This is a genomic window from Cohnella massiliensis (assembly GCF_900169535.1).
Classification (GTDB): domain Bacteria; phylum Bacillota; class Bacilli; order Paenibacillales; family Paenibacillaceae; genus Cohnella; species Cohnella algarum.
In genome coordinates this window covers 398,689-455,231 of the sequence record NZ_LT821257.1, presented here as the reverse complement: position 1 = coordinate 455,231, position 56,543 = coordinate 398,689, and the positions used below count along the sequence as shown (strand labels likewise).

55 protein-coding genes, 2 pseudogenes and 1 riboswitch (1 of these 58 running past the window's edge) are annotated in these 56,543 nt (G+C 59.7%); of the genes and pseudogenes, 45 read left to right on the top strand and 12 right to left on the bottom strand.

The window, feature by feature from the left end; genetic code table 11:
• The first annotated feature begins 265 nt into the window (after nt 1-265).
• From B7E11_RS08820 to B7E11_RS08770, 11 genes are all read left to right on the top strand, one after another.
• Entirely contained in the window at nt 266-1,069 is an 804-nt protein-coding gene (locus B7E11_RS08820) for a creatininase family protein (protein ID WP_080833439.1), read from the top strand.
• Nucleotides 1,070-1,094: 25 nt separating this feature from the next.
• Nucleotides 1,095-1,868, top strand: a complete 774-nt coding sequence (locus tag B7E11_RS08815; protein WP_080833438.1) for an ABC transporter ATP-binding protein — start codon at nt 1,095-1,097, stop codon at nt 1,866-1,868.
• Nucleotides 1,869-1,900: 32 nt separating this feature from the next.
• Nucleotides 1,901-3,250, top strand: a complete 1,350-nt coding sequence (locus B7E11_RS08810; protein WP_080833436.1) for an FAD-binding oxidoreductase — start codon at nt 1,901-1,903, stop codon at nt 3,248-3,250.
• Nucleotides 3,251-3,325: 75 nt separating this feature from the next.
• Nucleotides 3,326-4,126, top strand: coding sequence for an ABC transporter permease (locus B7E11_RS08805; protein WP_245809667.1), 801 nt, complete (start codon nt 3,326-3,328; stop codon nt 4,124-4,126).
• A gap of 54 nt (nt 4,127-4,180) precedes the next feature.
• Nucleotides 4,181-5,542, top strand: coding sequence for an amidohydrolase family protein (locus tag B7E11_RS08800; RefSeq protein ID WP_080833432.1), 1,362 nt, complete (start codon nt 4,181-4,183; stop codon nt 5,540-5,542).
• 102 nt (nt 5,543-5,644) lie between these two features.
• A complete protein-coding gene (locus tag B7E11_RS08795; protein ID WP_245809658.1) occupies nt 5,645-6,736 on the top strand; it encodes an ABC transporter substrate-binding protein in 1,092 nt (363 codons plus the stop codon).
• A 121-nt stretch (nt 6,737-6,857) separates the two neighbouring features.
• Nucleotides 6,858-7,553 carry an NAD(P)H-dependent oxidoreductase gene (locus B7E11_RS08790; protein WP_080833430.1) on the top strand — a complete coding sequence of 232 codons (696 nt, stop codon included), beginning with the start codon at nt 6,858-6,860 and terminating at the stop codon, nt 7,551-7,553.
• Nucleotides 7,554-7,567: 14 nt separating this feature from the next.
• Nucleotides 7,568-8,866, top strand: a complete 1,299-nt coding sequence (locus B7E11_RS08785) for an amidohydrolase family protein (protein ID WP_240353228.1) — start codon at nt 7,568-7,570, stop codon at nt 8,864-8,866.
• A gap of 226 nt (nt 8,867-9,092) precedes the next feature.
• Nucleotides 9,093-9,485 (top strand): hypothetical protein, encoded by a 393-nt coding sequence (locus B7E11_RS08780; RefSeq protein WP_080833424.1) that lies wholly within the window; start codon nt 9,093-9,095, stop codon nt 9,483-9,485.
• Nucleotides 9,486-10,310: 825 nt separating this feature from the next.
• A complete protein-coding gene (locus tag B7E11_RS08775) occupies nt 10,311-11,351 on the top strand; it encodes an SGNH/GDSL hydrolase family protein (RefSeq protein ID WP_080833420.1) in 1,041 nt (346 codons plus the stop codon).
• 73 nt (nt 11,352-11,424) lie between these two features.
• Nucleotides 11,425-12,234, top strand: a complete 810-nt coding sequence (locus B7E11_RS08770) for a protein-glutamine gamma-glutamyltransferase (protein ID WP_080833418.1) — start codon at nt 11,425-11,427, stop codon at nt 12,232-12,234.
• Here the strand turns inward: B7E11_RS08770 and B7E11_RS08765 are convergent.
• Nucleotides 12,215-13,423 (bottom strand): hypothetical protein, encoded by a 1,209-nt coding sequence (locus B7E11_RS08765; RefSeq protein WP_213084129.1) that lies wholly within the window; start codon nt 13,421-13,423, stop codon nt 12,215-12,217. The genes B7E11_RS08770 and B7E11_RS08765 overlap by 20 nt on opposite strands.
• A gap of 92 nt (nt 13,424-13,515) precedes the next feature.
• On the bottom strand, nt 13,516-14,991 hold the full coding sequence (gene xylB, locus B7E11_RS08760; RefSeq protein WP_080833413.1) for a xylulokinase: 1,476 nt from the start codon (nt 14,989-14,991) through the stop codon (nt 13,516-13,518).
• Between xylB and B7E11_RS08755 the strand changes: the two genes are divergently transcribed.
• The 9 genes and pseudogenes from B7E11_RS08755 (at nt 14,936) to B7E11_RS08720 (ending at nt 21,945) form a co-directional block, all read left to right on the top strand.
• Nucleotides 14,936-16,039 carry an ABC transporter substrate-binding protein gene (locus B7E11_RS08755; RefSeq protein ID WP_080833811.1) on the top strand — a complete coding sequence of 368 codons (1,104 nt, stop codon included), beginning with the start codon at nt 14,936-14,938 and terminating at the stop codon, nt 16,037-16,039. The genes xylB and B7E11_RS08755 overlap by 56 nt on opposite strands.
• A 10-nt stretch (nt 16,040-16,049) precedes the next feature.
• Nucleotides 16,050-16,577 (top strand): annotated as a pseudogene (locus tag B7E11_RS30930) (ATP-binding cassette domain-containing protein); the annotation flags it as partial.
• Nucleotides 16,578-16,968: 391 nt separating this feature from the next.
• Nucleotides 16,969-17,295: pseudogene (locus B7E11_RS30925) on the top strand (D-xylose ABC transporter ATP-binding protein); the annotation flags it as partial.
• A gap of 45 nt (nt 17,296-17,340) precedes the next feature.
• A complete protein-coding gene (locus B7E11_RS29470; protein WP_176220629.1) occupies nt 17,341-17,586 on the top strand; it encodes a hypothetical protein in 246 nt (81 codons plus the stop codon).
• A 17-nt stretch (nt 17,587-17,603) separates the two neighbouring features.
• A complete protein-coding gene (locus B7E11_RS08740; RefSeq protein WP_080833408.1) occupies nt 17,604-18,551 on the top strand; it encodes an ABC transporter permease in 948 nt (315 codons plus the stop codon).
• Nucleotides 18,548-19,486, top strand: a complete 939-nt coding sequence (locus B7E11_RS08735; RefSeq protein WP_080833405.1) for an ABC transporter permease — start codon at nt 18,548-18,550, stop codon at nt 19,484-19,486. The genes B7E11_RS08740 and B7E11_RS08735 overlap by 4 nt, the downstream gene beginning before the upstream one ends.
• 27 nt (nt 19,487-19,513) lie before the next feature.
• Nucleotides 19,514-20,485, top strand: coding sequence for a phosphotriesterase family protein (locus B7E11_RS08730; RefSeq protein WP_080833404.1), 972 nt, complete (start codon nt 19,514-19,516; stop codon nt 20,483-20,485).
• 10 nt (nt 20,486-20,495) lie between these two features.
• On the top strand, nt 20,496-21,224 hold the full coding sequence (locus B7E11_RS08725; RefSeq protein ID WP_080833401.1) for a creatininase family protein: 729 nt from the start codon (nt 20,496-20,498) through the stop codon (nt 21,222-21,224).
• Complete coding sequence (locus tag B7E11_RS08720; RefSeq protein ID WP_420830681.1) at nt 21,217-21,945, top strand: KDGP aldolase; 729 nt, start codon at nt 21,217-21,219, stop codon at nt 21,943-21,945. The genes B7E11_RS08725 and B7E11_RS08720 overlap by 8 nt, the downstream gene beginning before the upstream one ends.
• Before the next feature lie 333 nt (nt 21,946-22,278).
• Here the strand turns inward: B7E11_RS08720 and B7E11_RS08715 are convergent, their stop codons facing one another.
• Nucleotides 22,279-23,148, bottom strand: a complete 870-nt coding sequence (locus B7E11_RS08715) for a methyl-accepting chemotaxis protein (RefSeq protein ID WP_342744458.1) — start codon at nt 23,146-23,148, stop codon at nt 22,279-22,281.
• Between the two features lie 139 nt (nt 23,149-23,287).
• Between B7E11_RS08715 and rnhA the strand changes: the two genes are divergently transcribed.
• Entirely contained in the window at nt 23,288-23,926 is a 639-nt protein-coding gene (rnhA, locus tag B7E11_RS08710) for a ribonuclease H (protein WP_080833399.1), read from the top strand.
• 19 nt (nt 23,927-23,945) lie between these two features.
• The gene (locus B7E11_RS08705) at nt 23,946-24,338 is read left to right on the top strand and encodes a VOC family protein (RefSeq protein WP_176220655.1); all 393 of its coding nucleotides are present in this window, start codon (nt 23,946-23,948) and stop codon (nt 24,336-24,338) included.
• Between the two features lie 151 nt (nt 24,339-24,489).
• Here B7E11_RS08705 and B7E11_RS08700 read toward each other — a convergent pair whose 3' ends face one another.
• Nucleotides 24,490-25,053 carry a GbsR/MarR family transcriptional regulator gene (locus tag B7E11_RS08700; RefSeq protein ID WP_080833395.1) on the bottom strand — a complete coding sequence of 188 codons (564 nt, stop codon included), beginning with the start codon at nt 25,051-25,053 and terminating at the stop codon, nt 24,490-24,492.
• Nucleotides 25,054-25,324: 271 nt separating this feature from the next.
• On the opposite strand from B7E11_RS08700, the gene B7E11_RS08695 reads away from it, so the two are divergent.
• The 9 genes from B7E11_RS08695 to B7E11_RS08650 all read left to right on the top strand — a co-directional run bounded on the left by B7E11_RS08695 (nt 25,325) and on the right by B7E11_RS08650 (nt 33,667).
• Entirely contained in the window at nt 25,325-26,524 is a 1,200-nt protein-coding gene (locus B7E11_RS08695; protein WP_080833393.1) for a quaternary amine ABC transporter ATP-binding protein, read from the top strand.
• On the top strand, nt 26,521-27,351 hold the full coding sequence (locus B7E11_RS08690; RefSeq protein ID WP_080833392.1) for an ABC transporter permease: 831 nt from the start codon (nt 26,521-26,523) through the stop codon (nt 27,349-27,351). The genes B7E11_RS08695 and B7E11_RS08690 overlap by 4 nt, the downstream gene beginning before the upstream one ends.
• A gap of 16 nt (nt 27,352-27,367) precedes the next feature.
• Complete coding sequence (locus B7E11_RS08685) at nt 27,368-28,246, top strand: glycine betaine ABC transporter substrate-binding protein (RefSeq protein ID WP_080833390.1); 879 nt, start codon at nt 27,368-27,370, stop codon at nt 28,244-28,246.
• Between the two features lie 134 nt (nt 28,247-28,380).
• The gene (locus B7E11_RS08680) at nt 28,381-28,854 is read left to right on the top strand and encodes a hypothetical protein (RefSeq protein ID WP_080833388.1); all 474 of its coding nucleotides are present in this window, start codon (nt 28,381-28,383) and stop codon (nt 28,852-28,854) included.
• A 39-nt stretch (nt 28,855-28,893) separates the two neighbouring features.
• Complete coding sequence (locus B7E11_RS08675; protein WP_080833386.1) at nt 28,894-29,130, top strand: DUF6953 family protein; 237 nt, start codon at nt 28,894-28,896, stop codon at nt 29,128-29,130.
• A 79-nt stretch (nt 29,131-29,209) separates the two neighbouring features.
• On the top strand, nt 29,210-30,157 hold the full coding sequence (locus tag B7E11_RS08670) for an aromatic acid exporter family protein (RefSeq protein WP_080833384.1): 948 nt from the start codon (nt 29,210-29,212) through the stop codon (nt 30,155-30,157).
• 589 nt (nt 30,158-30,746) lie between these two features.
• On the top strand, nt 30,747-31,520 hold the full coding sequence (locus tag B7E11_RS08660) for an NUDIX hydrolase (protein ID WP_080833380.1): 774 nt from the start codon (nt 30,747-30,749) through the stop codon (nt 31,518-31,520).
• Nucleotides 31,521-31,670: 150 nt separating this feature from the next.
• Nucleotides 31,671-33,095 (top strand): nicotinamide phosphoribosyltransferase domain-containing protein, encoded by a 1,425-nt coding sequence (locus tag B7E11_RS08655; protein WP_080833378.1) that lies wholly within the window; start codon nt 31,671-31,673, stop codon nt 33,093-33,095.
• A gap of 2 nt (nt 33,096-33,097) precedes the next feature.
• Nucleotides 33,098-33,667 (top strand): adenylyltransferase/cytidyltransferase family protein, encoded by a 570-nt coding sequence (locus B7E11_RS08650; protein ID WP_080833377.1) that lies wholly within the window; start codon nt 33,098-33,100, stop codon nt 33,665-33,667.
• Nucleotides 33,668-33,758: 91 nt separating this feature from the next.
• Here the strand turns inward: B7E11_RS08650 and B7E11_RS08645 are convergent, their stop codons facing one another.
• Nucleotides 33,759-34,841 carry a lactonase family protein gene (locus B7E11_RS08645; RefSeq protein ID WP_080833375.1) on the bottom strand — a complete coding sequence of 361 codons (1,083 nt, stop codon included), beginning with the start codon at nt 34,839-34,841 and terminating at the stop codon, nt 33,759-33,761.
• Between the two features lie 220 nt (nt 34,842-35,061).
• On the opposite strand from B7E11_RS08645, the gene B7E11_RS08640 reads away from it, so the two are divergent.
• The 3 genes from B7E11_RS08640 to B7E11_RS08630 all read left to right on the top strand — a co-directional run bounded on the left by B7E11_RS08640 (nt 35,062) and on the right by B7E11_RS08630 (nt 36,775).
• Nucleotides 35,062-35,649, top strand: coding sequence for a hypothetical protein (locus B7E11_RS08640; protein WP_139787123.1), 588 nt, complete (start codon nt 35,062-35,064; stop codon nt 35,647-35,649).
• On the top strand, nt 35,646-36,161 hold the full coding sequence (locus B7E11_RS08635) for an accessory gene regulator B family protein (protein ID WP_080833371.1): 516 nt from the start codon (nt 35,646-35,648) through the stop codon (nt 36,159-36,161). Before B7E11_RS08640 ends, B7E11_RS08635 begins: the two co-directional genes overlap by 4 nt.
• Nucleotides 36,162-36,484: 323 nt before the next feature.
• Entirely contained in the window at nt 36,485-36,775 is a 291-nt protein-coding gene (locus B7E11_RS08630; protein ID WP_080833369.1) for a hypothetical protein, read from the top strand.
• A gap of 749 nt (nt 36,776-37,524) precedes the next feature.
• On the opposite strand, the gene B7E11_RS08625 is transcribed toward B7E11_RS08630, so the two are convergent.
• Together B7E11_RS08625 and B7E11_RS08620 are read right to left on the bottom strand one after the other, a co-directional pair.
• Nucleotides 37,525-38,364, bottom strand: coding sequence for a 1,4-dihydroxy-6-naphtoate synthase (locus B7E11_RS08625; RefSeq protein WP_080833367.1), 840 nt, complete (start codon nt 38,362-38,364; stop codon nt 37,525-37,527).
• A complete protein-coding gene (locus tag B7E11_RS08620) occupies nt 38,361-39,062 on the bottom strand; it encodes a futalosine hydrolase (RefSeq protein ID WP_080833365.1) in 702 nt (233 codons plus the stop codon). The genes B7E11_RS08625 and B7E11_RS08620 overlap by 4 nt, the downstream gene beginning before the upstream one ends.
• Nucleotides 39,063-39,229: 167 nt before the next feature.
• Between B7E11_RS08620 and B7E11_RS08615 the strand changes: the two genes are divergently transcribed.
• Together B7E11_RS08615 and B7E11_RS08610 are read left to right on the top strand one after the other, a co-directional pair.
• Nucleotides 39,230-40,192: a nucleoside hydrolase gene (locus B7E11_RS08615; RefSeq protein ID WP_080833363.1), complete on the top strand. Its 963-nt coding sequence runs from the start codon at nt 39,230-39,232 to the stop codon at nt 40,190-40,192.
• Nucleotides 40,193-40,508: 316 nt separating this feature from the next.
• A complete protein-coding gene (locus tag B7E11_RS08610; RefSeq protein ID WP_080833361.1) occupies nt 40,509-42,107 on the top strand; it encodes an NAD(P)H-hydrate dehydratase in 1,599 nt (532 codons plus the stop codon).
• Nucleotides 42,108-42,149: 42 nt separating this feature from the next.
• Here B7E11_RS08610 and B7E11_RS08605 read toward each other — a convergent pair whose 3' ends face one another.
• Nucleotides 42,150-42,659: a L,D-transpeptidase gene (locus B7E11_RS08605; RefSeq protein WP_080833359.1), complete on the bottom strand. Its 510-nt coding sequence runs from the start codon at nt 42,657-42,659 to the stop codon at nt 42,150-42,152.
• Nucleotides 42,660-42,847: 188 nt separating this feature from the next.
• On the opposite strand from B7E11_RS08605, the gene B7E11_RS08600 reads away from it, so the two are divergent.
• Entirely contained in the window at nt 42,848-43,495 is a 648-nt protein-coding gene (locus B7E11_RS08600) for a hypothetical protein (protein WP_080833356.1), read from the top strand.
• A 32-nt stretch (nt 43,496-43,527) separates the two neighbouring features.
• Here B7E11_RS08600 and B7E11_RS08595 read toward each other — a convergent pair whose 3' ends face one another.
• Nucleotides 43,528-44,046 (bottom strand): C40 family peptidase, encoded by a 519-nt coding sequence (locus B7E11_RS08595; RefSeq protein ID WP_240353241.1) that lies wholly within the window; start codon nt 44,044-44,046, stop codon nt 43,528-43,530.
• 215 nt (nt 44,047-44,261) lie between these two features.
• On the opposite strand from B7E11_RS08595, the gene B7E11_RS08590 reads away from it, so the two are divergent.
• Together B7E11_RS08590 and B7E11_RS08585 are read left to right on the top strand one after the other, a co-directional pair.
• The gene (locus B7E11_RS08590) at nt 44,262-46,385 is read left to right on the top strand and encodes a sensor histidine kinase (protein ID WP_080833354.1); all 2,124 of its coding nucleotides are present in this window, start codon (nt 44,262-44,264) and stop codon (nt 46,383-46,385) included.
• A gap of 4 nt (nt 46,386-46,389) precedes the next feature.
• Complete coding sequence (locus B7E11_RS08585) at nt 46,390-47,085, top strand: response regulator transcription factor (protein WP_080833352.1); 696 nt, start codon at nt 46,390-46,392, stop codon at nt 47,083-47,085.
• A 13-nt stretch (nt 47,086-47,098) separates the two neighbouring features.
• Here the strand turns inward: B7E11_RS08585 and B7E11_RS08580 are convergent, their stop codons facing one another.
• Nucleotides 47,099-47,920: a coiled-coil domain-containing protein gene (locus B7E11_RS08580; RefSeq protein ID WP_080833351.1), complete on the bottom strand. Its 822-nt coding sequence runs from the start codon at nt 47,918-47,920 to the stop codon at nt 47,099-47,101.
• 164 nt (nt 47,921-48,084) lie between these two features.
• Nucleotides 48,085-48,297 carry a hypothetical protein gene (locus tag B7E11_RS08575; protein WP_080833349.1) on the bottom strand — a complete coding sequence of 71 codons (213 nt, stop codon included), beginning with the start codon at nt 48,295-48,297 and terminating at the stop codon, nt 48,085-48,087.
• A gap of 217 nt (nt 48,298-48,514) precedes the next feature.
• On the opposite strand from B7E11_RS08575, the gene B7E11_RS08570 reads away from it, so the two are divergent.
• The 6 genes from B7E11_RS08570 (at nt 48,515) to B7E11_RS08545 (ending at nt 55,522) form a co-directional block, all read left to right on the top strand.
• The gene (locus B7E11_RS08570; RefSeq protein WP_080833347.1) at nt 48,515-49,912 is read left to right on the top strand and encodes a hypothetical protein; all 1,398 of its coding nucleotides are present in this window, start codon (nt 48,515-48,517) and stop codon (nt 49,910-49,912) included.
• A gap of 122 nt (nt 49,913-50,034) precedes the next feature.
• The gene (locus tag B7E11_RS08565; RefSeq protein WP_080833345.1) at nt 50,035-51,279 is read left to right on the top strand and encodes a DUF445 domain-containing protein; all 1,245 of its coding nucleotides are present in this window, start codon (nt 50,035-50,037) and stop codon (nt 51,277-51,279) included.
• A gap of 43 nt (nt 51,280-51,322) precedes the next feature.
• Nucleotides 51,323-51,814: a translation initiation factor IF-3 gene (gene infC / locus B7E11_RS08560; RefSeq protein ID WP_080833343.1), complete on the top strand. Its 492-nt coding sequence runs from the start codon at nt 51,323-51,325 to the stop codon at nt 51,812-51,814.
• Between the two features lie 64 nt (nt 51,815-51,878).
• A riboswitch (cyclic di-AMP (ydaO/yuaA leader) is annotated at nt 51,879-52,024 on the top strand.
• Between the two features lie 150 nt (nt 52,025-52,174).
• Nucleotides 52,175-52,843 (top strand): HAD family hydrolase, encoded by a 669-nt coding sequence (locus B7E11_RS08555; protein WP_080833341.1) that lies wholly within the window; start codon nt 52,175-52,177, stop codon nt 52,841-52,843.
• A 127-nt stretch (nt 52,844-52,970) separates the two neighbouring features.
• Complete coding sequence (locus B7E11_RS08550) at nt 52,971-54,179, top strand: mannitol-1-phosphate 5-dehydrogenase (RefSeq protein ID WP_080833340.1); 1,209 nt, start codon at nt 52,971-52,973, stop codon at nt 54,177-54,179.
• Between the two features lie 80 nt (nt 54,180-54,259).
• A complete protein-coding gene (locus B7E11_RS08545; protein WP_176220654.1) occupies nt 54,260-55,522 on the top strand; it encodes an acyl-CoA dehydrogenase family protein in 1,263 nt (420 codons plus the stop codon).
• Nucleotides 55,523-55,974: 452 nt separating this feature from the next.
• Here the strand turns inward: B7E11_RS08545 and B7E11_RS08540 are convergent, their stop codons facing one another.
• Nucleotides 55,975-56,543, bottom strand: the 3' portion of a protein-coding gene (locus B7E11_RS08540) for an aldo/keto reductase (RefSeq protein ID WP_080833336.1). The gene runs 406 nt beyond the window's last position; 569 of the gene's 975 nt are visible here — the last part of the coding sequence; the start codon falls outside the window, past its right edge; it ends in the stop codon at nt 55,975-55,977.

Here is a 56,543-nt window from a genome sequence, read left to right as displayed (position 1 = left end):
GATCCATTATAGCGACCCTCCGAACGATTGTCAGTAAAAACATGTTCGTTTTATGTTATTTTCGTGTGAAAAATAGCTATGCAAATTTTCGTTTATGTGATATAAGGGTTATATGATGATCATTTGTGTTAGCTTGGCGTGATTTTAAATGACTGAAAATTGTGAAAAATGGTCTTTCCGAAGTCATTTTCCGTCTTTCAGGGAGTAGACTCGTATCAAGGTGTGTCAGTTTTCATTACAAATACCTGCGCAAGAGGTGAGGAGCATGCGGTTTCGCTATGACGGCAATGCGTTCGACCGCCGTTTTCTGCCCCGGCTGACGACCAAGGAAATCGAAGCGATGCCGAAAGAAGACGTCTTGATCGTGCTTCCCGTCGGCGCCGTCGAACAGCACGGACCCCATCTGCCCGTGTTTACGGATACGCTGCTCGGAGAAGCCTTTATGGCGGCGGCGTTCGACCATCTCCCCGAAGACGCGCCGATTTGGCTGCTTCCCGCCGTCGCTTACGGCAAAAGCACCGAGCACTCGGCGTACCCCGGCACGATCACGCTCTCGGCCCAGACGCTCATGATGGTGCTGCAGGACATTGCCGCCTCTCTCGCCCGCAGCGGCTTCAGGAAGCTGCTCCTCTTCAACACTCACGGCGGCAACGCCGACCTGCTCGGCATGATGGCGCGCGAAATCCGCATCGCGACCGGCCTTGACGTCTACCGTCTCGATCCCGGCGCGGTCGGCTACAGCGAATCGTTCACCGACGATGAAGAAAAAGCGTGCGGCATTCACGCCGGGGACGTCGAGACGTCGCTCGTCATGGCGTCCTGCCCCGACTGGGTGAAGCCCGAGCTAGCGCCGCGGGAAATGCCGCGTTTTCCCCGGTCTCCTTCGCTCTCTTTCCGCGCCAGATCGTTCGCCTGGGTCATGAGCGACATTTCCCGCACCGGCATCGCGGGCGACGCGACCAAGGGGACGGCCGCAAGAGGCGAGGCGATGCTGGAGAAGGCGGGGCCGCTGCTCGCCAAGGCGCTTATGGAAATCGCGGCGTTCGATATGAATTCGCTGCGCGAATGAAATCGGAAACGGAGGCGACACGAAGATGGAAGCAACGTCACAGGTCAAGGAATGGGTCCGCATGGAGCGGCTGTCGAAGGTGTATCCGAACGGAACCGTCGCGGTCAAGGAAGTCGATCTTTCGATACGCGAGGGCGAATTTCTTTGCTTCGTCGGCCCGTCCGGCTGCGGAAAATCGACCATTTTCAAAATGATCACCGGCCTTTCCGGCCCGACCGGCGGAACGCTCGAGGTGATGGGCACTTCGCCCAAGCAGGCGCGCAAGCAAAGCGATACCGCCTTCGTCTTTCAGGATCACACGCTGCTCCCGTGGAATTCGGTCGTCGACAATGTGACGCTGCCGCTCGCGCTGCGCGGCGTTCCGCGCAAGGACCGCCAGCGGGAGGCGGAACGTGTGCTGGAGCTCGTCGGCCTCAAGGATTATATGAAGGCGATGCCTCGGCAACTGTCCGGGGGCATGAAGATGCGGGCTTCCATCGCCCGCGCCCTCGTGTCCAAGCCGAAGCTGCTGCTGATGGATGAGCCGTTCGGGGCGCTTGACGAAATTACCCGGCAGACGCTCCAGCTGGAGCTGCTCGAATTGTGGCGGCACGATCCCGAAATGACGGTGCTGTTCGTCACGCACAACGTGTTCGAAGCGGTCTTTCTGTCCACCCGGATCGCCGTCATGACCCCGAGACCGGGCAAGATCGCGAGCCTGATCGACGTGCCGGTCCCTTTTCCCCGCGACGAATCGTTTCGCACTACTCCGGAGTTCGGGCAAATCGTCAAATCCGTATCGCAAGCCCTCAAGCATTAATCGACAAATGAAAACCGGAAGGAGGTCCATTCATGCCGATGGAATGGACGAAGGAAATGCAGCAGCTGGTCGGAGAGGAACGGCTGCTGCTTGAGAATGAACAGGTCGAAAAGCTGTCCAAGGATTACTACTGGTATTCGCCCGTGCTGGAACCGCTGCTTCGCGACAAGCGCGCCGACGGCGTCGTCGTGCCGGAAACGGAGGAGCAGGCGGCGCGGGCGCTTGCCCTGGCGTACCGCTCCGGCATTCCGGTGACGACCCGGGGGGCCGGCACCGGCAATTACGGGCAGGCGGTTCCGCTCGAAGGCGGCATCGTGCTCGATTTGAGCAAGCTGGACCGGGTGATCGAAATCGGCGGGGACTATGCCCGCGTTCAGGCCGGCGTCCGGCTGGGCGCGCTGGAAAAACGGCTTCGGGAGCAGGGGAAGGAGCTGCGGATTTATCCGAGCACGTTCATGAAGGCGACCGTGGGCGGATTTGTCTGCGGCGGCTCGGGCGGCATCGGCTCCATCACCTGGGGCAACCTGTGGGACGGCAACGTGCTGGAGGCGGTCGTGCTGACGATGGAGGAAGTCCCCCGCAGGCTTGCGGTCAAGGGAGAGGAGCTTGCGGCCTACATCCACAATTACGGCACGACCGGCGTGCTGACCGAGCTGGTCATTCCGATTTCCGAAAAAACGGAATGGACGCAAACGGTCGCGCAGTTCGACGACTTTGCGTCGGCCAGCCGGTTCGCCCATGCGGTCGCCGTCGACGATTCGATTCGCAAGCGCCTGGTCGCTCCCGTCGAATGGCCGATTCCCTCCTTTTTCAAACCGATCGCGAAGCGGCTCGAATCCGGCTCCAGCGCCTGTCTGCTCGAGACCGCGGAGGGTACCGAAAGCGCTCTGGCGGCTCATGCCGCCGCGGCCGGGGGGCGTGTCGGCTATACCATTCCTTCCGATCAATACCGCAAAATCATCGGCTTGTCCGACTTCACCTGGAATCACACGACGTTATGGGCGCTCAAGGCCGATCCTTCGCTGACGTATTTGCAGGCCGGGTTTCATCCGACCGATTTTCCGGAACAAATCGCGAGAATTAAAGCCGAATTCGGCGACGAAGTGCTCATGCACCTGGAATTTATGCGCTCGGGCGGCGTCGTCGTCCCGGCGGCGCTGCCGATCGTCCGCTTCACGACGCAAGAGCGGTTGTACGAGATCATCGCTTTTTTCCGTGCGAACGGCGTGAGCATTAACGACCCCCATACGTGGATGCTGGAGGCGGGAGGACGCGGCGAACTGGACGCGATGCTTCGGGCCAAGCGCGCCAACGATCCGAAAGGGCTGCTCAATCCCGGCAAGCTGCAAGTTCCGGTCCAAAGCACAGTAGAGGAGCGATGAACGATGAGCGAGGAACTGCTGACCGATTCGAGTCTTGCGTCCCTGTCCCATTCGTCCCGGGATAAGGCTTGGAGAATGAAACCGATGCTGCGGAAGCTGTGGAAGCGGACGGCGCCCCCCGTCGCCGCCTTCGTCATCTTCATCGGCGGCTGGGAGCTGTTTTGCCGGCTGGCGGGCATGAAGCCGTATTTGCTGCCGAAGCCTTCCGACATCGTCCGCGCCGCTTCGGAGAACGCGTCCAACCTGTGGGTCTCCGTCTACACGACGATCACCGAGGCGGTCATCGGCTTTTTGCTCAGCATCGTGCTCGGCGTGGGTTTTGCGATTCTGCTCGCGAGTTCAAAGCTGATCGAGCGGAGCGTGTACCCGTACGCGATCATCATGCAGACGATTCCGATCGTCGCCGTCGCGCCGATCATCGTCATCTGGTTCGGCGCCGGCATGAACGCCATCGTCATTATCGCCTTCCTGATCGGCTTTTTCCCGATGCTGTCCAATACGCTGATCGGCCTCAACTCCACCGACCACAACATGAAAAATCTGTTCTACCTCTACAACGCGTCGCCGATGCAGACGATGTTCCGCCTGCGGATCCCGGCCGCGCTCCCGTACATCGTCGCCGGCCTGAAAATTTCGTGCACGCTGGCGGTCATCGGGGCGATCGTCGGCGAGTATATCGCCGGCATCGGGGGCGGCAAGGGCGGCCTCGGCTATGCGATTACGGTGTCCGCCTCCCGCCTGCAAACTTCTTACCTGTTCGCGTGCGGGCTGGCCGCTTCCCTGCTCGGCATCGTGTTTTATCTGCTCGTCAACGCGTTTTCGAAATGGATGCTCAGCTCCTGGCACGAATCCGAAATGAAGTCTTCCGAAGGATAAGGGAAAAAGGATAAGCGATTATCGCGAATACCGCGAAAAAGGGAGGCGAGGCCGGTGCACGGTCAAAACGCGGATTTGGAAGCGGTCAACGTCCGTTTGCCGCTCGAGGGAGAAGGCGGCCTGTTCCGGGTAAGCGTTCGGGACGGCAAATGGACGGCGATCGAGCGGCAGGAAAATGCCGTATCCGAGGACGGGTACGTTCCGATCGCCGCTCTCGGGCTGGACGAATTGCGGGCGGCCGGGCGGCTCGATCTGGAAGGGCGGGTGCTGCTGCCGGGGTTCGTCGACGTCCATATGCATCTGGACAAGGCGTATTCGCTCCCGCGCGTGCGCAATCGTTCGGGCACGCTGCTGGAAGCGATCGAGAACTACCGGGCGGTCGCCCCGACGTTCGCGAAGGAGACGATTCGGGACCGGATCGTGAAGGCGGCGCTGAACGCGGCGTCCTACGGCTCGGCGACGCTGCGCAGCCATTTGGACGTTCCCGTCCACCTCGGGCGCGACCTCGCGATGCGCACGATCGAGGCGGCGCTGGAGGCGAGGGAAAGGGTGAGCGGGGCGGTCGACATTCAATATTTTCCGATGTTTTTCTACGATCCGAGCGCCGAGCGCGAGTTGACCGAATTTGCGGCCGAAGCGCTCCGGATGGGCGTCGACGGCGTGGGCGGCGCCCCGCATCTATGCCCGGAAGCCGACGCGGGCATCGCGTGGGCGTTCCGGCTCGCGACGAAATTCGCCCGGCCGATCGATCTGCATGCCGACGAATCGGACGATCCGGCCGTGAAGACGATCGACGTTTACTGCGATCAGATCATGCGCAACGGCTATGCCGGCCGGGCGACGGCAGGCCATTTGTGCTCGCTGTCGGCCATGGCCCAGGACGAGGCGGATCGGCTGATCGCCAAAATGGCGATATGCGGCGTCGGGGCCGTCACGCTCCCCGCCGTCAATCTGTACCTGCAAGGGCGCTCGGACCGGGGCAACGTCCGGCGCGGCGTCACCCGGGTCCGGGAGCTCGCGGAAGCGGGGGTGCCGGTGGCCGCCGCGTCGGACAACATTCAGGACCCGTTCCATCCGTTCGGCCGCGGGGATATGCTGCAAGTCGGGCTGATGACCGCCTATGCGGCGCACTTGGCCAGGGAAGAGGACATCGTCGCGGTGCTGCGCATGCTGACGCATCTTCCCGCCCGAATCGCGGGCTTGCGGGACTACGGCGTCGCTCCGGGCAACCCGGCGGGGTTTGTCGTCCTGGACGCGGTATCCGCGGAGGAGCTGTTCCAGGAGCTGCCGGCGACGCGTTGGGTATACAACAAGTCGCGCTGGACGTTCGCGTCCAGGCTGAGCCGTCAGGGGACGGAGCCCGACGCCGGCGTCGAGGCGGTCGTTCGCTGCGCGAATGCCGATTCGGCGGTCTGACCTTCGCCGGGTTCCTTCGCCTGGCTGCCCGATGAACGGTGCCGATCCGCTTTCGGCGGATGCACATACAGATTTTCAAAGGATAAGGGAGGAAGAGAAACGATGCTTAAAAAAAGATGGGCAGGCAAAAAAGCGAGATTAGGCGTTATGGCGGCGGCGATGGCGGTTGTCCTGAGTCTATCCGCGTGCGGTTCCGGCAATAACGGGGCTTCGCCGTCTCCGGGCGAATCCGCGTCTTCGGCTCCGCCGGAATCGGCGGCCGCGACGGCGTCGGCCGGTCCGTCCGCGTCGGCATCGGCCCCGGCCGAACTGACCAAGGTCACCCAGGTGACGAACTGGTTTGCGGAACCGGAGCACGGCGGGCAGTACGCGGCTCTCGCCAAAGGGTTCTACGAAGAGGCGGGGCTCGACATGACGATCCAGGCCGGCGGACCGGGCATTTCCTCGACGCAAATCGTCGCCGGCGGCAATGCCGAATTCGGCATGGGACAGGCGGACGAAATTCTTTTGGCTCGGGAGAACGGCATTCCGCTCGTCGCGATCGCGGCGACGTTCCAGAAAAATCCCCAGGGCATCATGTTCCACAAAGGCAAGTTCAAAGACCTGTCCGAGCTGAACGGACATAAAATTTACGTCGGCAGCGGCGTGACCTATTGGGAGTATTTGAAAAGGGCGTACGAGCTCGACGACGTGACGGAACTGAAGTACACGGGCTCTCTCGCGAATTTCGTCGCCGATCCGGATTCCGCGACCCAGATTTACATTACCTCCGAGCCGTTCACGATGCAGCAGGAGGGGGTGGAGGTCGACTATTTCCTGAACTACGACTTGGGCTACAAGCAATACGGCAACGTGCTTTATACGACCGAGGAATATATCGAAAAGCATCCCGAAATCGTCAAAGCCTATGTCGAAGCTTCCATTAAAGGATGGGACTACTACAAAGACAACGTCGAGGAAATCAACAAGGTGATGCAGGAGAAAAACCCCGACCTGAAGCTGGAAGCGATGGCCTACGGCGCGCAGGCGCAGGAGCCGCTCGTTTACGGCGGCGACGCGGAAACGTACGGGGTCGGCTATATGAACGAGGAAATATGGAAGGGGCTGCAGCAGCAGCTGATCGAGATCGGTTTGCTCAAGGAGGCAGAGCCGCTCGAGAACGTGTTTACGAACGAGTTCCTTCCGGGCAAGTAGTCTTTTCGGGCTTTGGAACGGGGCCGCGGTTTTTTTTGCCGCGGTTCCGGGTTGTCCGGATTTGCCGGGGCTCGTTCGAGAAGGGAAGAAACCTTGGCCCGTGCTGGAAGGGGAGGTGCGAATGGCAAATCTGTTGGTCGTTTATTTCAGCGCGTACGGACATATTCATCGCATGGCGGAAGCGGCCGCGAAAGGGGCCGAAGACGACGGCCATCAAACGCGGCTCGCGCGAATTCCGGAATTCCGGTCACCGGACAACGTGACGGCGCTGCTCGACCGCCCGGACCGGAGGAGCGGGCGGGAAGAACATGAGCTGTCCGGCAAATTCCGCGTCGGGGCTCGCTTCGAAAAATACATGGCGGCCCTGGAAGCGCAGAAGGATGTGCCGGAAGCGACGGCGGACGACCTCCGATGGGCGGACGGCATCGTGTGGGGCTTTCCAACCTATTACGGCTCGATGCCCGCGCAGGTGAAGTCTTTTCTCGACATGTCGGGAAGCCTGTGCGCGAGCGGCGAGCTGGAAGGCAAGCCGACGGGCGTCATGACAAGCGCCGGGTCGATTCATACCGGCCACGAAGCGACGATTTTGACTTCGATCGTGCCATTGCTGCACTTCGGGCTGATCTATGTCGGCCTTCCGTATTCGCAAAATCCGGAATATTTGACGGCGGACGCGATCGGGGGCTCGCCTTACGGACCTTCGACGCTGGCCGGGCCGGACAGCTCGAAGACGCCGGACGAGCGCGAGCTGAGGATGGCCGGCAGGCTTGGCGCCCGAGTGGCGAGATTCGCGGAAGCGACCAAAGGCATCCGATGAATGGCGGGGATAAAATGACGCAAACTTACGATCTGATCGTCCGCAATGCCCGATTGGCCGGCAGCGGGGCGAAAACGGATTTGGGGATAAGCGGCGGAACGATCGCCGCCTGCGGGAATTTGGCGGACGCCGTCTCCGCGGAAACGTTCGATGCGGGAGGGAGATTGCTGCTTCCGCCGTTCGCGGAGCCGCACGTCCATCTGGATACGGCGCTGACGGCGGGCGATCCCGTCTGGAACGAAAGCGGGACGCTGGCGGAAGGAATTGCCATCTGGTCCTCCCGCAAGCAAAACCTGGACCCGGAGGATGTGACGGACCGGGCCGAGCGGACGATTCGCCTTTATTTGGGCTACGGCGTTCTCCATTTGCGCGCGATGGTCGATATCGGCGATCCGGGGCTGACGGCGCTGCGGGCGATTCTCGAGCTGAAGCAACGCTATCGCGAGCTTGCGGACATTCAGGTGATCGCGTTTCCCCAGGACGGCATCGTATCCTGCCCGGAGAACGAGGAACGAATGGCGGAAGCGCTGCGGCTGGGCGCGGACGGGGTGTCTGCGGTTCCGCATTTGGAACGGACGCGCGAAGAAGGCGTGCTGTCCTTGCGCAAGGCGTTCGGTCTGGCGGAGCGGACGGGGGCGTTCGTTCACGTGTTTTGCGACGAAACGGACGACGAGGCTTCGCGGTTTCTCGAGGTTTGCGCCTCGCTAGCAATCTCGACCGGACTCAAATCGCGCGTCGCGGCGGCTCATGCCAATGCGGCCGCCTACTACAACGAGCCCTATTTTCAGAAAATCCTCGGGCTGGTCAAACAATCGGAGCTTTCGATCGTCGCATGCCCGCTCATAAACAGCGTCATGCAAGGCCGTTACGACGCTTACCCCAAGGGGAGGGGGATTACGCGCATTAAAGAATTCCGGCAGGCGGGCGTGAACGTCGCGCTGGCCCACGACGATATCCGGACGCCGTTTTATCCGCTCGGGACGGGCAATCCGCTGGACGCCGCGCACATGGCGGCCCATCTCGCCCATATGTGCGGCCGCGCCGAGCTGTCGGACTTAATCGGCATGATTACGGAAGGCGGAGCGGCGGCGATGAAGCTGGGAGAAGCGTACGGCTACGGCCAGGGGACGTTTCGGGCGGGAGCTCCCGCTTCGTTTCTGCTGTTCGACGCTCCGGATGCGGGCGAATTGATTCGCGCGCGCCCGGCTCCCCGTTACGTTTTCCGCTGCGGGCGCTTGATTTCGGAAACGCGCCCCGCCGTTACGAGGTGGCATGGAGCGCCCGCCAGGGAGCTGGGCGTTCGCGTTCCGTGACGAGACAACTCGGTTGGCGGCCGCGAGTTTGACGATATGCACGCACGCGTCGTCGGCCGTGAATCGGGCGGTTAATGTACGGCAGCGAGCTTATCAAAAAAGCCGGCTTTGATTGGGCAAAATCCAACGAAGCCGGCTGAGCGCATTTTTGGCGTTGGCGTGAAACTTCTCCCGGCTCCCATGCGTCAATTAGGCAAAAGAAACAAGAGGAGGAGGGCATGATCCGATGAACCGGATACCCGCTCCGAAAAGCGGCGGATGGTGGAAGCTTGCCGCCGCCGCCGCCATTTTTTATTCCGTTGCGCTATGGATCGTTCGCTTTGCCGTTCTGGGCCAGGAGCCAACCTTTGTCCACGCGGTTCGCTTCCTGCTGCTCGGCTCGGGTCTCGCTGCCTTGTTCAGCCTGGGCGGCTGGCTCGGAGCGCGCAAGCTGTGGGCCTGCGCTTCGCTTGGAACGATCGCGGGACTCGTCCTGATGGCGACGGCTTCCCGAAACGCGATCGGCTGGGAGGATCTGGCCGGCCTGCTGCTGTTTATGGAGGCGGTCTCCGCCGGCATCGTCGTCGGTGCGGTCTTGGATTTGGCGGCGATCCTGCCGCGATTGCGGAAAAGAAAATAGCCGCGCTTTTGAGCGATTATGGAGCAAGCTTCCCTTACGGCAATTTGAATCTCCGGCTTTATGGATTGAGATTTCGGTCTTCCGTTTGTCTCGGACCGCCGTTCATCGATAGGATGGATGGCGGTTTTCGACTGTTTTCGCGGTAATCCCCCAAATGCTAGCTTTCGTTCATATTTTCTCGGTGCCCTTAGAGATCAGGAGAGCCGGGGGAAAGAGCGAACGGCAGAGGAATTCCCTTTTTAACGGCGGTGAGACCAGCTTCACCCGCCGACGCACGCGACGCGCTAAGTTGAGTAAAAATTACCCCTCTCGACCGGCCAAGCGCCTTGAGCTGCGCTCAGTTGAGTAAAAATTACCCATCTCAACCGGCCATGCGCCTTGAGCTGCGCTCAGTTGAGTAAAAATTACCCATCTCGACCGGCCAAACGCCTTGAGCTGCGCTCAGATGAGTAGAAAATACCCATCTTGACCGGCCAAACGCCTTGAGCCGCGCTAAGTTGAGTAAAAATTACCCATCTCGACCGGCCAAGCGCCTTGAGCCGCGCTCAGTTGAGTAAAAATTACCCATCTCGACCGGACAAGCGCCCGAAGCCGCGCTCAGATGAGTAGAAAATACCCATCCCGATCGGACAAGCGCCCGAAGCCGCGCTCTTGAGTGCCGCCAAGATTCATAATCCGGAATTTTGCCATTCAATAGACGAGGAATCGGAGATCTCAAGCCGGAGCCGGCGGTCATGAAAGGGTAGGGGATTCGCGCAAATACGCAACTTTGGGAATTGGATCCGCGTCTAACCCTTCAGATTGGAAAAAAAGGAGTGGACTCCCATGAGCGTATCCGAATTGGTCTGGTTTTCGCCGCTTCAGCCTCCTTTTGCGATCGCGGGTTTTGCGTGGCTTCGGACGGAGGGCAATTACCGCAGACTGCCGACGAATCCCCCTTACGAGATTCCGGCGGCCGTAGACAACCTCGCCAATCATACGGCCGGAGGCCAAATCCGTTTCGTTACCGATTCGCCCAGGCTGTCGATCCGGGTCAAGCTCTCCGGTCCGGCCAATATGTATCACATGCCGGCTACCGGCCAAAACGGGTTCGACTGTTACGAAGAGCTGGAAGGCAACCTGCGCTACCGGGCTACGGCGACTTTTTCGGCGGCGGCAACCGAATATGAGGCGCTGCTGTTCGAGAACGGAGCGACCGAGCCGCGGCAAATCGTGCTTCATTTTCCTCTGTATCAGGGAGTCGTCGAAGTGTCGGTCGGTCTGGAGGCGGGCGCCGTTGTCGAAGCTCCTCCCGCGTATGCGGATTCGGGGCGCGTCGTCGTGTACGGCACCTCCATTACCCAGGGCGCTTGCGCCTCTCGTCCGGGCATGTGCTATACGAATCTTTTAAGCCGCAGATTTAACAGGGAATTCATCAACCTCGGCTTCTCCGGCAGCGGCAAAGGCGAGCCCGAGCTGTCCCGCATCATCGCGACGATTCCGGACGTGGATTGTCTGGTGCTGGACTACGAAGCGAACAGCGTCTCTCCCGAGCTGTACGCCCAAACGCTGCCCGAATTTATCCGAATCTATCGCGAGGCTCGACCGAAAACGCCCGTCCTTGTGCTGTCCCGGATTATGTTCGCCCGGCAGCTGTTCGATGCGGAGGCGAGAAGGCAGCAGGAAACGCGCAAAAAGATGCAAATCGAGCTTGTCCGTTCCCTCCGGGCGGCGGGAGACCGGCACCTTCATTTTCACGACGGGGAAAAGCTGCTGCTGCATCACGGCCAGGAATGCTTCGTGGACGGCATTCACCCGACCGATCTCGGCCTGATGCAGATGGCCGACGGCCTTGAGCCGGTGCTGAAAGGCATCCTGAGAAAATAGAAGGTTGACGAGGCTGCACCCGCGCCGCTTTTTCCCCGTACAATAACCCATAACGGGTAAAGGGGGAACCGGCATGATCGTCATAGCGGGCGGCAGTCAACCGGTCGATGCGTCGGGCCTTTCCGCGCTGGAAAGGGAAATCGTCAGGCAAAAGGAGCGGAGCGCGACCGTTTACCGGTATGCATCCGCGGAAGCCCTTCTGTTCGAGCTGATGATGAGGAGCGCGATCGTGGCCGAGGCGCAGGCGCTGAACGAGAGCGGGGTCGGCTTCGCCTCGTTCGAAAAATCGCGCTGCAACGAGCGATACTGGACGCGGAACGAAATGGGCGGATTTCGGCTCCGGGACGGCGTGACGCCGGCGGAAGGGCTGCGCGACATTTTCGTAAACGGACCGGCTTACGCCTTCGAATGCGCGACCGCGATCGTGATCGTGCTGTACAAGGCCATTTTGGACATGAAGGGCGACGCAATCTTCAACGCTTATTTTCCGAACCTGCTGCTGTATGATTGGCATTACGACAACGATCTGCGGTTCATTCGCAACGACGGGGAGGAGTCGTTCCCGGGGGATGTGCTTTATTTCCGGAATCCCGACCACGATCCGGACCGCCCAGAGTGGCAAGGGGAGAACGTGGTCAAGCTGGGCGACGATCTCTATTACGGACACGGCGTCGGGATCGGGTCGGCCGAGACGATGATCTCCGCCCTGAACCGGGCGAGGCGGCCGGGCAGCGACGTTTCCGCCTATATGGTAGATCTCGTGCTGCTGCCGGATTTCGAGTACATCCGCCGCTTGAACGCGAGAACCGGGCGGCGAACGGGCCGGAACGCCCGTCCGGACCCGATCGTCGCCAGGATCGGGGTCAATCGTTATCGCTTTTGACCGTATCGATGGCCTCCCGAATCCAATCCATGCGTTTGCGGGGAATGAGGCCGTAATTGTAAAACACGTATCCGTCCGTGCCGGCGCGTCGGGCGGCCGTCACCTTGTCGATAAGCTCTTGCTTGCCGCGCACCTCCGGGTAGAAGACGCGCAGTCCCGTAAACAGCTCGGTTCCGTGCGCGTGCCGGCGCGACAGCGCCATTTGGGTTCCGACCGGTTCCGCTCCCGTGTCGTAGCAGCAGACGACGATGCCGTCGTTCACCTTGGCGATCGCTTCGAAATCGACGCCGAACAGCCAGGAAGAGTCGGGCGTAAGCAGGCTGAGGAAATAAAGCCGGGTCCGCTCGGGCACGACGGCCTTCAAATCGCCGGCGAGCGAGGTGACGACGGTGACGCGCCAGCGGAGATAATCCGCTACGTCCGGATAATCCTCGAAGTAGCCGATGCCTTCCCGCATGAATCGCTCGTCGTCGCTGATCGGCAGCTCCCGTTCGCACAGCTCGTCCAGCCATCCGCGAACGATCCGTTGCGCGCCGGCGATGTCCAGTCCGTCCCGGCTGGCCCGCTTCTTGCAGGAGTCGCAGAAGCACAGCGACAGCAGGAACTCGTCTTTGACCGTCAATCCGACGCCGTCTTTTTCGTGATGGAATTCGTGCGGAAAGCCCATGAAGTTGAGCGATTCCAGCTCCAACGCGCGAAAGGGATACCGGGCGAGGTCGGCCAGCATCGTCGTCATGTAGAGCCGTACGTCCTCGTTGCTAGGGCAAAGATTGTAATAATAGGCGTCGCCGTAAGCGTTCTTCACGGTCGTATCGGGATACTCCATGCCAAGCTTCGTGTTGTGAAGGCAAACGGTCCATCCGGAAATATCGAGCCCGTGCTTTTCCGCCGCTTCGAACGCGCGGTCCCAGAAATCGGGCGTTTCACGGATAAGCGAAGCGGCGGCCGGCCGGATCCGCAAGGAGCGGTAGTTCGCTTCGCGGAAAGGAAAGTACAGGGTGCCGTCTTCCGGAAAATAAACTTTGCGCTTCGGGCTTCTCGGCTGGAGAAACCTTCCCGCGTGATAACTGGTCGTCAGGCTGACGCCGGTCAGTCCGGTCGCGGCGATTTCCGCCATCGCCTCTTCGATTCCGATATCGAGCAAGTCCCACGGGTATGTCCATAGCGAATAATGCATGCGTTCGTTCACTCTCCTGCAGCGGATTTAACGGTTTGCGCTCCCGGCGGGAAAAGAATGTTCCGGGGGAAGTTTAAATAGGGTCGTAGGGTCGTGGCTTTTGTTCAAAGTTGCCCCATGAAGTCGCAATATTTCAAATATTTCGCATAATGGCGTTCGTACTCGGCAGCGGCCTCCGGCTCCGGCGGCACGGTTTCGGCCGGCTGCGACAGCTTCCGGGAGATAGCTTTCAGGTCGGGAAACATGCCGACCGCGACGCCGCCCAGCATCGCCGCGCCCATCGAGGAAGCATCCGCTTGGGGCAGCAGCTCGACCGGCTTCCCGAAGACGTTCGCCAAAATCCCCGGCCAGAGGCCGATTTTGGCGCCGCCTCCGCCGACGCGGATCGAGCCGATCGCTCCCGGGTTCATCCCCTCCAGCAGCGCCAGCGTCTCCTTCAAATTGTAGGAGATGCCTTCGAGGACGGCGCGAAACAGGCCGGGGCGCCCGGTCGACACGCTGAGTCCCGCGAACGATCCGCGCATGTGCGGGTCGAAGCGGGGCGAGCCGCCGCCGGCCAGAAACGGGAGAAACAGCACGCCGTCGCTGCCGGGCGCCACTTTCGCCGCGCTTGCCCCAAGCTCCTGCAGCCGTTCATAGGATAAGGTGTCGTGAAACAGCGAAGCCAACCAATTGAGGCTGAGCCCTCCCGAAAAATGCGAACCGAGCGCGTACATCGTCCCGGGAAGCGCGTGCGGGTGAAACGTGACCTTGCCGTATCCGCGATCGTCGAAGCCGCCCGTCACCGACAGCATCGTGGCGCTCGTGCCGATCGTCAGCGCCGTGTCGCCCGGCTCGATTGCGCCGGTGCCGAGCGCGCCGGTCGCCATGTCGGCCGCCCCGGCCGCCACCGGAATGCCTTCCGGCAAGCCGAGCCGTTCGGCCATCGGCTTCGCCAGCGCGCCCGCGATTTCCGCCGGTCCGAGCACGTCAGGCAGCAAATCCGCGCGGAAGCCCATTTCCGCGGCGAGCGGCTTGTCCCATGCCTGCTTGACGGCATCGAAAAACAGGCTGTTGCCCGCGTCGGTCGAATCCGTCGCGAAGCGCCCGGTCAGCCGGTAGCGGAGGTAATCCTTCGGGAACAAAAACCGGGCGGCCCTGTCGTACAGCTCGGGGAATCGTTCCTTGACCCAGAGCAGCTTCGGCGCCTGAAACGCGTCGATCGCCGGATTGCCCGTGCATTCGCGAATCCGGGCGCCGTGCGTCTTGCCGAGCCGCTCCGACTGTTCGAAGCTCCGGCTGTCCGCGAGCGGAATGCAGGGGAGAAGCGGTTCGCCGCTTTTATCGACGAGGACAAGCCCGCTCATATGGCCGGACAGGGAGATGACGCCGATATCCTTGCGACCCGAGCGCTCCATGCAGGCGGCTGCCGCGCGAACGGCCGCTTCGATCCATTCCTCCGGCTGCTGTTCGGACCACCCGGGACGGGGGGAGAGGGTCGGATACGGCTGCGAAACCACGCAAACGACCGATCCGTCTTCCTCCATGAGCAAGCTTTTAACCGATGACGTTCCCAAGTCCAACGACAATATGAGCGCCATCGACGTCCCCCCTTCCCGGTTCGTCGGCCTTCGCTTCCGCGGAAAAACGGATGTCCAGCGAAAAACGGTCTCCCCGGATGTAGCTTTCGACAAACTCGACAGCCGTGTCGTCGGCGACGGAAAGTATACGATCGGCTACGATATTTACTCCGTCGCCAACACGTGGTCCGTGCAGCTGTACAAAGAGTTCGAGTCGGAAGTCAAACGCCACCAGGATCGAATCGAGAACGTCATCTATACCGAATCCGAAGGCAAGGTGGACAAGCAGATTTCCAATCTGGAAGATTTGATCGTCAAGGACGTCGACGTCATCATCACGACGCCGAACTCCCCGACCGCTCTCGTGCCCGTTCTGAAAAAAGCGCAGGACAAAGGCATCAAGGTCGTGCTGCTCGGCGCCAAAATCAATGCCGATACGTACGACGCGCTCATCACGGTGGACGATTACGACTTCGGCAAGGCGGGAGCGGAATGGCTGGCCGAAACGCTCGGAGGCAAGGGCAAAATCATCGCGCTTAACGGCATGGCGGGCATCTCCGTAAGCGACGAGAGATGGCAGGGCGCGAAGGAAGTGTTCGACCGCTATCCGGACCTCGAAGTGCTGTCCTCGGTCAACGCGGATTGGGATTACGCAAAAGCGAAGCTGGAAGTAGGCAACCTGTTGGCCGCGAATCCGCAAATCGACGGCGTCTGGTCGCAGGGCGGCGGCATGACGCTGGGCGCGATCGAAGCGTTTCAGGCCGCAAACCGCGCGCTCGTGCCGATGACGTCGGAAGACAACAACGGTTTTCTGAAAAAATGGAATTCTCTGAAAGAAGAAGGGTTCCAGAGCATCGCGGTCGCGAAGCCGACCTGGCTTGGATCGGAAGCGCTCCTGCTGGCGTTGGATATGCTGGACGGCAAGGAAGTGCCGAAGGATCAAATTCTCGAGGTTCCGGTCATAACGACGGACAATCTGGCCGAATTCGTGCGCGAGGATTTGCCGGACAGCTTCTGGGCGAACAGCCGGATGACCGACGAGGAAGTCAAAGCAACGTTCAGCGAATAACGTCACGAGTATGGAGGTCCGACCCATGGAAGCCATAAAGGAGCCCGAAGTCGTTCTGCAGGGAACCGGACTGACGAAGCGCTTTTTCGGCAACACGGTGCTGGAGGACGTGTCCATCGCTTGCAAGCGAGGGACCGTTCTGGCGCTGGTCGGCGAGAACGGCGCGGGCAAAAGCACCTTGATGAACATTTTGACCGGAAGTCTTGCGCCCGACGGCGGAACGATCGCCTACAAGGGACAAAAGGTCGCGTTCAGAAATCCGCAGGCCGCCAAGCGGATGGGCATCGCGATCGTTCACCAGGAGCTGAGCCTGCTGCCGGAGCTGTCGGTCGGCGAAAATATGCTGCTCGGCCGGGAGCCGACCCGCTTCGGCCTGATCCGCCACCGGAAGCTGCACGAGCGGGCGGGCGAAGTGCTGAAGGAAATCGGCTTCGAGGTGGACGCGAACCGGCTGGTCAAGGACTTGTCGCCGGCCGAAAAGCAGATGGTTGAAATCGCGAAGGCCTGGCTGACCCGTCCTTCCGTGCTTATTCTGGACGAACCGACCTCGAGCTTGTCCAAGACGGAAACGGAGGGGCTGTTCCGAATGGTGCGCAAGCTGAAGGCCGAAGGAACGTCGCTCATTCTGATCACGCACCGGATGGATGAAATTTTCGAGATATGCGACGAAGCGGTCGTCCTCAAGGACGGCCGCATGACGAAGACGGACAAGACGTCGGCGCTCACCAAAAACGACCTGATCCAGGCGATGGTCGGCCGCGAAATTACGCAAACGTTCCCGCCGAGATCAGCGGGAACGACGTCGGGCAAGCCGATGCTGAAGCTTGCGGACGTCCATGACGGCGGCCGGCTCCGGGGCGTAAGCCTGGAAGTGCCGCGCGGAGCGATCGTCGGCGTCGGCGGTCTCGAAGGACAGGGCCAGCGCCAGTTTGGCCCGCGGCTTGTTCGGGATCGACCCGTTCGCGGGCGGCGAAATCGCGCTCGACTGCGAGACGGTCAAGCTGCGGAAGCCGGAGGAAGCGATTGTCCGGGGCATCGCGTATATCCCGGACGACCGCAAGCTGGAAGGGCTCGTGCTGCCCCTGTCCGTACGGGAAAACATGTCGATGATGAATTTCGGCAACATCGCCCGCCGCGGCATCGTGAGCGCCGCGGCGGAACGGCGGGAAGTCGAGCGGGGCATCGCGAATCTCGCGGTCAAAACCTCGTCGATGGAGCAGATCGTCCGTTCGCTCAGCGGCGGAAACCAGCAGAAGGTCATTTTCGCCAAATGGTTGTACGACGATCCGAAGCTGCTCATTTTGCACGAACCGACGCGCGGGATCGACATTCAATCGAAGGTTGAAATTTATCGCCTGCTGCGGGAGCTCGCGGACCGGGGCGTCAGCATCCTGCTGTTCACGAGCGACATGCTGGAGCTGATCGGCCTGAGCGACCGGATCTATGTCATGTATGAGGGAACCATCGCCGGCGCGATCGCCGGCGAGGAAGCGACCGAGGAAAAAATCATGACCATGAGCTCCGGGCAGGCCGCGGGAGACGATTAGGAAAGGAGGGATACGCCTTGCTTCAAGGGTCTTTGTCCAAACACGCCAAGTTGGCGATTCCGGTTTATGCGTTGCTGTTCGTTTTGCTTGCCGTCACGTCTCTGCTTTCCCCTACCTTCCGGACGACCGACAATTTCGTCAACATCGTCGCCCAGGTCGCGCCGCTCGCCATCGTGGCGATCGGCCAGACGATCGCGCTGCTGCTGGGCGGCATCGATCTGTCGGTCGGCTCGGTCGTCAGCTTTTCGACGGTCGTCATGGCGCTCGTCAGCGACCAGGCGGGCTTCGGGCTGCCGGGGAGCATCCTGCTTTGCCTTGCCGCCGGGGCGTTCGTCGGACTCGTCAACGGCATCGGCATCGTGCGGTTTCGAATCCCGCCGCTCATTATGACGCTGTCCACGATGACGATCGTCAAAGGCGCCGCGCTCTACCTGCTTCCTTCGCCAGGAGGAGCGGTTCATATGGGCTTTATGGAATTTATGACCGACGGCTGGGGAATCGTGACCGTCGCGGGCGTTTTGATCGCGATTTTGTATGTCTTTTTCTTCGTGTTTCTGTCGAGCACGCGCACGGGCCGTTATATTTACGCCGCGGGAGGCGATGAAGTTCATTCGCAGAAATCGGGCGTGCCCGTCGTGCGCATCCAACTGACCGGATATATGCTGTCGGGATTGCTTGCCGCCGCCGGCGGCATCGTGCTGTCGGCGAGATTGTTTTCCGGCGATCCGGTCGTCGGCGACGCGTATTCCCTCGATTCGATCGCGGCCGCCGTCGTCGGGGGGACGTCGCTGTTCGGCGGCATCGGCGGAATCATCGGCACGCTGGCCGGCGTGTTCATCATTTCCATGACGAACAACATTCTCAATATGCTGGGAATTTTCGCCTATTATCAATACATCGTCAAAGGCCTCATTCTGGTGGCGGCGTTGTTTTTCTTCCAGCTGAAAAGGAGACGGCGATTATGAACGTACGGCTATCGCTTCATAAATACAAGCAAACGCTCGGCGTGTTCGGGCTGCTGCTGGCCGTTCTGGCCTTTTCCGCCGCGCTGTCGCCGGAAAGCTTCTCCGCCTCGCACTTGCTGAACATGGTGCGCCAGGCCGCTCCGCTCGGCATCGCGGCGATCGCGCAGACGCTCGTCCTGCTGGTCGCGGGCATCGACCTGTCCGTCGGCGCGACCATTTCGCTCGTCAACATTCTCGCCGCTTCGATGATGATGGGCCAGAACGGCAATATCGGCATGGCGGTGGCCGTTTCGCTGGGCGTCTCCTGCTTGATCGGGCTGATCAACGGGGTACTCATCACCCGCGTGCGCATTCCGCCGTTTCTTGTGACGCTGGCGATGTCGATGGTCATCCAGGGCGTCTACATGGTTTATTCGAAAGGATCGCCGAAGGGCAGCATCGCTCCCGGCTTTCGTTACCTGTCGGACGGATGGCTCGGTCCGGTTCCCGTTTCCGCGCTGATCTGGATCGCCGTATGGGCGCTGTTCGCGTTTCTTCTATATAAGACCGTCTGGGGACGCAAGGTGTACGCCACCGGCGGCAATCCGATGACGAGCCTGCTGTCCGGCATCCGGACGAACCGCATGATTATCCTCATGTACACCCTTTGCTCGCTGCTGGCGGGCGCGGCCGGTTTGCTGCTGTCGGCCTATATCGGGGTTGCTTCGGTCGGCGTCGGCAATACGTATACGCTGAACACCGTGGCGGCCGCCGTCATCGGCGGAACCGCGTTTTCGGGCGGCAAAGGCGGGGTGGCGGGCACCTTCGCGGGCGTGCTGATCATGATTCTGCTGCAGAGCCTGCTGACGATGCTGAACGTTCCCGAAGCGGGCAAGTTCATTAGCCAGGGTCTGATAATCGCGATTATGGTGGCGATCAACCAACGCCGCAAATAAACGCCGCAAATAAAGGAGAGAATCGACTTGAGTTATATTCGCACCATGCTGGGGGATATTGCCCCCGAACTGTTGGGATTCACGTATTCCCACGAGCATATCGTCTGCCGCCCGGGTCACTGGGCCGACCGCAACGAAGACGATCTGCTGCTGGACGATCCGGAGAAATCGCTTAAGGACGTGCTGGATTTCAAACGGCTGGGCGGCAACGCGATCGTCGACGCGACGGCGGTCGATTACGGCCGCGACGTAAAGGCGGTCAAATGGATTTCGGAGCAGTCCGGCCTTCATATCGTCGCGACGGCGGGCTTTAACAAGAGCTTCCTTTGGGATTCGAAACGGCCGCAAGGCAACGAAACGTATGAGCAATGGATCGAGCGCTCGTCGATCGACGAGCTGGCCGATTTTGTCGTATCGGAAGTCGAACGGGGGATGGAAGGCACCGACGTCAGAGCGGGGCAGGTCAAATTCGGCACCGGGTACAATATGATTTCGCCGCTGGAGGAGAAGACGCTCCGAGCGGTCGCGCGGGCGCACCTTCAAACGAAGGCTCCCGTCCACTCCCACACCGAAGCAGGAACGATGGCATTGGAACAGATTGCCTTGCTCAAGGAGGAAGGCGTCCCGATAGAGCATTTGTCGATCGGCCACTTGGACCGCAACCCGGATACGTATTATCATTTGAAGGTGGCCGACGAGGGCGCGTTCCTGTCCTTCGACGGCATCGGCAAAATCAAATACGCGCCGGAAAGCGTCCGGATCGGCTGCATTCTGGAACTGGTCAAGCGCGGGTACGGGAAGCAAATTCTCGTGAGCGGCGACACGGCCCGCAAATCGTATTACAAGCATTACGGCCACGGCTTAGGGCTGGAGTACATCATCGGCAAATGGGTGCCGAGGTTCGTCGAGGAAGCGGATGCCGCGGGCTTTGACGGAAAGGCGCTCATCGAGGATTTCTTCGTCCACAATCCCCGCCGCTGTTTCACATTCAAAAAGTGAGGCGATCGTTATGGAATGGACGAAAATGACGGCGGAAACGGCCGAGGCGGCGCTGGCCCGCCATCCGGTCGCGCTGCTGCCGATGGGAGCGGTCGAAGCGCACGGCGCGCATCTGCCGCTCGGCACGGACAACTTGCTCGCCGAAGGCGTAGCCCGCATGGTGGCGGAGCGGCTGGACCATGCGCTCATCCTGCCGACGATCGGATACGGGCAGGTTTGGTCGCTGCGCGATTTTCCGGGCACCTTGTCCGTTTCCAACGAGGTGCTGATCGGCTTGATCGCCGACATCGGGCGCAGCTTGTACCGCCAGGGCGTGAAGGTGCTCGCGATCATCAACGGCCACGTCGGCAACCAGGTCGCCATGAAGGAGGCAGCCCGCGTCTTGTACGAGGAATGCCCGCTGAAGGTGCTGTACCTGACATATCCGGGCGTCGGCGGCGTCATCTCCGAGGTCATCGAGTCGGAGCGGGCGCACCCGTCTTATTTTCATGCCTGCGAGATCGAGACCTCCTATATGCTGTACGTGGCGCCCGAGCAGGTCGACATGGCGAAGGCCGTGAACGACCCGCCGACGTTTCCCCCCGAGTTCGAGGTGATGAACGTGCCGTGGCGGGAAGTGACCCGTACCGGCGTGCTCGGAGACGCGACGCTGGCCACCGCCGCAAAAGGAAAAGCGATCATCGACAAGGCCGTCGACAACATCGTGGCGCTCATTCGGAAGGTAGAGGGGGATTTATAACGTGACATCGATTCAAAAGTTGGGGAAAATCGGAGACCGGCTGCTGTTCAACTTCCTTGCTCTCGACAAACGTAATGCAGAAGAAGTAATGGAGGCTTCCGGCGGCTATGCCGTGCCGGGTATCGTCTCTACGGACTTCGCCACGCCCGAGGAGGCGTCCGCGCGTGTCGCGCAGCTGAAAGAAGCGGCACCGATCGTCAGCGTAGGGCTTGGCGGCGGGGGAGACACGTCCATGTGGCGCAAGGTGCTGGATATCGGTCTCGCGTCCGATCCGGGGCATATCAACCAGCCGTTTCATACGGCTTCCTATGCGCAGGGCATGTTCGACAAGGCGGGAGTCGCCCAGTACGTCAACGCCCTGATCGCCCCGACCGGCCAAAAGGGAGTCGTACGGCTCGCAAACGGAAGCGAAATCGATGTCGACGCGCTGCTGGAGCTGGCGGCGATGATGAACGTCGTTTCGATCAAGGTGATGCCGGTCAAAGGGCTGGATCATCTGGACGAGCTCGTTTATATCGCCCAGGCCGCCGCGCGGCGGGGCATTTACGGCATCGAGCCGGCCGGCGGCATTCATGCCGGCAATGTCCGCGAGCTTGTCGCGGCGCTGCTCCGCACGGACATCCCTTTTGTGATGCCGCATATTTTCGGCAATACGATCGATCCGGGTTCGGGCCGAACCCTGCCGGAAAAGGTCGAAGAGATCGTGAAGCCGTTTCGGTAACTCGTAACCGGTTAAGGAGTCGGCCAAGCCCGGCTTGTACCGAGCATCCGAAGGCCAAAGAAGCTGTTTTTGCTCGCCGTGCGAGAAATTAAGCGAATAACGGTCTCCAGAGGCGGTTATTTGCTATCCGCGCGAGAAAAAAAGCAAATAACGGCCTTTCGCGACCGTTAATTCGGATGACGAGCCGTTTCCAGCCCTACTCAAACGAAATAACGGCCTTCGCGGGCCGTTGTTTGCTATCTTTACGGGAAATTTCGCGAATAACGGCCTTCAGGGGCCGTTATTCGCTCGCCGTGCGGGATGTTTCTCGAAGCCGGCGTTCGAAGCCGGCATTCAGCTTTTGGAAACGAGTTTTTCGAAAAATTCTTTCAGCTTCCGGTTCGTCTCGTTCAACTGCTCGATGCCCGACATGAATTGGGCGACGAGCTCGGCCTGGTCGCGGGAGGCGTTCGCGATCTGGGAAATTTCGGACTCCATTTGCTTGATGGATTGCTGAACGGAGCCGAGCGAATTTTCGATTTCGGCCGTTGCCTCCTTGGTGCTGACGGACAGTTTGCGAACTTCCTTGGCTACGACCTCGAACCCGGCGCCGAGCTCGCCGACGCGCGCCGCTTCGATGGCCGCGTTCAGTCCGAGCAGATTCGTCTGATCCGAAATTTCCCGGATCACGCTCGTGACGTTCGTGATGCCTTCCGAATTTTGCACGGCATGCTTCGAATTGCGCAAAATTTCCTCTGACGTGGCGGAAAGCTCTTCCGAATGGGCGGCAACTTGCTGGATGCCGCTCAGCAGGCTGGAAACGGTGTTTTCGGTTTCCTCCATAAGCGAAGCAAGCTTGCTTTGGTTCTCCATGCTGTAGTCGACGCTGATGACGGCGACGACTTCTTCGTTCTCGTCCAATATCGGAATGTACACGATATCGAAAGGAAACCCGAGCACCTCCTCGGGCATGTGAACCATCGTTTTGACTTTTCCGCCGTTCAGGCCCTTGAAATCCCGGGCTTCCTCAATGAGAGCGTCCCCGGCCTTCGCGCCGATTTTCAAACTTTCGCCGTCGCTGTGATAAAGCAACTTCTCGTGGTCCATGACGCTGATCGCCACATCTTCGCGGATCATTTGACGGATATAAGGCATGCATTGAATGACGGCTTCGACAATGTTCATCTGGATGGTCAAGTCCTTTCCTCGCTGCGGATTTGGCATTGCGATCGTGCTCCTCCTTTTTATATCGGCCGCCGAACGTTCAACAATGAAGAGCTTTTGGAAATATAGGAACCAACGATTTTTCATCCCGAAAGCTTGGCGATATAATGGGGAGAGGTCGATTGAAGGAGCGAAGAGGATGGCAAAGTCGAAATTTTACGTCGTATGGGCCGGCCGGAATCCGGGGATCTATGCGAGCTGGCCCGAATGCCGGAAGCAAATCGAGAAATTCGAGGACGCCAGGTACAAATCTTATGAATCGAGGGCGGAAGCCGAGAAGGCGTTCAAGGAAGGCTGGAAAAAGCATTGGGGCCAAGGCAAGCCGGCGAAAAGCGCCCCGCGCGGCCCGGCCGCCGCTTCGGCTTCGGAAGAAATCGACTATGACAGCATTTCCGTCGATGTGGGCACCCGCGGCAATCCCGGCCCGGTCGAATATAAAGGGGTCGACACGCGAACGGGAGAAACGCTGTTCGCCTACGGCCCGATCGCGAAGGGGACGAACAATATCGGCGAGTTTCTGGCGATCGTTCACGCGCTGGCTTATTTGCAGAAGACGGGCAGCGTCAAAACGGTGTACAGCGACTCGGTGAACGCGATCAAATGGATCAAGGAAAAAAAGGTGTCCACGACGCTTCCGCGCGACGAGTCGACCGAGGAGATTTGGCGGCTGATCGACCGCGCCGAGTCGTGGCTCAGGACGAATGCCTATCCGAACAAGATCAAAAAGTGGCAAACGAAGCAGTGGGGAGAAATCAAGGCCGATTACGGAAGGAAATAAAAGGATGGAGGGTTTTGTCATGACGGCATGGAAGAGGGAAGGGTATCGCAGCGTCACCCCGTATCTGATCGCGAACGAGGCGGATCGTCTGATCGATTTTATGAAGGAAACGTTCGGCGCGGAATTGCTCGAACGACACGCCGACGAGAACGGCGTCGTCCGCCATGCGTCTTGCAGGATCGGAGATTCCATCGTCGAGCTGGGCGGAAGCGGCGACGAGAAGTTTCCGTCGATGCGCAACGCGCTTCACGTCTACGTGGAGGATGCGGATGCGGCATACGACCGGGCGATCCGGGCGGGAGCGAGGTCCCTGTACACGCCCCAGGATCACGATTACGGCGAACGTTCGGGCGGCGTCGAAGATCCGTTCGGGAACCATTGGTATATCGCGACATGGACAAATAACGGATAAACTCGAAAGAGGAAGCCCATCCGCATCGCGTCAACTCTTAAAAAAGAAAGCAAGAATGCCAATGCCGAGCCCGGCGAACGGACTGGGCCGCTCGACCGCGCTCGGCATTGGCGATCCTCCGAACGCTCTTTTGCCGATTCGCCCCCCGCGCTTACGGTTCCGGCTCCTTCGGGACAAGCTCGAATATTTTCCCGGTTTCCAGCGTTTCGATGAATCGAAGCAGCCAGCGGTAATATTTCAAAGCCTCGATGATTTTGGCTTCATCCTGTTCGATATAGGCGGACAACGGCGCGTTGTCTTCGTTTTCCGCCCGAAGCGCCCGAAGCTCGGCGAGCGATCTGTTCAGCGCGTTTGTATTGCCTTCCACCGCCTTGCGCCATTTGATGGAGAAGTAATCAGAGAAGTTCTGGTACCAATCCGGCGTCGCCTCGTAAAAATCCTTCCGGGAGCCCTTTCCCCACACTTTATCGATCATTTTCAGGTCGACCAGCGTGCGAACGCCGGTGCTCATCGACGTTTTGCTCATTTCCATCTTTTTGCTCAGTTCGTCCAGCGTGACCGGACCGCTGCTGAAGTACATATGCCCGTATAAATGCCCGATGGATAGCGTAATTCCGTACAAGTCCATGTTTTTGCCTATGGAATCGATCACGCGCTCGCGGGCTTTCTTCAATCTAAGGACAAGCTCCGGCGGCAGATCGTCATATTCGTTCATGGAGGTTCCCTCCCAAGGATGCAATCGCTGAAAAACAACTCTTCAAAGTATTGTAAGCACACTCGTCGTCAGAAGTAAAGGATGCGCAACGGGAGGATTTTTAAGAAAAACAGAGCATACGTTACGTAAAGTGCGTAAAGTTAAAACTGCACGTACATTATTTTGGTATATGAATTTTGACCCCCAAAATGTGAAAAAGTTAGACTTGTATCATGTGCATCGCGAAGAAGATCCGGCGAGCGCCGCAAAAATCGGTGAAAGGAGGGCTCGAATGCCGATCATTGAAGTGAAGCACTTGACCAAAATTTTCGGACAGGATCCGAAAAGGGCTTTGGCGATGCTCGACCAGGGGCGGTCGAAATCCGACATCTTAAAAGAAACGAAAATGACGGTCGGGGTCAACAAGGCGGAGTTCGCTATCGAACAGGGCGAAATCTTTGTCATCATGGGCCTTTCGGGGAGCGGCAAATCGACGCTGGTTCGGCTGCTGAATCGGTTGATCGAACCGACGGCCGGGCATATTCTGTTCAATGGAACGGACGTCGTCAAGATGAATCCGGCTCAATTGCGCCAGTATCGGAGAAAAAACATCGGCATGGTGTTTCAGAAGTTCGCCTTGTTCCCGCATCGGACCGTGCTTGAAAACGCGGAGTACGGCCTCGAAGTGCAGGGAATAGATAAGAAGAAACGGAAAGAGCTTGCCATGGAGGCTTTGAAGCTGGTCGGCCTGGAAGGCTGGGAAAACAAGCGCCCGGACGAGCTGAGCGGCGGAATGCAGCAGCGGGTCGGGCTCGCGAGAGGGCTTGCCAACGATCCGGACATTTTGCTGATGGACGAAGCGTTCAGCGCGCTCGATCCGCTTATCCGCAAGGATATGCAGCACGAGCTGCTGGAGCTCCAGTCCAAAATGAAAAAGACGATCGTCTTCATTACGCACGATCTGGACGAAGCCTTGCGGATCGGAGACCGGATCGCCTTGATGAAGGACGGCGTCATCGTGCAGATCGGCACGCCGGAGGAAATTTTGACGCAGCCGGCCAACCAGTACGTGCAACGGTTCGTGGAAGACGTCGATATGTCGAAGGTGCTGACGGCCTCCCACATTATGTACAAGGCCGAAACGATCGCGCCGGAGCGCGGGCCGCGCGTCGCCCTGCAGCTGATGCGCGACAGCGAGGTGTCCACGCTGTACGTGGTGGATAAGGAAAAGAGGCTGTTGGGCCTCGTCACGGCGGACGAAGCGTCGCGGGCGCTGAAGGAGAACTTGCCGCTGGAGGACGTCATGGAACGGGACGTGCCCAAGGTAACGCCGGACGCCCACTTGAACGAGTTTTTCGAGCTGATGGCGGAGACGAGACTGCCGGTCGCGGTCGTCGACGACAACCTGAAGCTCAAAGGAGTCATCATCAAAGGAGCCGTGCTGTCCGCCCTCGCGGGCAATACGGTTCCGGAAGCGGGAGGTGCACGATGAATATCGCGAAGCTGCCTCTCGGCGATTGGGTGGAAAGCGTAGAAGATTGGCTGACGGGGAATTTCGGCCCTTTTTTCGATATAATCAATTCGATTATCCAGGGGATCGTGGACGGCTTTCTGTCCGTGCTGCTGTCGGTTCCCGCGCTCGTGTTGATTCTGCTTATAACGGCTCTATCCTACTGGATCGGAAAATGGAAGCTTGCGGCGTTTTCGTTGATCGGACTGCTGCTCATCTGGAACCTGGAGCTGTGGGAGCCTTCCATGCAATCGCTGTCGCTCGTGCTGACCGCGTCGCTGCTGTCGCTCGTGTTCGGGGTGCCGATCGGCATTTTGTGCGCCCGGAGCAACGGCGTGCGCAACGTCGTGACGCCGATTCTGGACTTCATGCAAACGATGCCCGCGTTCGTCTATTTGCTGCCGGCGGTTACGTTCTTCTCGCTCGGCGTCGTGCCGGGGGTTATCGCTTCGGTCATCTTCGCGATTCCGCCGACGATCCGGCTGACGAACCTCGGGATCCGGCAAGTTCCGGCCGATCTGGTAGAAGCGGCGGACGCGTTCGGCTCGACGCCGGCGCAGAAGCTGTTCAAGCTGCAGCTGCCGATCGCCATGCCCTCGATCATGGCGGGCATCAACCAGACGATTATGCTGGCGCTGTCCATGGTCGTCATCTCCTCGATGATCGGCGCGCAAGGCGTCGGGGCGCTCGTCTATCGGGCGGTTACCCAGGCCAAGACGGGCGTCGGATTCGAGGCGGGGATCGCGATCGTCATTATGGCGATCTTGCTCGACCGCCTGACGCAAAACGCGTTCCGAAAAAAATCCTGAAAATGGGGTGCTGTTTTTGAAAAAATGGTTGTCTTTATTGTCGGTTATCGTCGTCGTCGCGGTCGCGGCCGCTTGTTCGAATTCCGGATCGGGAGGCGGGGACGCGAAGTCGATCAAGCTGGCGTACGTCGCCTGGGACTCGGAAATCGCGAGCACCAACGTCGTAAAGGAAGTGCTTGAATCGAAGCTCGGGTATACGGTGGAAATGCTGCAGGTTGACGCGGGCCCGATGTGGACCGGCATCGCCGACGGCAGCGCGGACGCGATGGTTGCCGCATGGCTGCCGAGCACGCATGCCTCCTATATGGAAACCTACGCGGAAGACATCGTTGACCTTGGTCCGAACCTGGACGGCACGAAGACGGGGCTGACCGTTCCGGCCTATATGGACATCTCGTCGATCGAAGATTTGAAAAACGCCGATACGGTCGCCGCGCTGGACGGCAAAATTATCGGGATCGAGCCCGGCGCCGGCATTATGATGGCGACGGAGAAGGCGCTCGAGGATTACGCTTTGAGCGACTATACGCTGGTCGAAAGCTCGTCGGCCGCCATGGCGCAGGAACTGAAAAAGGCGTACGACAACGAGCAGCCGATCGTCGTCACCGGCTGGACGCCGCACTGGATGTTCGGGTCGATGGAGCTGAAGTACCTGGAAGACCCGAAGGGCGTATACGGCGGCGCCGAGCAAATTCATACGATCGCGCGCAAAGGCCTCGAGGAAGACAAGCCGGATGCCTATACGTTCCTGGATCAGTTCCAGTGGACTCCGGACGACATGGCTTCCGTCATGGTCGCCATCCAGGAAGGCAAGTCGCCGGAGGAAGCCGCCAAGGAATGGGTGGAAACCAACGGCGGCAAAGTCGACGCCTGGATTCAGGGCATCGAACAATAAATCAGCGTTAAAAAAGCAAAGGAAAGCCGCCGGCTCTTGCCACGTCGCAGGGACCGGCGGCTTTCTCCCGCGTTGCGGCCCGCCGTGCCGCGGGCTATAATGGGACGAAGAATACAGCCGACTGGAGGCGTGACATGCTCAGTTTCGAACAAAAGCTTGCGATTGCCGATTCGTTCCCCGAGCTGCGGCGCAAGGACGTATCGCTCGGTCGCGTCAATTATCATTATGAAGCGAGCGCCCGCGACAAAAAAACGGTCGTTTACCATCTCCATCCGAACGGGAACGGCTACGTTTATGCGGAAGGCGCGGAAGGCTACGAAACGGACGACAAGGGCTTCGTCAATATTCGCGGCTTCTCGGAAAACGACCTCCGGACGGTAATCGGTCTGTCGATCCGATTGCTGGGTGATGCCGGCGAGGCTCGGACAAGCGGCGGGCCGGCTCGCGAGGAGCTATGGCGCAACGCCGAAGGGCAGAGGCTCGAATTGAAGTACGACGAAGAGGACGCGATGTGGTACGTTTTTTGCGGGTTGAACTTGGACGGGGTTTACGAAACGTACGATGAAGCCGCGGACTACTTGAAGGAAGAAGGCTTTGCGCGCTCCTAGAGACGGCGGGCGGCAAGGCCGGAAGGAAGGGGCGGGCCGATGGAGGCAACCGAGCAGGAAGTGGCGGAATGGATGGTCCGGGAAATCCGGTTCCGGGGCATGCTGCATCAAAGCGAGGCGATCGAATACGTGAAAGCCCATTTCGGGGAACGCTTCGTCTTCGTAAACGAGAATGGAAACGCTTCGCTGTCGAAGGAAGTGAAAAAGGCGTTTCGCAAGCTCCACCGGGGCAGGATCGCCTGGGACCGCGACGGCTTTTTCTGGGGCTGGACCTGACGGGAGTGACTCCCGTCATTGCCTGCGCGGTAGTCAAAGAGTATCATTTAGCTATTACATAGCGGCAGGGTGGACGCACTTGAAAGTAAACATCGGATTCCGCACGATCAAGACGGCGGTCGGCGTAAGCGTATCGGTGCTGATCGCGCAAGCGCTCAAGCTCGAATATTACTCCGCTTCCGGGATATTGACGCTTTTGTGCATTCAAAAGTCGCGGAAGCAATCCAATAAAGCCGTTTTCAGCCGCCTGGTCGCCTGCATGCTGGGCATGATCACGTCCACGGCGCTGTTCGAAATCATCGGCTACGCCCCGTATTCGTTTCTGGTGCTGATGCTTCTGTTTATTCCTCTGTGCGTCAAATTGCGCATTCAGGAGGGATTGGCGAGCAGCTCGGTCATCATTATGCACGTCTACATGAACCGGCAGATCGAAGCGTCGTTTTTCCTCAACGAGGTGCTCGTCGTTCTGATCGGACTGGGCGTGGCGCTGCTCGTCAATTGGTATATGCCGAGCATCGACAAGCAGCTGAACCGGATGAAGGCGGAAGCGGACCGGCTGATCTCCGTTATTTTGAGCGAGTTTTCCGTCTATTTGAAAAACGGCTACACGCTTTGGGACGGCAAGGAGATGCTGCAGCTGTCCGATTTGCTCGACCGGGCGCTGCGCATGGCGCAGCTGGAGGAAGAGAATTACCGTCCGGGCAAGAAGGGCGGCTATCGGACCTATTTTCACAACAAACGCAAACAATACGAACTGCTGGAGAGAATGCTCCCTCACGTATCGCAAATTACCGCCCAGGTGGAACAGGGGCTTCGCATCGGCCAGTTCATGGAGCGGCTCTCCGAACATATGAAGCGGCAGGGCGAATCGGGTGGCGACCGTCACGACAATTTTTACGAGTCTCTCCGGGGGATTCGGGAATACCACAAAGGCTTGCCCCTGCCCGAAACGAGAGAAGAGTTCGAAACCCGCGCCAACCTGTTCGCGGCGGCGAACGAGCTCGAACGGTTTATCGATACGCTATGATTCCGCCCGGCCTTCAGGCCGGGCTGTTTCGTTACAGCACCGGCCCCATCGATTTGATTTGGCATGGTGGCATCGGAGCGCCGCTGGCTGCAATAAGGAGCGTCGGGGCGCCGATGAACGGAATACGCTCACGTCGGAAGCCCTGGCAGTGGGAAAGCCCCCCGTTTGACGAGCCTATGTTGGATTTTATCCAACGGTCGGAGCGAAAAACGACGAGGTTTCGATCCAGAGTGGAATTTATCCAACGAAAAGCGGCCGTATCGGCCGAAATGAACGAAACGTTCCCTCTAGGTTGGACAAAATCCATTCAAGCGCAAGGGATTCGCGAAAAAGCCGGTTTTGATTGGATAAAATCCACTGTAGCTCTGCCCCGTCACGCGCATCGTTGCCTCCTTTCTCTCCGTTCAGGCCGGGAATCGTCCGCCCAATCGCCGGACCGGGCAATATGGAAAGCCGAACTCGACGGGCCGGGCCAACAAAGTCCCCTCTCTCAGAGAACGGCAAAACCGTTTTTTTAAATTATTTATATTGTCATATTGACAATATAAAATTTCCGGCATATACTGGAATCAACAAGGAGGTTTTCCGCATGACGCAATCGCACTCGTATCGCACGCCCGACGGTTTGCCGGTCGATATCGCCATCTTTACGATCGCTTCGCTGGCCAAACCGGGCAATTACAAAATGCTCGCCGAACGCCGATTGCGCGTCCTGCTTGTGCGGCGCAGCCGCCAGTCCGAAGCTTATCCGGGCTGTTGGGCGCTGCCGGGAGGGTTTTCCGACGAGAACGAGACGCTGACGGAAGCCGCTTACCGGGAATTGAAGGAAGAGACGAACGTGAGCGGGGACGTCATGATCGAGCAGATCAAGACGGTGTACTACCCCGGACGCGACCCCAGAGGATGGATGCCTTCCGTCGTCTACTGCGCTCTGGTCAAAGAGCAGTACCTGCTTAACCTGGCGGCCGATACCGATGCCGACGAGGTCGGGCTGTTCGATATCGAAGAAGCGCTCGGAATGAAGCTGGCGTTCGATCACAACGACATTTTGCTGGACGCCTTGGCCCATGTCCGGAAGAAGATGATGACGACTACGATCGCCAAGGAGTTTTTGCCGGACCGGTTTACGATCCGGGAACTGTTTCAGGTCATTCAAACGGTCGTCCCCGACTTCGAGGAAGACATCGCCAATTTCAAGAGGAACCTGCTTGCGACCAAGACGCGCAAAGGGCTGATCCGGGAAGCGGCGGATGCCGAGGGCCGGCCGATGACGACGGACCGAAACTCCAACCGACCGGCCAGACTGTACGAATTCACGGATTACGAGCCGAACATATCCATCTACAACTCCGGTTTATTTTAATTCCGGTCAAAACGACCTTCTCCGTCCCGGGGGACGACGAAGGTTTTGGCACGAAAGGCCTTGTTTTTGCTATTTAGATGGTCGATTCGACTATAAAAAAGATCAACATTTTCCGATGCCGATCGGTTACAATCAAGGGAGGAAACGCCCATGTTAAATCAAATTCGCCAAAACCCTCTGCTGCTGACGGACAGCTATAACCTGTCGCATACCCGCCTGAAATGCAATGTCGATTGGGAGGTCAGCCATCTGTACAACCGCAGCCAGGGGATGATCCTGTACGGTTTGCGGGAGACGATCGCGAGTCTGCTGTCGATCCGGATAACCGAGGAGCACATTCGGGAGGCCGAGCGCGGCGCCGCCATGCAAGGCCTGAAGTTCCCGTCGGAGCTGTTCGAGCGGGTCGTGAACGAGTGCAACGGCTACGCTCCGATCGCCGTCGAATCGCTGCCGGAAGGAACCTGGTGCCCGGCGGGAACCCCGTTCGCGCAAGTGTACAATACGAAGATGGGCTTCGGAGAACTCGTCACCTGGTGGGAAGGCGTCTTCATGCACGCGTATTTCCCGAGCGGCTGCGCGACGGAGGCGTTCCGCATGCGCCGCTATCTCGAACAAAAGCAAAGGCAGTACGGCTATGACGATTCGTTTTTCTGGAAACTCCACAGCTTCGGCTTTCGCGGACATCGCAGCCTCGAGGATGCGTACTGGGCCGGAACGGCCTGGAACCTGGCGCTGCAGGGAACGGACGATTTCCATACGACCCTGCATACGCCGAACGCGTTCATCGGCAGCATTTCGGCGCTCGCCCACAAAGTGACGCAGCAATACGACGACGAGCTGGATTGCTTCCGACACGCGATCGACGCGACCGCCCAAGCCGGGGAAAAGGTCGTCGCGCTCGTCATCGATACCTACGACGCCAACCGGGTCATTCGCGAATATTTGCCGGAGCTTGGGGCGCGGGCCAGGGAGCGAGGGGTACGCATCGTGCTTCGTCCGGACAGCGGAGACGTGCTGCGGCAGGCGATCGACATTTACGAGGCGGCTCGCGGCCACGGACTGCTGGACGTCGTCGGCGTCATCATCGGCGAAGGCATGAACTTCGAGCGGGTGCGGCAATACGACGAGCAGCTGGAGCGCGAAGGCGTGCCGATCAGCTTCGTCTCGTACGGAGTCGGGGCGGGATTCTACCAGAACGTCAGCCGGGATACGCTCGGATGGGCGATGAAGACCGCGTTCAGCAACGGGAAGGACCGGATGAAGTTTTCGATGGTCGAGTTGAAGCGGAGCCTTCCGGGGAAAATCAAACCGGTTCTCGTTAGGGGAGAGCTGACGGTGGAAGCGGCGGACGAGAGCGAGCTGGAAGGATTGTACGAAACCGTCTACCGTCACGACGGCGACGGCGAGCCTGCGCTGCTTCTGGCGGGGCCGGACCACTGGGCGGCCGTTCGCGAGCGGATGCGCAAGCAGACGGCAGAGCAGCAAAACGTAAGGCTGTCGGCGGAAATCGAACGTAAAATCAGACGGTTTGCCGATCTGTACTTGCAGACGGAGGAAAAGAAAGAGAGAGGATAACGATGGCAAGGCCTTTTCAATTCGGCTTCGTGCTCGGCCGGTTTCAACAGCTTCACATCGGGCACGAACAAATTATCGAAATGGGGATCGGCGTTTGCGAGCGCCTGCTCGTGCTCGTCGGTTCCGCCCAGCTGCAAGGCACGCGGCGCAATCCGTTTCCGGCGCAGCTCCGCGTCGAGATGCTGACCGAGCTTTTCGGCGACCGCATTCATATCCTTCCTTTACCCGATTATACGAACGAGGACGATCACAGCCATGCCTGGGGGCGTTATTTGCTCGACGCGGTCCGGAGCTACGGCCGGGAGCGGGGATGGCCGCCGCTCGATTTGATGATTACCGGCAACGACGAGGAGCGGGGACGATGGTTTCCGCCCGAAGAGGAAGCGGATCTGGGGAAGCTGATCGTGCCGCGCTCCCGCATCCCGATTCACGCCACCGATTTGCGGCAGGCGCTGCTGGCGGGCGACAGGGCGTTCTGGGAGAGCTACGTCAATCCGAAGCTGCACGCCCGGTACGAGCAATTGCGTTCGCTGACGCTGGCGGCCGCGGAAACGAAAGAGCCCGGGAACTGACCCCGAAGGGTCGTTCCCGGGCTGCCGTTCTGCGCGCCTTGCTAGGCGCCGGAACACCAAATCCCGGCGCGTCCGTTACTTGCCGCCCGGCTCAAATGGCGAAGGTCGCCGCCCATACGCATACCGGCTTGGATACCGATACGGAAAGGCCGGTGTACGACAGCTTTCCGGAAACGGGATCGATCCGGAACAGCGTCAGGTTGTTCGTGTCCCGGTTGGCGGCGAGCAAATGGCGTCCTCCGGGCAAAATCGAAAAGTGGCGAGGGTGCCCGCCCTGAACGGACGCGTGTTCGACATACGCGAGTTCGCCGGTCGCTTCGTCGATCGCGTATACGACGATGCTGTCGTGCCCGCGGTTGGAGCCGTACAGGAATTTGCCGTCGGGGGAGACCGCGATTTCCGCGCATGTGTTTTCGCCTTCGAAATCGGGCGGAAGCGTCGGCACGGTCGCGACGCGTTCCAGCCGCCCGGTTACTGCGTCATAGCGGAACGAAACGATCGAGCTGTCCACCTCGTTGATGACGAACGCAAAGGCGCCGTTCGGGTGAAACGTCAAGTGCCGCGGCCCGGCGCCCGGATGAAGCGCCGTGTCGCCGTGCGGCAGCAGCTTGCCGTTATCGACCTTATAGGCGCGAATGCGGTCGAGCCCCAAATCGCAAACGAACAGGTAGCTGCCGTCCGGACTGTAGAACGAGGAGTGCGGGTGCGGCCTGTCCTGCCGTTCGGGATGCGCGCTTTTGCCTTCGTGGCGCCGTTCGTCCAGCAGACGGCCGATACGGCCGTCTTTTTCGAGTTCGACGAGGCTGACCAAACCCTCATGGTAGCTGGTTAACGTCAGGTAACGGTCGTCGGCGCTTTTTTGAATATGACAGGTCGGACCGCTGTTCGCGAGCGACCGGTTGACCTCCGTCAAGGTTCCGCTTGCGGGGTCGAGCTTCATATAGACGGCATCGCTCGCCTTGGAGCCGTCTTCGGCTTTGGTTTCCGTCAACGCGTAAACGGCGCGCCGCGGCGCATCCAGGCAAAGGAAGGTCGGATTTTGAAAGCCGGATTTCCGGTCCAGCAGCGTCAGCGTCTCCCGGCCGGCATCGAATTCATACACGTAAACCCCGGCGGAGGCGGCTTCGGCATAAGATCCTGCCACGATTAACGTACGATTTTCGGAAAGGCTCAAAGGTATCGTCTCCCGTCATGGATTCATTTCGTTTTATTTTACCTTTTCGGAAGAGAAGATGTAAAATGTTTTGGCCGTGCCTCTCCTCATGTCGAAAAATGAATGATAAGATAAAAGTGGTAATCGCATTTAGTCGGAAAGGATCGAAATAATGGGATTTTTGTCGTTTGTATTGGTGTCGACCGTCGAATATAGTGCCATGCTACTGGGGATTCTGGCCTTGTATCGCTTTCAGATCCGGTATTCGATTGCTCCGATCGTCGTTATTTCGCTGGTTTGCTCTTTTCTTTCCCATGCGCTGCGGATCAAGTATGAGGTCGAAATGGCTCCGGTCATTCAGCTTGTCGTCCTGATTTTGCTTTTCTGGCTGATGTTTCGCGTGCCGTTCATTTATTCGTGCATCATGATCATTACCTACTTTGTCGTATACATTCTGCTGCAGGCGCTCCTGCTCCTTATGCTGCCCGCCGCGCCATGGTTCGACGAGATCGGCTTGCAAAGCCTGGAAAGTCCCGAGACGTATTCGATGCAGATCATATGCGCTGCCGCCAACATCGCATTCGCCTGGTACTTGCAGTCTTCGGGGCGCGGATTCACGTTCGTTCCGAACGGCCCGTCCTCCGCCTTTCCCTGGAAGCGGGAAAACTTGAAGCTGTTCATTTTAATCATGGTCGGATTTTTGGTCTTGGCGATTAGCTATTATCTGTACGTCGAGCATTTTCATATTTTAGTCCCGCTTGTGATGCTGACGCTCGGCTTGTTCATCGCCATCTTTCATTATTCGATCCTGAAGGAAAAGAACCAATGATCGACCGGCTTGCGGAACGTTTCGCCCTTCGGTTGATGGGGTGGGGGGAATTGGGCAAGGACGCGTATCCCCGCCTGCGTCTGGGATTGATCATTTCGCTTACGACCTTGCTTATCGTCGGCTTCACCGTATTCATTCTGGCATGGACGGACCGGGCGGGGGAGGGGGTGCTCAGTTTGGTTTCTCTAGCGGCGCTGCGTTATTTTTCCGGGGGAATGCACTTTCGGACAAGCGAGCAATGCGTGGCCGTCACGGTTGCGACCGCCGTCCTGTGCGCCATGCTGCCCGATCTGTCCGTCCCCGTTACGATCGTCTGTCATGGGGCATGCGTCGTTTTGCTGGCGATTTTTTCGCCTTCCGGCGCGCTCAGGCAAAAACTGCCGGCCGGGAAGCATGCCCGCTACAGGTGGATCTCGATCGCGCTCGCCGCACTGGGAACGGGGTTAACCTGGTCGGCCGTCACGTATTCCATCTTGTTTCAGAGCATTTCAACCATTAAAATAAAAAAATAGAGAAACTCGCAAAAAGTCGAATCTTGACTGCAATTAGGGAAAAGGAGCGAACCGGTTTGAAAAAGAAACTAGCCCAGAAGTTCTCTTTGGCCATGATGGGAATGGCCAGCATGTTCAGCGTCGCGAAAGTTTGGTTCGGAGATCCGGAGCTGAAAGAGCTGGAATAGCCTCGGCGCGCGACGCGGACGGCCGAACGGCGGCGAACGCTCAAGCTTTTTAATCGCATAGGTTATTTCACGGAAGCACCGTGCTGCAGAAACGTTCTGCATGCGCGGTGTTTTTGTCTTTTTCGGGACGGGTCGGCTTAGAGGGAGGCGAGAACAATGAACGAGTCGCTGGAGCGGGCGCGATCGGCGATTCAGGATTGGCTGGAAAAGCGGCAGCTTGCCCATCTTTCGGTGGCGGCAGACGATCTCCGGCTCGTTTTATATTCGACGGAGGACGATGTCCCGGCTTTGCGGGCGTCATTTACTCCGTTGCAGGGGGGCCGCTATGCGCTCGACCTTGCGAATCATCGGGGCAATTGGCAGCCGACGCCGTATGCGGGAACCGCAGAGGAATTGCTGCGGCTGCTGGAGGGGAAGCTGGCCTTTGCGCTGGCGCGCTGGCATTGACGGTGCGGCAAATGGAAACGGCTTGTTGCAGGCGGGATGGGCAAGCTTTCGTTGGACGTGACGCTCCCCTTCGAACCGGCGACGAATGACCGACATCGACCGCCGCAGACATGCGAATGACGAGTTAAGAGAAGTAACCACGACTCGATTGGATCGGCAGTATGCGTGGGGAGGCAGCGAGATGAGTCATTTTTACTCAAATGCGTGTGGCTGCGAGCGTCGGACGGGTCGAGATGAGTCGCCACGATTCAACTGGATCGGCAGCATGCGTGGGGAGGCAGCGAGATGAGTGATTTTTACTCAAATGCGTGTGGCTGCGAGCGTCGGACGGGTCGAGATGAGTCGCCAGGACTCAACTGGATCGGCAGCATGCGTGCTGTGGCGATCAGATGAGTCATTTTTACTCAAATGCGTGTGGCTGCGAGCGTGGACGGGTCAAGATGAGTCGCCACGACTCAACTGGATCGGCAGCATGCGTGGGGAGGCAGCGAGATGAGTCATTTTTACTCAAATGCGTGTGGCTGCGAGCGTCGGACGGGTCGAGATGAGTCGCCGGGACTCAACTGGATCGGCAGCATGCGTGGGGAGGCAGCGAGATGAGTCATTTTGTGCCCCGTAAGCTAGCTCAGGCGCTTCGCACCCGGGGCCGCCGCTTCGCCGGACGCCGGAGCCGAAACGGCGGCAGGGGGAGAAGCGGCCTCCAAACTGCGCCCCCCATTCCAAAGGCAGAAAAGGATAAACTCGAACCGTCAGCCTTTCGTTTTCAGCAAATCCGGATCGAACTCGGGCACGAGGCCTTCCTTTGCGGCGCGGACGAGCAGCGAGGAGACGGCTGCGTATCCGGCCTCGCCCAAATTCGCGGTGAAGTCGTTCACATAGAGATCGATGTGCGCCTGCGCGACGGACGGATCCATCTCCTGGGCGTGCTCCATCACGTAATCGCGGGATGCCTCCGGATTCGCCCATGCATATTCCACCGACGACCGTATCCAGCCGGATACGGCCTTGGCGTCAAGGGATCGGCGGGCGATGATGGCGCCGAGCGGAATCGGCAGGCCGGTATCGGCTTCCCACCAGCTTCCCATGTCGGCAAGCATCGTCAGGCCGTACGACGGATACGTGAAACGGGCTTCGTGGATGACCAGGCCGGCATCGATTTTGCCGTCGCGCACGGCCGGCATAATTTCGTGGAACGGCATGACGACGATTTCGCCCACGCTTCCGGGCACGTTTTGCGCCGCCCACAGGCGGAACAGCAGATAGGCGGTCGAACGCTCGCTCGGAACCGCCACTCTGCGTCCGGCCAGCGCCGCCGGGTCGGCGGCTTTATCCTTGGTCAGGACGAGCGGTCCGCATCCGCGGCCAAGCGCGCCGCCGCACGGGATGAGCGCATAGTCGGAAAGCACCCACGGCAGCGCCGCATACGAGATTTTCAGCACTTCGGGCCCTTCGGCGCGGAGCGCAAGATGGTTGGTAATGTCGATATCGGCATACGTTACGTCGAGCTTCGGAGCCCCGGGAACGAGTCCGTGCGCCCAGGCGTGGAAGACGAACGTGTCGTTGGGACATGGGGAAAACGCGATTCTCATTGGAAAACCTCCGGAAAAAGATTGCTGGCGGCCTCGAGCGCGGCCAACGCCTCGCCGATTCGCCAGGCGGATTTGTCGCGCGGGCCGACCGCGTTGGAAACGGCGCGGATTTCGAGCGCGGGCAGGCCGAACCGCTGCGCCGCGGTCGCGACGCCGAAGCCTTCCATTCCTTCGCAGGCGGCTCCGGGCACGCGCTTGGCCAGCTTGACGGCGGTGTCGGCGGTGCCCGTCACGGTCGTCAGCGTCAGCGCGGGACCGAGCCGAACGATCCGTCCCGAGAGCCGGATCGCTTCGGTCAAACGGTCGGCCAGCGCCGCCTCGACCGGAATGCGGGCGGAGCCGAAGCCGAGCTCGTCGATGCTGAGGTAGCCGTCCGGCGTTTCCGCCCCGAGATCGGCCGCGACGATTTCGCTCGCCACGACGAGCGAGCCGATCTCGGCCCGGCCGGGGAAACCGCCGCCGATGCCCGCGCTGACGACCAGGCGATAGCGGCTCGCGGCAAGCGCGGCCGCGGTGCCGGCGGCCGCCGCGGCCTGGCCGACGCCGACGACGACGACGTCGAAGCGGCCGTCGCCGCGCAAGCCGCGCAGCACGGCGTCCCGTTCCGCCTCGACGGCGGTGGCCACGAGGACGCGTCCTTCAACAGGAAAGCCAGGGTCCGAAGACCCTGGCGGCGAATTGCCGATGCTAACGTTCATTGCAAGAAACTCCTTCGGATAACAACCCTTATTCAATATTGTTATTATAGACCTCTCCGCGCGCGAAGGAAAGACGGATTGCGGGCGAATGCCGGGCGCGAAAATCCATATCTATTGAATAGGGAACGATACCATGCGCGGATTCCGCGTTCGAAGGAGGGGCGGCTATGGAGCCGGTGCCGCGGTTGATCATCGATACCGGAGGAGGAATCGACGGCGCCCTGGCGCTGCTGTTCGCCTTGTGCGATCCCGGCGTGGCCGTGCACGGCATTACGACGGTGAGCGGCGATTCGGACGCGGATCAGGCGGCCGATCAGGCGTTGCGCCTGATCGGGCTTTGTCTTCCGGAGGCGGAGGAACCGCCGCCGGTAGCCGTCGGCGAAGCCGGGCCGCTGGCGCGCGAACGGGACGGCCCGTGGATCGCGGGCAGCGGGCGCAACGGCTTCGGCGGCGCGATGCTGCCGCCGCCGAAGGGCAAGGCCGCAGCCGAGCCGGCAGCGGCGTTTCTTGCGAGCCAGGCGGCCGCCTTTCCCGGCGAGCTGACGCTGGTCTTGGCCGGGCCGGTCACCAACTGGCCGCGGGCCCTCGAGATGGATTCGCATCTCGCGGAGAAGTTCAAGCGCATCGTCGTCGCGGGAGGCGCAGTCTTCGCCGCGGGCAACGCGACGCCCGTCGCCGAGCGGAATTTTCATGCCGATCCCGAGGCGGCGGAGCGGCTGTTCGCGACGGCCGGCGGCCGTTTGACGGTCGTCGGCCTCGATGTCACGATGCGGGCGCGGATTCGCGGGGAACATTTGGAGCGGTTAAGCCGCGGCAGCCCGCCCGAGCGGGAGCGGATCGTCGCGTTCATGAGACGGATGCTGAACCATTCGTTCGCGTATTATCGCCGGACGGAGCGCTGGCTCGAAGCCGCCCCCCTCGGGTCCGCGCTTGCCCTGGTCGCGGCGGCGGAGCCGGGGCTTTTTCGAACGGGCGTTTTTCGGGCTTCGGTCGATACGCAGGCCGGACTGACCGCCGGCATGGTCGTCGCCGACCGCCGGGCGCGCGCAAGCGTCGGGCGGGAGGTTTGCTTTTGCGTGGAAACGGACGAGGAGCGGGCGGTGGAGCGGTTTCTTTCGGCTTTTTCGTAATGCGGAAGCTGCGTCGCGTCAGGAATTCGGGTAAAGTGTAAGTACGGGGTAGAGGCCGGCAGGGCGGTTGGATCCCTCGCGGTCAACGCCTGGCATGGAGTTAACGGAAATACAGGCCCTCGACCGGCCATAAGGTCCGGAATCGGCGGATTTGGACGGATTCAAGCGCGATAACGGCTGTCAGCGACGTTATTTCGTCGGAAATCGGGGTTGGGAAAATATAACGAACTGGAGTGCGCTATGCCCTTAGAGGCGCTTGGTCTCTGGAGTTCGGCCGGCGCGCGGATCAAAAAATCAATTGCCGGAGGGGTTGGCCATGTATCTCGTCACATCGAAGGAAATGCGCGATATCGACCGCTATGCGATCGATGTCATCGGCATCCCCTCGCTCGTCCTGATGGAAAATGCCGGACGGGCGATCGCGGAGGAGGCCATTCGGCTTGCGGAAGCGGAGGGGGCGCGGGGCCGCCGCCCGCGCTGGCTCGTGCTGGCCGGCAAAGGAAACAACGGCGGGGACGGGGTCGTCTGCGCGCGGCGCCTGAACGAGCAAGGCTGGGAGACGCTCATCGTGTACGCGGAGGCTCCGGAAGGCTTCAAGGGCGAGGCGGCCGTTCAGCGCGACATCGCCGATCGGCTGCGGCTGCCCTCGGCCGTTTACGAGCCGGGGAAGCTGGAATGGGACCGCTTCGACGGCATCGTCGACGCGCTGCTCGGGACCGGCGCGACGGGCGAACCGCGGGAGCCGTACGCGTCGCTGATCCGGGAGGCGAACGCCAGCGGTTTGCCGATCGTGGCGGCGGACATTCCGAGCGGGCTGAACGCGGACACCGGCGAGGCGAACGAGCCGTGCATCCGGGCGGCCGTTACGGTCGCGCTCGCGATGGCGAAGCGCGGATTGCGGCTGCAGCCGGGGGCGGAGACGGCCGGAACCGTCGTCGTCCGGCCGATCGGCATTCCCGGCGATGCCGCGGCGCGGCAGGGCGTTCGCACGTTCGAGCTGAACGAAGAGACGCTGCGCCGAAAATTCGCGCTGTCGGGCGTGCCGCCGGTTCGCGCCGCGGATTCGCACAAGGGCACGTACGGACACGTGCTTGCGGTGGCGGGATCGCGCCGGATGAGCGGCGCGGGGCTGCTCTGCGCCAAAGCGGCGCTGCGCGCGGGCTGCGGCCTGCTCACGTGGGCGGTGCCCGAGGCGCTCGCGCTTCCGCTTGCCGGAGCGCTGCCGGAGGCGATGATCCGGGGCATCGCGGACGGCGGCAGCGGCGAATGGGGAGGCGCCGACGCGGATGACGCGCTGCTTGCCGCCGCCGGCAAGCAGGCGGTCGTCATCGGCCCGGGGCTCGGCCGATGGGAAGGCGACACCGGCTGGCTTCGCCGCTGGTGGGAAACCGTCGCGTCGCCGCTCGTCCTCGACGCCGACGCGCTCAACATGCTCGCCGCCGCCGGGACGACCGTCGCGGCCGGCGCGGCGGCAAGCGGCGGGCCGGCTCCGGCCGGGGAGCCGCTTGCCCTGTGGCCGCGGCGCGAAGCCGCGACCGTCCTGACGCCGCATCCCGGCGAAATGGCCCGGCTGTGCGGCTTGTCCGTGCGCGAGGTGCAGCGCGACCGGATCGGGCTGGCTCGCGAATTCGCGGGCCGGCACGGCGTCGTCCTCGTGCTGAAAGGCGCGCAAACGGTCGTCGCCTCGCCGAACGGAGACGTCTTCGTCAATACGACGGGCAACGCCGGCATGGCCACCGGCGGCACGGGCGACGTGCTCGCCGGCGTCATCGGCGGCCTGCTCGCGCAAGGCCTGGATGCCGCGGCCGCGGCCGCGCTCGGAGTCTACTGGCACGGAGCCGCGGGAGACCGCGCGGCTGCGGGGCGCACGTCGCCCGCTTCGCTGATCGCGAGCGACATCATCGAACAGCTGTAAGCGCCAAGGCTTGCAATTCAGCGGCGTTTCAGGCGCGCCTGCCTATTTCCGGATCAGCACGGGCGTGTCGTCCTCCACCTGCTCGAAAAGCCACCGGACGTCCTTGTTGTACATGCGGATGCAGCCGGCCGAGACGTATTTGCCGATCGATTTCTCGTTGTTCGTGCCGTGGATGCCGTAGGCGTAAGAGGTTTTGCCGTTCACGGTGACTTCGAGTCCGAGCCATCGGTCGCCCAACGGATTTTTCGGGTCCCCTCCTTTGATTTTCTCTTTGTAGTAAGGCCGATTTTTGATTTTCTCGTGGATGACGAACAGGCCTTCCGGGGTATAGGAAGGCTTCTTGCCCGTGGCCACGGCGAACGTGTCGATCAATTCTCCTTCCTGGTAATAAAAAAGCTTGTTCAATGACTTGTCGATGACAATAAAATGCTCATGTTTGACGTACTTTTCGGCCAGCACGGCGGTGTCCGTCTGTTTTTGAGCCGCCTGGGCCGGAAGCGCAAACAAGCTCGCAAGCGCCAGCAGCGCCGCGAACGCCAACCACTTTTTCACCCTATCGCCTCCCCGCGTGTTTGCAATATATGCGGCCGGAGGCGCTTTTTGAAGCTGTCCGGGGGAAATTACAAGAACGGTGATCAGTCATATGACGGGGGTAACTACCGGAGCGTTCCGGAACGCGGGTATAATTTCGGAGGAAAGCAGGGGAAATTTATTTTTCGGTGGAAAAGGAGTTATGAAAAATGAGCAAGAGATTTGCAAAACTGGTTTTGACGACGGCAATCGCCGCCGTATCGATGTTCCCGATGGTTGCGCAGGCGGAAGAAGCCGCCTCGTCTTCGGCGCCGGGAACGGCGCTGAAAACGGCAGGCGACTTCGCGGCCTTGCAAGTAGGCAAGCGGGTGTTCGTGCACGATGCCAAATCGCAGCTGTTTCAAACGAACGGAGCCCAGCACGACGGCGATCTGAAGGATTTGTTCATTTTGCCGTTCGGTCCGGAGCAAATTCCGTTCGTGCTTGTCCATAACGAGAAAAACGGCTATCTCGTATTCAGCGACTTGTGGCCGGAGTTCTCCAAAGGCAAAGAAACGGATCCGACGGAGGAATACTTCAGCGGCCGGGTATTTACGACGGCTCAAAAGAAAATTGCCAACCGCACCAACCATAACTATGCCAAGCAGTTCGGCGACACGGTCGTCGTGTTTACCGCCAACGATTTCGACGATTTGTCCAAGGGCTACCACGAATCGTACAGACTCAAAGGCGAATTGCGGGGCTTGATCCTGTACGATTGCTGCCCGTACGTAGTCGTTAAGGGCGAAAAGGGCGCGCTGGACGTCTATCATGCAGGAGCGACGGGCGCGGAAAAGGCCGGCCAAATCGCGCTGTAAGGCGCGTCGGCTTCGATGCGGCCCGCGGGGAATTACAGCACTCTGCGGGCCGTAATGTAGCGCTTGGAATAGTCGCTCAGCTTGCTGACGAGAACCCCGTTCCAGGATTTGCCGATCGTATTGTGAATGAATTTGCCGTTGCCGATATAAATGCCGACATGGTTGACCTGTCCCGGGGTGCTCACGCTAAAGAACACCAGGTCGCCCTTTTTCAAATTGCTTTTGGAAACGTATTTTCCTTGTTTGCTTTGCGCTTTGGAGCTCCATTTGAGGGATACGCCGTATTTGCCGAAAACGTATTTCGTGAACGAAGAACAGTCGAAAATATATCTCGACGGGTTGTTGACGTTGAATTTATAAGTGACTTTGCCTTTCAACGATTGGGCAAGGGAAACGATCTTGTCCGCTTTCGTTGCCGAGGCCGCTTCCGCCTTGTGCGTCGGAATCGCGCCGGGAACGACGGCGACAGCCGAAGTGAAGGTCAACAAACAGGTAAAGGCGATTACCGTCTTCTTGATTACGTGCGTCTTGCTTTTTTCTGTATGTGTCATACGTTCCTCCCGATTGGTGTTTTTGCCTGACGGCTTGTACGAGTGGAAGTATAACACGGTCTGGGTTTTTCGGTTTTAAAAGTAAGAATCATTTAATATTAACAATAAATAGAAAATAAGTCGAATAGGCTTGAACATACGCGGTGATTGTCGATTGAATGCAGGAATGGTAAGCTGGTAGCAGACATTCTATTTGCATAGGTGGACATGCGTTCATGAACCGTAGCGTCCTTATCGCATTCCTCGTCTGCACGCTTGCCATCGCCGTTTGGTCCTTGCCCGCCCGGGCCGCTTCGGCCGAGATGGAAGCCGACGGAGCGTTCATGGATTTGTCGCCGTGGAATCCGAAGGAGAACGGCGCGATTTCCTTGAACGGGGAATGGGAGCTTTATTGGAACGAGCTGCTGTCGCCGCAGGATATCGCCGAGGGCAGAGCGGGCGTTCCGTTTGCGGTCGAAGTCCCGTCCACGTGGGGAAGCAACCGATTGCCCGACGGCAATCCGCTGCCCGATCAGGGGGTTGCGACTTACCGGCTGACCTTCGAGCTTGCCGAAGAAGAACCGCCGCCGATGCTGGCGCTATACGCGAGCGGCGTAGCGAGCGCCTTCCGTGTTTGGGTTAACGGCGTTCCGATCGGAGGAGCGGGCGTCGTGGGACCGTCCGAACAATTGATGTCCCCCGATGAAAATCCGCAAGTGCTGTCCTTTCGCCCGGAAGCCGGCCGCAACGAACTCCTTGTGCAAGTATCCAATTTCGTTCAGCGCAAAGGCGGGATCTGGGACGAAATACGGCTCGGGGACGCTTCGCAAATGACGGCTAGCCGGACGGCGAAATTCGGCGCCGAGGCGTTTAGCGCGGGCATTCTCGTCATTATGGGGATTTTTCATCTCGGACTGTTCGCCGTATCGAGGAGTGAACGGTCGTCTTTGTATTTCGGAATCGTTTGCCTGGCCATCGCCGTCCGGACGGTCGTGCTCGGCGAGCATGTGGCAAGCGTCGCTTTCCCTTGGCTGGCCTGGGAATGGTCCGTAAAAGCGGAATACATATCGGTTTCGGTCGCTTTATTCATGATGATTTTGTTCGTGCGCAACGAATACGCGACGCGCGCGCGTTCCGTGACGGCGGGGATTTTTTTCGCGGCGCTCATCTTGTTTACGGCTTTCGTGCTGCTGACGCCCGCCAAAATATATACCCTGTTCATGCTTCACTTTCAATTGGGCATCGTCCTGCCGGTATTTTTCTATTGTCTCGCGTTTTTCGTCATCGGGACGTACAAACGCAAGGCCACCTTTCCGATCAACCTGGCCGGTTTCATTCTGTTCAGCATTGCCGTCGTCCTGGACATTTTATTTTATAACCAAATCATCCCCAAAGGGCAGTTTGCTCCATACGGATTGCTGGCTTTTCTGTTGACGCAGTCGATCAACATGTGGTTGAGGTTTTCCCGGACCGCGATAGAGGCGGAACAGCTTTCGGCGCAGCTTCAGTCGGCCAACGAATCGCTGGAGCGCAAAATCGCGGAGCGGACGGCGGAATTGAGCGAATCGAATCTGCGTTTGGAATCGGCCAACGAAAAGCTGTCGGGAATGGAAAAATTTCGCCGTCAGCTGCTGTCCAACATCTCGCACGAACTGGGAACTCCCATTACCTCAATCAAAGGCTACGCTTCCGCGATGATGGAAGGAGTCGTAACCGACGACTATTTGAAATACGCGAAAAAGATTCACGACCGTACCCGGATGCTCGAGCTGATGATCGATGATTTGACCGAACTGACGAAGCTGGAAACGGACCAGATCCAGTTTGCGTTCCGGCCGACGGATACGGGCGTGTTTTTCAAGCAGCTTTTTTACAAATACGAATCCGAGATAACGGCAAGCGGCCGCCATTTCGAATGGGTAGAGCCGGACGGCGCGAACATCGACGGATGGAGCGCCGAAGCGGAGCTGGACCCGATGCGGATCGAGCAGGTCGTGTCCAATCTGTTGTCCAACGCCGTCAAATACACGTCTCCAGGCGGCCGGATCCGGATGGCGATCGAATACCGGGCCGTCGGCAAAGAATGGGGCGCGGCGGTCGTCAGCGTGGCCGACAACGGCGAAGGAATCGACGAGACGGAGACGGAAAAAATATTCGAACGGTTTTACCGGACGAACCGCCACCGTCAAATGGCGCAAGGCACGGGATTGGGGCTTGCGGTTTGCAGGGAAATCATGATCCGGCACAAGGGCTGGATCGCGGCGGAAAGCAAGCCGGGAACCGGGAGCCGCTTCCGTTTCGGCGTCCCCGTCCGATGGGTGCGCGCAGGAACGGATTCGCCGAAAGAGGAAGGAGCGTAAACGCATGAACGGTCATATACTCGTCGTCGAAGACGATGAAGACATCCGCGAAATTGTCTCCCTTTATTTAAGCAAGCAAGGCTTCGAAGTCACCGCCGCCGCAAGCATCGCCGAAGCCATGATCATATGCAGGAACGCGACGCCGGACCTGCTGCTTGCCGATATTTTGCTGCCGGACTCGACGGGGACGGAATTGACCCGATGGGTCAGAAAACGTTCCGATATGCCGATCATTCTGATGAGCTGCAAAAAGGAAGCGGACGACATCGTCGAAGGGCTCGAGCTTGGAGCGGACGATTATATTACGAAGCCGTTTGAACCGAGCGTCGTCGTGGCCCGCGTCAAGGCGCTTTTGCGCCGCACGCGGACGAAAGACACCTGGGAGGACGGAAGGCTCCGCATCGATCCGGTCGGGTGCGTCGTTACAATCGATAATCAGCCGGTTTCCTTGTTCGCGAAGGAGCTGCAGCTGCTGCTGTTCATGGCTTCCCATCATAATCAGGTTTACAGCGTCGAGCAATTGTACGAGCATATTTGGGGCTGGGACAAGGAAGGCGACTTGAGAACGGTCATGGTTCATATCAGCAACCTCCGGAAAAAGATCGAAGCGGATCCGGCCAATCCCTCTTATATCGTTACGGTGCGGGGATTCGGGTACAAATTTTGCTGGAATGCGGTTGACCGGACCATGTCGTCTTAACGCGGCAGTTCCGTCAGGCGGAAGCCGCAAGCCGCAGCTTGGCCCTCGCGATAACATTGGCGATCTGTTCCTCATAGCCGTAAATTTTCTCCTTGCGATTGACGATCTGCTGCTGAAGGGAGTTCAAACCGGCAAGCGCGCTGCGGGCGTCCTTGGCGCTGCCGGTCTTGACGGCCGCATTCAGCGATTTCATCACGGTCGAAACGGAGCTCTTGGGGGCGCCGATCGCCTTTTTCTCCGCTTGAATTCTCACCTTGACGGGGTCGATTTCGGCCAGCACGGCCCGAATCTGCTTCGCTTTTTTGCCGGTCGAATCCTTGAGCGACTTCAAAGCGTCCCGCTTCGCTTTAATATCCTCCCTGGCCAATTGGACGAGCGGCTTCAGCAAATTGGCCTGCGTCTGGAGCAGCTTCTTCAGCTCCTTGCTCTTCATCGCATTGGCCGCGCTGATTTGCTTGTTAAGCGAAGAATATCGGCTTAGCAGCGGGTCGTGCTTCGTTTCCGCCTGCTTCAATTGCGCTTCCAGCTTGCCGAGCTGCGAGGCGTTGATTTGCTTGATCTGGCTTTTGACCACTTTAACCGCTTCATCGTTGCTATAATGCAGCGCGTTGATTCTGGCATCCCAGCTGTCCGTCTGCTTCTGCAAGGAAAGAAATCCGTTATACGCGGCCTGCAGCTTGGCGGCTTCCGTCTTCTCCGTTACCGCGAGAAGCTTGTCCCACTTGGCTTGGGCCGCGGCCGTAAATTGCACCGTCGCGGCGTGCGACAAGGGGGCGAACGCGCTGACCAAACCGAAAACGAAAAGTGCTGCAGCAATCCATTTTCTCCAGTTCATGCTTGACTCCTCCAATCGATTCGTTGAATTTGGCAAAGCAAAAAGCACCTGCCGGAAAAGCCGAACGGCTTCCCTACAGGTGCTTCCTCGTAAGGTGATGCGAACTATTGTTCTCAGTTTAGACGATCGAAAACGGGATGTCAAGCGCTTGTCCGGGCGCGTGCCTATCTTTTTCTCAATTCGAAAAACTCGCAGCCGGCCCGGGAATGATAGGCCAGATCTCCGACGCCGGACTGGACGACGACCGTCCGTTCGTCAAAGCGAACGATGACGCCGCCGGAATCGACGATATGGTCGTCTTTGAACACGCGGACGGCGGCCCGCCGCTCTTGCGCCTCGGAAAAGTCGGGATCGGTCAGCAGCTTGCGATTGATCATGGCCGGGCTTGCCTCCTTAGGAATCGGTAACAGGAGAATACCAGTTTCCGGGCGGATGCACAAGGCCCGCAAGTCGCCAAACCAGCTCCATAATCAAGCTGTACGCGGAGATCCGCTTGATCCTTCGCGATACGAGCATCGCGACTATCGAAATACATTTATTTTTGTTCGCCTACATACACTGTATCACTTTCCGAAGAAGGATCGTGATGCGAGGATGGACATTGAACTGACGGCCCTGCATTGGGTGTATCTGGCGTTCATCGTCTTCATTCTGGTGCTGATGGCCAGGCGGCGCGACACGGTCATGCTTTGCGTAATCGGCGTCTTCGCGCTCGGTCTGATCGCGACCGAGAGCTTGACTCGATCCGTATCGGGCATCTTCAACGGCTTTATTTATGCGACAAAAGAGCTGGCCGGGACGATCTTCATCATTTCCATCATCGTGTCGATGAGCCGCGTCATGATCAAGACCGGCATCAACGAGCTGATGGTCGCGCCGCTGACGCGGTTCATTCGAACGCCCGCGATCGCGTTTTGGGGAATCGGCATCATTATGCTCGTTTCCTCTTTCTTTTTTTGGCCGTCTCCCGGCGTGGCGCTGATCGGGGCGGTGCTGCTGCCGGTCGCTCGGCGGGTCGGGCTGCCCGCGCTCGGCGCCGCGATCGCGATGAACCTGTTCGGCCACGGCATCGCGCTTTCCGGCGATTACGTCATCCAGGGAGCGCCGAAGCTGACCGCGGATGCCGCGGGTCTGCCGGTATCCGAGGTGATGGAGGCGAGCGTGCCGCTCGTCATCGTCATGGGGGCCGTCACGACGATCGCCGCATTCTGGATGATGCTGCGGGATCAGAAAAACGGGAAGTGGCAGGACGGCCTGGTCGCTTCGGCGGACCGTTCGATCCAGGCGTCGGACGAGCGGATCGCCCTGCCGCCGCGCGTCCGGCGATGGGCGGCCGCGATCATTCCGCTGCTGTTCGCGGCCGATGTCGCCGCGATGTTCGCTTTCGACCTGCAGGGGGGCGACGCCACCGCGTTGATCGGGGGCACCGCCGTCATCATCCTCATCGTTCTCGCGCTGCTCGCCCACCGCGGCAAAGGGCTGGAGGAGACGACGTCCTACCTCGTGCAAGGCTTTCAATTCGGCTTTAAAGTGTTCGGTCCGGTCATTCCGATCGCCGCCTTCTTCTATTTGGGCGATGCGGCGTTCGCGGAGCTGCTCGGCTCGCACTTGCCGGCCGGTTCCCACGGCATCGTCAACGACCTCGGCGTTGCCCTGGCCGAAACCGTCCCGGTCAACGGCATCGTCGGCTCGATTACACTGACGGTCACCGGCGCCATCACCGGGCTCGACGGCTCCGGGTTTTCCGGCATCTCGCTCGCGGGCTCCGTGGCGAACATGTTCGCCACGGCGATCGGCTCCGGCGCGGCGACGCTGACGGCGCTCGGCCAGGTGGCCGCCATTTGGGTCGGCGGCGGCACGATCGTGCCGTGGGCGCTCATTCCCGCCGCGGCCATTTGCGGCGTCAGCCCGTTCGAGCTGGCCAGACGCAACCTGAAGCCGATGCTGATCGGCCTGGCCGTCACAACCGTCGTCGCGATGTTTCTCGTTTGAGGCGGCCGGCGGCTTGAAGGCATGCGGACGACCCTGTCGCGGCTTCTTCCTTGCCCTTTGATCATGGAAGGTTATTCCGGGTAAAATAGAAGTTATACATCCCGGAATAAAAGGAGCAACCGATGGCACGAGAAGCGAAACATACGGCGGCGATATCGCTTGGCATCATGGGGGCGGGGTTTCTCGCGACGTTCCCGGCGGACGGACATTGGGCGGGGGCGCTGCTGCACGGCGGTTTCGAGGCCGGTCTCGTCGGCGGCTTGGCCGACTGGTTTGCGGTAACGGCCCTGTTCCGCAAGCCGCTCGGCCTGCCGATTCCGCACACCGCTTTGCTCCCCCGCAACCGGGACAAGGTGGTCCGTTCCCTGATTCATGTCATCGAGAACGAATTTTTGACGAAAGAGAGCATCAAGCAAAAGGCGGGAGAGCTCCGCATCGGGGAGAAGCTGCTCGAAATCGCCGAAGGCCGGCTTCCGGACATCGTCCGCGCGGCGGTCCTGCTCGGCGACTACGGGCTGAAGCATCTGCCTGCGGAGCGCCTGGCCGCGTTTGCGGCGGGGGAGCTGCGGCGAATCGCGGAGAAGGCGGACGCGGCCGCCGTTCTGCGGGCCTTGCGTAACGAGATTTTGGAGCGGGGGTACGAGGAGCGGGCGCTGGACTTTTTGCTGGACAAGGCGGAAGACCTCGTTTCCTCGGATACCGCCCGCTACCAGCTCGGAAGCATGGCGGCTTCGGCACTCGGAAACCTTCAGGTGAACGGCTTGATGGGGTTCGCCGTCAACGCGTTCGTCGGATTTATGAGCGAGGACAAGCTGGGCTACATGCTGCAGGGCGCGATTCTGGGCAAGCTGCGGGAGATGACCGCCGACGAGGGGCACCCGCTGCGGGTGCTGCTGCTTAACGAGCTGCGGCGCGCGCTGATCGATCTGGACCGCAACGAAGCGTTGATCCGGGAGCTTGACGGCGCCAAGTCGCGCCTTCTGGAGCAATGGGACGCCGAAGCCTATCTTCGGCGCTGGATCGAGGAGCTTCGCGACCGGGCGCTGGAATGGATCCATAGCGAGCGGTTCGAGCGGGATTTCGCGCTGCCGCTGCTCGCGAAGCTGATCGAGCGGGTAAGAGGCAACGAGGAGCTGTTGAATGCGTTTCAAAACTGGACCCAGACGCAAATTTCCCAAATCGTCGAGCGAAACCACTCCAAAATCGGCAAGCTCGTGCAGGAAAATCTGGACAAGCTGGACAACGATACGCTCATCGCGATGATGGAGGACAAGCTCGGCAAAGATTTGCAGTGGATTCGGGTCAACGGGGCGGTATGCGGCTTTTTGATCGGGCTGGCGCTCGAGGGCATCAATTTGATGTTATAGGTGCTATAATCGGGTCATTATCGAGGCCGGAGGGAACGAGCGAATGCTGATCATGAACGAGAAAATCAAAGCTTCCGAAGTCGAGCTGACGGGCCTGAACGGAGAGGCGCTGGGCATCGTCCCGCGCGCGGAGGCGTTGGAGCTGGCGAAGCGGCTGAAGGCGGACCTGGTATGCGCCTCGCTGCTCAGCAGCCCGCCCCCTTGCAAGCTGGTTGCCCGGGGGCAGGCGAAGCAGGAGCGGCAGCAGGAGAAAAAGCAGGACCGGGCGGAGGCGCAATCGCTTAAAACGAAGGAAATTCGCCTCACTCCGCACATTGAAGACCACGACTACGAGACGAAGCTCCGCCAGGCGGAGAAGCTGCTGCAGTCGGGCCGCTCCGTGCAGCTTGTCGTTCGTCTGACGAACGCGAAGGAAGGGCAGCGGGCGAAGGAGCTGCTCGAAGCGATGCTCAAGGATTTGCAAGGCGCCGGAACGAAAAAAACGGCCGTGCAAACGAGCGGAAAGCAGGCGGCCGTGCTTGTACTGCCGCGATAAATTTATGTAAGAAAATCTGACTTAAGCGTTTACAATCCTTTACAAATGATAAATAAGACGGTATAGTGGTACTACGCTTAGTTTCCGGCTATATAGGTCGGGAAGCGGGGGAACCAGTTTTTGGGGCGAGTCGTTCGTCTTTTCGATGAACGTAGGGTACCATCTACCCGAGTCCGTCAGCTAACCTCGTCAGCAGGAGATGGGTCATTTCTTTGCTTATAACCAAGTAGAGTGAGGGCCCCCGCACGGTAGGGCTCTTTTTGTTTTATGATGGCCCCTGTTTTTTCTCCTATATCCGTTTCCCGCCGTTTTCCGCCGCTCTCGGACGATAAGCGAAAATGAAGGAGGGAACCGCGAAACATGATCAAAGCTCTTATTTTCGATTTCGACGGAACGATCATCGACACGGAAACCGCTTGGTACGTCGCTTTTCGCGAAGCTTACCAGCGGTATGAAGTCGATCTCAGCCTGGAGATGTACTCCGGATGCATCGGAACGAGCTTGCACGCCTTTAATCCTTACGAATATTTGATGACGGAATTGAAGCTTCCGATCGATCGGGACCAGTTTCGCGTTTCCGTTCAGGAACGCCATGCGGCGCTTATGCTTCAGGAAGCCGTCCGGCCCGGCATTCTGCATTTTCTGGATTCCGCCAAGGCGGCCGGCCTGCGAATCGGCCTGGCCTCCAGCTCGGATCGGGCCTGGATCGACCGGCACCTGGAGCAGCTTAATCTGAAGGAATATTTCGAAGTCATTCGAACGAAGGACGATGTCCGGGAGGTCAAGCCGAATCCCGAATTGTACCTTCAGGTGCTTGAAGCGATGGGCATTGCAAACGACGAAGCCGTCGCGATCGAGGATTCGCCCAACGGCGCGCGTGCCGCTGTTGCCGCAGGACTGCGCTGCGTCGTCGTCCCGAACGAAATCACGCAAAGCCTGGAGTTTCCGGAGCTTCCGGGAGCCATCTGGGCCAAATCGCTGGAAGAAGTCGTCTTCGAGTCGCTTTTGACCGGTTCGCCCGTCCGCTAAACCCGGCGGCGGCGAACTTGTCCTAGAGGCGGGGGCGAAAGCTCCGCACCGTCAATAAATTGAAAATTCAGATTTTATTTTCACCGTAAAGGCTGGGGTTTTTGATAAGGGAGAGGAGAGAACGATATTGAAATCCAGGAGAGCCGTCCATTTCGGAGCGGGCAATATCGGCAGGGGACTCGTCGGGTTGCTGTTGTCGCAGTCGGGGTATGAGATCTGTTTTGTCGCCCGCAACGAGAAACAGATCGAGCTGCTGCAGCAAAGAAAACAGTACACGGTCACCTTGGCCAACGAAAACAGGGATACGAACGTCGTGCGCAACGTATCGGCCGTCCATGTCAAAAACGACAAAGCCTTGCGGCAAACGATCGCCGAAGCGGACTTGGTCACGACGGCCGTCGGCGCTTCTTCGCTGCCTCATATCGCGGAGTCGCTCGCCAAAGGCATCGCTTTCCGCCTGCGGGAAAACAAACGGCCATTAAACGTCATCGCCTGCGAAAACGCCGTCGGGGGCAGCGCCCAGCTCAAGAAGCTGGTGTACCGCCATCTGGATGAGCAGTCCCGCGAACGGGCGGACCGTTACGTTTCTTTTCCCAACTCCATCGTCGACCGGATCGTTCCGCAGCAAAAAAACGAAGATCCGCTCGCGGTGCAGGTCGAGCCTTTTTTCGAATGGGTCGTTCATCGTTCCGGCAATATGGGCGATATCGGGGATATTCGGGGCATTCAGGTCGTCGATAAGCTGGAGCCGTATACGGAGCGCAAGCTGTTCACCGTAAATACGGGTCACTGCGTTGCCGCTTATTTCGGCTACTTGTCCGGCTATCGGACGATTCAGGAAGCGTTGAAGGATGCCCGCCTTCGCTCCAAAGTCGAGAAAGTGCTTCATGAAACGGGAGAAATGCTCATTCGAAAGCATGGCTTTAACGAGTTGGAGCATCGAAAATACATCCGCAAAACGCTTGAACGGTTCGCCAATCCGGCGCTGGCCGACAAAGTGATTCGCGTCGGAAGGTCGCCGCTGCGCAAGCTGGCGCCGAACGACCGCCTCGTTCGCCCCGCGCTCCAGGCGCTGGCGCTCGGGGTCGAGGCGCCGCACCTCGTCTCCGCCATCGCCTCCGCCTTGATGTTCGATTACGAGGGCGATCCGGAAGCGGTAAGGCTGCAGGAGCTTATCCGCAAATACGGCGTCTCCCACGCGCTGACCGGAGTGACGGGAATTCCGGAAAAAAACCGGCTGCACGCCCTCGTCGCCGCCGAATACGGGAAAATGCGGCAGGCGGCGATGCGGCCGCCGCTCGGGAATATGTCGACGCTCGGGAATATGTCGAAATGACATCGGCCTTGGCCCGGTATTATACTGGGCTAAGGCTTGTTTTTTTGCAGATTATAACGACAAGGGTGAGGCCGGTGTTTTTGGAGGACGACAGTTGGATACGCTCGGTGCGGGAACGCTCCGGGCCGATGGAGAGGGCAGGCGAGCTTGATTCCGATTTGATCGAAGCGATCTATGAGGAAAAGCTGTTCAAGCTGTTCGTGCCGGAATCGATGAACGGCGCCATGACGCCGCTGCCCGAGGCGCTCCGCGCGTTCGAACGGGCGGCGTGGATCGACGGCGCGTTCGGCTGGGCGGTGACGATCGGGGCCGGGGGCGGTTTTTTCGCGGCGACGATGGATCAGGAGAGAGCGCGGGAGCTGTTTTCGGCGCGCGAGGCGGTCATCGCCGGAAGCGGCTTGCCGACCGGCCGCGCCGTGCGCGCGGAAGGAGGCTATCGGGTGTCGGGGCGCTGGAGCTATTGCAGCGGGGCGTTGTACGCGAGCTTCTTTACGGCGAATTGCGTCGTTGTCGCGGCGGAAGCCGGCGAGGCCGGGGCGGATAGAGTAGGTGGAGCTGACGGGGCCGGTGGGGCCGGGGCGGAAAGGGATGACGGAGCTGGCAGGGCCGGTGGAGCCTGGGCAGAAAGGGATGACGGAGCTGGCAGGGCCGGTGGAGCCTGGGCGGATAGGGTTGGCGAAGCAGACGGGGCCGGTGGGGCCGATGCGGGGAGACCGCCGCTTGTTCGCTCGTTCGCTTTTCTGCCCTGGCAGGTTGAAGTGATTCGCGATTGGAACGCCTTCGGACTTAGGGCGACGGGCAGCCATACGATCGTTGTGAACGACGCGTTCGTCCCGGACGACATGACGTTCGACATTATGGAGCCGCCGCGGCTTGCGGACCCGATTTACCGGTATCCGTTTCTGCCGTTTGCCCAAACGTCGTTCGCCGCCGTCGTCCTGGGCATCGGCCGGCATTTTCTGGACGAATGCGCGGGATTTGCGGACGAGCGCAAAGCCGATTGGGAGGCCGTCAAGCCGCGGAAGTTGGAGCTGCTGCTGTCGTCGCTGGCCGAATGGCGGCGGGAGGTCGACGCGGCTGCCGATCGCTTCCATGCGGCGGCGACCGAGACATGGGCCGGCTTTTTGCGGGCCGGCGCGCTTTCCCCCGAGGCGGAACGGCTTGTCGGCCGCCGCAGCCGGGAAGCGGCCCGAACCGCCGTCCGCGCGGCGGAGGCGCTGTTCCCGCAGCTCGGCATGACGGCGCTGCGGCAGGATCACCCGCTCAACCGGACGTGGCGGGATTTGCACACGGCGGCTCAGCACTCGGTGCTGCAGCCGGACGGCGATGAGGAGAATATCTGACGAAACCTTCTCCGCCAAGGCGGGATCATTAAAAAGAATCGCCAGGACGGGCGCGGGGCCTGCCGAGCGATTCTTTTTTAGTTTAAACTCTTCACCGTGCGAAAGCTGCTGCTCGTTTGAACCGCCAACCGCATGCAGCCGAACGCATTTGAGTAAAAATGACTCATCTGCCCGCCACCGCACGCCCGCTGCCGATCCAGTTGAGTCGTGGCGACTCATCTCAACCCTCCATGCGCAAATGGCCCCACGAACTTGAGTAAAAATGACTCATCTGCCCGCCACCGCACGCCCGCCAGCGATTCGGTTGAGTCGTGATGACTCATCCCAACCCGCCAAACGCATGCGACCGTACGCAGTTGAGTAAAATTTACCCATCTGAATGCCTTCGCACACCCGCTAACGATCAAGTTGAGTCGTGGCGACTCAACTTGGACCCTTCATCGCGGGGCGGCTTAAGGAATCCGCTGCCCGCGGGCGCTCACGTACAATTTGTACCATTCCTCGCGCGACAGTTCGACCTTCTCGGCGTCTTGACAGGCGCGAATCCGCTCCGGATTTTTCGTGCCGATAATCGCCTGAATGCCGGCCGGATGCTTCAGCAGCCAGGCGAGGACGATCGCTTCCCGCGTCGTGCCCTTCCGCTCGGCGAGCCGGGCGACCAGCGCCGCGGTCTGCTGGACCGATTCGCTCTCGCCGTCGATGTTCCGCCCCGTAAACAACCCCTGGTCGAGCGGGCCCCATGCCTGCAACTGAATGCCCTCCAGGCGGCAATATTCCAGCGTGCCTTCCGGGAACGTGTCGTCCTTCGCCACGAGGCGGTTCAGATGAACGCCCTGATCGAGCCAGCCGCAATGCTTCAGGCTGAGCTGCAGCTGATTGACGATCAGCGGCTCGTCCAGAGAAGCTTGCAGCAGCCGAATTTGCCCCGCGCTCATATTGGATACGCCGAACGCGCGCACCTTGCCGTCCCGCTTCAGGATGGTCAGCGCTTCGGCTACTTCTTCCGGGTCCATCAGCGGGT

Bases quoted from the DNA above. Each gene is read 5' to 3' on its own strand.
- B7E11_RS08820 (WP_080833439.1), top strand. From the start codon at position 266: ATGCGGTTTCGCTATGACGGCAATGCGTTCGACCGCCGTTTTCTGCCC.
- B7E11_RS08815 (WP_080833438.1), top strand. From the start codon at position 1,095: ATGGAAGCAACGTCACAGGTCAAGGAATGGGTCCGCATGGAGCGGCTG.
- B7E11_RS08810 (WP_080833436.1), top strand. From the start codon at position 1,901: ATGCCGATGGAATGGACGAAGGAAATGCAGCAGCTGGTCGGAGAGGAA.
- B7E11_RS08805 (WP_245809667.1), top strand. From the start codon at position 3,326: ATGAAACCGATGCTGCGGAAGCTGTGGAAGCGGACGGCGCCCCCCGTC.
- B7E11_RS08795 (WP_245809658.1), top strand. From the start codon at position 5,645: ATGCTTAAAAAAAGATGGGCAGGCAAAAAAGCGAGATTAGGCGTTATG.
- B7E11_RS08790 (WP_080833430.1), top strand. From the start codon at position 6,858: ATGGCAAATCTGTTGGTCGTTTATTTCAGCGCGTACGGACATATTCAT.
- B7E11_RS08785 (WP_240353228.1), top strand. From the start codon at position 7,568: ATGACGCAAACTTACGATCTGATCGTCCGCAATGCCCGATTGGCCGGC.
- B7E11_RS08780 (WP_080833424.1), top strand. From the start codon at position 9,093: ATGAACCGGATACCCGCTCCGAAAAGCGGCGGATGGTGGAAGCTTGCC.
- B7E11_RS08775 (WP_080833420.1), top strand. From the start codon at position 10,311: ATGAGCGTATCCGAATTGGTCTGGTTTTCGCCGCTTCAGCCTCCTTTT.
- B7E11_RS08770 (WP_080833418.1), top strand. From the start codon at position 11,425: ATGATCGTCATAGCGGGCGGCAGTCAACCGGTCGATGCGTCGGGCCTT.
- B7E11_RS08755 (WP_080833811.1), top strand. From the start codon at position 14,936: ATGAGCAAGCTTTTAACCGATGACGTTCCCAAGTCCAACGACAATATG.
- xylB (WP_080833413.1), bottom strand. From the start codon at position 14,991: ATGGCGCTCATATTGTCGTTGGACTTGGGAACGTCATCGGTTAAAAGC.
- B7E11_RS08735 (WP_080833405.1), top strand. From the start codon at position 18,548: ATGAACGTACGGCTATCGCTTCATAAATACAAGCAAACGCTCGGCGTG.
- B7E11_RS08725 (WP_080833401.1), top strand. From the start codon at position 20,496: ATGGAATGGACGAAAATGACGGCGGAAACGGCCGAGGCGGCGCTGGCC.
- B7E11_RS08715 (WP_342744458.1), bottom strand. From the start codon at position 23,148: ATGCCAAATCCGCAGCGAGGAAAGGACTTGACCATCCAGATGAACATT.
- rnhA (WP_080833399.1), top strand. From the start codon at position 23,288: ATGGCAAAGTCGAAATTTTACGTCGTATGGGCCGGCCGGAATCCGGGG.
- B7E11_RS08705 (WP_176220655.1), top strand. From the start codon at position 23,946: ATGACGGCATGGAAGAGGGAAGGGTATCGCAGCGTCACCCCGTATCTG.
- B7E11_RS08700 (WP_080833395.1), bottom strand. From the start codon at position 25,053: ATGAACGAATATGACGATCTGCCGCCGGAGCTTGTCCTTAGATTGAAG.
- B7E11_RS08695 (WP_080833393.1), top strand. From the start codon at position 25,325: ATGCCGATCATTGAAGTGAAGCACTTGACCAAAATTTTCGGACAGGAT.
- B7E11_RS08690 (WP_080833392.1), top strand. From the start codon at position 26,521: ATGAATATCGCGAAGCTGCCTCTCGGCGATTGGGTGGAAAGCGTAGAA.
- B7E11_RS08680 (WP_080833388.1), top strand. From the start codon at position 28,381: ATGCTCAGTTTCGAACAAAAGCTTGCGATTGCCGATTCGTTCCCCGAG.
- B7E11_RS08675 (WP_080833386.1), top strand. From the start codon at position 28,894: ATGGAGGCAACCGAGCAGGAAGTGGCGGAATGGATGGTCCGGGAAATC.
- B7E11_RS08660 (WP_080833380.1), top strand. From the start codon at position 30,747: ATGACGCAATCGCACTCGTATCGCACGCCCGACGGTTTGCCGGTCGAT.
- B7E11_RS08655 (WP_080833378.1), top strand. From the start codon at position 31,671: ATGTTAAATCAAATTCGCCAAAACCCTCTGCTGCTGACGGACAGCTAT.
- B7E11_RS08650 (WP_080833377.1), top strand. From the start codon at position 33,098: ATGGCAAGGCCTTTTCAATTCGGCTTCGTGCTCGGCCGGTTTCAACAG.
- B7E11_RS08635 (WP_080833371.1), top strand. From the start codon at position 35,646: ATGATCGACCGGCTTGCGGAACGTTTCGCCCTTCGGTTGATGGGGTGG.
- B7E11_RS08630 (WP_080833369.1), top strand. From the start codon at position 36,485: ATGAACGAGTCGCTGGAGCGGGCGCGATCGGCGATTCAGGATTGGCTG.
- B7E11_RS08625 (WP_080833367.1), bottom strand. From the start codon at position 38,364: ATGAGAATCGCGTTTTCCCCATGTCCCAACGACACGTTCGTCTTCCAC.
- B7E11_RS08620 (WP_080833365.1), bottom strand. From the start codon at position 39,062: ATGAACGTTAGCATCGGCAATTCGCCGCCAGGGTCTTCGGACCCTGGC.
- B7E11_RS08615 (WP_080833363.1), top strand. From the start codon at position 39,230: ATGGAGCCGGTGCCGCGGTTGATCATCGATACCGGAGGAGGAATCGAC.
- B7E11_RS08610 (WP_080833361.1), top strand. From the start codon at position 40,509: ATGTATCTCGTCACATCGAAGGAAATGCGCGATATCGACCGCTATGCG.
- B7E11_RS08600 (WP_080833356.1), top strand. From the start codon at position 42,848: ATGAGCAAGAGATTTGCAAAACTGGTTTTGACGACGGCAATCGCCGCC.
- B7E11_RS08595 (WP_240353241.1), bottom strand. From the start codon at position 44,046: ATGACACATACAGAAAAAAGCAAGACGCACGTAATCAAGAAGACGGTA.
- B7E11_RS08590 (WP_080833354.1), top strand. From the start codon at position 44,262: ATGAACCGTAGCGTCCTTATCGCATTCCTCGTCTGCACGCTTGCCATC.
- B7E11_RS08585 (WP_080833352.1), top strand. From the start codon at position 46,390: ATGAACGGTCATATACTCGTCGTCGAAGACGATGAAGACATCCGCGAA.
- B7E11_RS08580 (WP_080833351.1), bottom strand. From the start codon at position 47,920: ATGAACTGGAGAAAATGGATTGCTGCAGCACTTTTCGTTTTCGGTTTG.
- B7E11_RS08575 (WP_080833349.1), bottom strand. From the start codon at position 48,297: ATGATCAATCGCAAGCTGCTGACCGATCCCGACTTTTCCGAGGCGCAA.
- B7E11_RS08570 (WP_080833347.1), top strand. From the start codon at position 48,515: ATGGACATTGAACTGACGGCCCTGCATTGGGTGTATCTGGCGTTCATC.
- B7E11_RS08565 (WP_080833345.1), top strand. From the start codon at position 50,035: ATGGCACGAGAAGCGAAACATACGGCGGCGATATCGCTTGGCATCATG.
- infC (WP_080833343.1), top strand. From the start codon at position 51,323: ATGCTGATCATGAACGAGAAAATCAAAGCTTCCGAAGTCGAGCTGACG.
- B7E11_RS08555 (WP_080833341.1), top strand. From the start codon at position 52,175: ATGATCAAAGCTCTTATTTTCGATTTCGACGGAACGATCATCGACACG.